This is a genomic window from Nonomuraea sp. NPDC048901 (assembly GCF_040649695.1).
GTDB lineage: Bacteria > Actinomycetota > Actinomycetes > Streptosporangiales > Streptosporangiaceae > Nonomuraea.
This window is the reverse complement of record NZ_JBEZFW010000010.1, coordinates 55534-112426: the sequence shown is the minus strand read 5'-3', so window position 1 is coordinate 112426 and position 56893 is coordinate 55534. Positions and strand designations below refer to the sequence as shown.

Annotated in this window: 52 protein-coding genes (2 of these 52 running past the window's edge); 23 read left to right on the top strand and 29 right to left on the bottom strand. The window is 71.3% G+C overall.

Annotated features, from left to right (window positions below; all coding sequences use genetic code 11):
- Both lnt and AB0C30_RS32405 read right to left on the bottom strand, forming a co-directional pair.
- A protein-coding gene (gene lnt, locus AB0C30_RS32410) for an apolipoprotein N-acyltransferase (RefSeq protein WP_357952187.1) crosses the window boundary here: on the bottom strand, positions 1 to 354 show its 5' portion. Its footprint begins 1146 nt before the window's first position; 354 of the gene's 1500 nt are visible here — the first part of the coding sequence; the start codon lies at positions 352 to 354; its stop codon lies beyond the left edge, outside the window.
- Between the two features lie 852 nt (positions 355 to 1206).
- Positions 1207 to 3438 carry an ATP-binding domain-containing protein gene (locus AB0C30_RS32405; protein ID WP_357951790.1) on the bottom strand — a complete coding sequence of 744 codons (2232 nt, stop codon included), beginning with the start codon at positions 3436 to 3438 and terminating at the stop codon, positions 1207 to 1209.
- Positions 3439 to 3732: 294 nt separating this feature from the next.
- Between AB0C30_RS32405 and AB0C30_RS32400 the strand changes: the two genes are divergently transcribed.
- From AB0C30_RS32400 to AB0C30_RS32375, 6 genes are read left to right on the top strand one after another with little or no spacing between them, the layout of a single operon-like run.
- Positions 3733 to 4938 (top strand): ROK family transcriptional regulator, encoded by a 1206-nt coding sequence (locus AB0C30_RS32400; RefSeq protein ID WP_357951789.1) that lies wholly within the window; start codon positions 3733 to 3735, stop codon positions 4936 to 4938.
- Between the two features lie 43 nt (positions 4939 to 4981).
- Positions 4982 to 6319 carry an ABC transporter substrate-binding protein gene (locus tag AB0C30_RS32395; protein WP_357951787.1) on the top strand — a complete coding sequence of 446 codons (1338 nt, stop codon included), beginning with the start codon at positions 4982 to 4984 and terminating at the stop codon, positions 6317 to 6319.
- A 1-nt stretch (position 6320) separates the two neighbouring features.
- Complete coding sequence (locus AB0C30_RS32390) at positions 6321 to 7247, top strand: sugar ABC transporter permease (RefSeq protein ID WP_357951785.1); 927 nt, start codon at positions 6321 to 6323, stop codon at positions 7245 to 7247.
- The gene (locus AB0C30_RS32385; RefSeq protein ID WP_357951784.1) at positions 7244 to 8134 is read left to right on the top strand and encodes a carbohydrate ABC transporter permease; all 891 of its coding nucleotides are present in this window, start codon (positions 7244 to 7246) and stop codon (positions 8132 to 8134) included. The genes AB0C30_RS32390 and AB0C30_RS32385 overlap by 4 nt, the downstream gene beginning before the upstream one ends.
- The gene (locus tag AB0C30_RS32380) at positions 8131 to 9402 is read left to right on the top strand and encodes a 6-phospho-beta-glucosidase (protein WP_357951782.1); all 1272 of its coding nucleotides are present in this window, start codon (positions 8131 to 8133) and stop codon (positions 9400 to 9402) included. Before AB0C30_RS32385 ends, AB0C30_RS32380 begins: the two co-directional genes overlap by 4 nt.
- Positions 9402 to 10496, top strand: coding sequence for a BadF/BadG/BcrA/BcrD ATPase family protein (locus AB0C30_RS32375; RefSeq protein ID WP_357951780.1), 1095 nt, complete (start codon positions 9402 to 9404; stop codon positions 10494 to 10496). Before AB0C30_RS32380 ends, AB0C30_RS32375 begins: the two co-directional genes overlap by 1 nt.
- A gap of 107 nt (positions 10497 to 10603) precedes the next feature.
- Here the strand turns inward: AB0C30_RS32375 and AB0C30_RS32370 are convergent, their stop codons facing one another.
- The 7 genes from AB0C30_RS32370 to AB0C30_RS32340 all read right to left on the bottom strand — a co-directional run bounded on the left by AB0C30_RS32370 (position 10604) and on the right by AB0C30_RS32340 (position 20354).
- The gene (locus AB0C30_RS32370; protein ID WP_357951778.1) at positions 10604 to 12169 is read right to left on the bottom strand and encodes a glycerol-3-phosphate dehydrogenase/oxidase; all 1566 of its coding nucleotides are present in this window, start codon (positions 12167 to 12169) and stop codon (positions 10604 to 10606) included.
- A complete protein-coding gene (gene glpK / locus AB0C30_RS32365; protein WP_357951777.1) occupies positions 12166 to 13641 on the bottom strand; it encodes a glycerol kinase GlpK in 1476 nt (491 codons plus the stop codon). The genes AB0C30_RS32370 and glpK overlap by 4 nt, the downstream gene beginning before the upstream one ends.
- Positions 13642 to 13722: 81 nt before the next feature.
- Positions 13723 to 14604 (bottom strand): IclR family transcriptional regulator, encoded by an 882-nt coding sequence (locus tag AB0C30_RS32360; protein ID WP_357951775.1) that lies wholly within the window; start codon positions 14602 to 14604, stop codon positions 13723 to 13725.
- Positions 14605 to 14748: 144 nt separating this feature from the next.
- On the bottom strand, positions 14749 to 15237 hold the full coding sequence (locus AB0C30_RS32355; protein WP_357951773.1) for an Lrp/AsnC family transcriptional regulator: 489 nt from the start codon (positions 15235 to 15237) through the stop codon (positions 14749 to 14751).
- 23 nt (positions 15238 to 15260) lie between these two features.
- Positions 15261 to 15854: an ATP/GTP-binding protein gene (locus AB0C30_RS32350; RefSeq protein ID WP_357951771.1), complete on the bottom strand. Its 594-nt coding sequence runs from the start codon at positions 15852 to 15854 to the stop codon at positions 15261 to 15263.
- A 284-nt stretch (positions 15855 to 16138) separates the two neighbouring features.
- Entirely contained in the window at positions 16139 to 16975 is an 837-nt protein-coding gene (locus AB0C30_RS32345) for a terpene synthase family protein (protein WP_357951769.1), read from the bottom strand.
- A gap of 295 nt (positions 16976 to 17270) precedes the next feature.
- Complete coding sequence (locus AB0C30_RS32340; RefSeq protein ID WP_357951767.1) at positions 17271 to 20354, bottom strand: CHAT domain-containing protein; 3084 nt, start codon at positions 20352 to 20354, stop codon at positions 17271 to 17273.
- Between the two features lie 115 nt (positions 20355 to 20469).
- On the opposite strand from AB0C30_RS32340, the gene AB0C30_RS32335 reads away from it, so the two are divergent.
- The 3 genes from AB0C30_RS32335 (at position 20470) to AB0C30_RS32325 (ending at position 22982) form a co-directional block, all read left to right on the top strand.
- Positions 20470 to 21828 carry a S8/S53 family peptidase gene (locus tag AB0C30_RS32335; RefSeq protein WP_357951765.1) on the top strand — a complete coding sequence of 453 codons (1359 nt, stop codon included), beginning with the start codon at positions 20470 to 20472 and terminating at the stop codon, positions 21826 to 21828.
- 75 nt (positions 21829 to 21903) lie between these two features.
- Entirely contained in the window at positions 21904 to 22485 is a 582-nt protein-coding gene (locus AB0C30_RS32330) for a sigma-70 family RNA polymerase sigma factor (RefSeq protein ID WP_357951763.1), read from the top strand.
- A gap of 5 nt (positions 22486 to 22490) precedes the next feature.
- Positions 22491 to 22982: a hypothetical protein gene (locus AB0C30_RS32325; protein WP_357951761.1), complete on the top strand. Its 492-nt coding sequence runs from the start codon at positions 22491 to 22493 to the stop codon at positions 22980 to 22982.
- A 118-nt stretch (positions 22983 to 23100) separates the two neighbouring features.
- Here the strand turns inward: AB0C30_RS32325 and AB0C30_RS32320 are convergent, their stop codons facing one another.
- Complete coding sequence (locus AB0C30_RS32320) at positions 23101 to 26049, bottom strand: AAA family ATPase (protein WP_357951759.1); 2949 nt, start codon at positions 26047 to 26049, stop codon at positions 23101 to 23103.
- A gap of 197 nt (positions 26050 to 26246) precedes the next feature.
- Between AB0C30_RS32320 and AB0C30_RS32315 the strand changes: the two genes are divergently transcribed.
- The 3 genes from AB0C30_RS32315 to AB0C30_RS32305 all read left to right on the top strand — a co-directional run bounded on the left by AB0C30_RS32315 (position 26247) and on the right by AB0C30_RS32305 (position 28527).
- The gene (locus AB0C30_RS32315) at positions 26247 to 27206 is read left to right on the top strand and encodes a helix-turn-helix domain-containing protein (protein WP_357951757.1); all 960 of its coding nucleotides are present in this window, start codon (positions 26247 to 26249) and stop codon (positions 27204 to 27206) included.
- Positions 27207 to 27318: 112 nt separating this feature from the next.
- Positions 27319 to 27711, top strand: a complete 393-nt coding sequence (locus AB0C30_RS32310; RefSeq protein ID WP_357951755.1) for a VOC family protein — start codon at positions 27319 to 27321, stop codon at positions 27709 to 27711.
- 12 nt (positions 27712 to 27723) lie between these two features.
- Entirely contained in the window at positions 27724 to 28527 is an 804-nt protein-coding gene (locus AB0C30_RS32305) for an alpha/beta hydrolase (RefSeq protein WP_357951753.1), read from the top strand.
- Between the two features lie 67 nt (positions 28528 to 28594).
- Here AB0C30_RS32305 and AB0C30_RS32300 read toward each other — a convergent pair whose 3' ends face one another.
- The gene (locus AB0C30_RS32300) at positions 28595 to 29704 is read right to left on the bottom strand and encodes a Xaa-Pro peptidase family protein (RefSeq protein WP_357951751.1); all 1110 of its coding nucleotides are present in this window, start codon (positions 29702 to 29704) and stop codon (positions 28595 to 28597) included.
- 144 nt (positions 29705 to 29848) lie between these two features.
- Between AB0C30_RS32300 and AB0C30_RS32295 the strand changes: the two genes are divergently transcribed.
- From AB0C30_RS32295 to AB0C30_RS32285, 3 genes are all read left to right on the top strand, one after another.
- Complete coding sequence (locus AB0C30_RS32295) at positions 29849 to 31096, top strand: SpoIIE family protein phosphatase (RefSeq protein ID WP_357951750.1); 1248 nt, start codon at positions 29849 to 29851, stop codon at positions 31094 to 31096.
- Positions 31097 to 31164: 68 nt separating this feature from the next.
- Positions 31165 to 32061: a 5'-3' exonuclease gene (locus tag AB0C30_RS32290; RefSeq protein ID WP_357952186.1), complete on the top strand. Its 897-nt coding sequence runs from the start codon at positions 31165 to 31167 to the stop codon at positions 32059 to 32061.
- A gap of 79 nt (positions 32062 to 32140) precedes the next feature.
- Complete coding sequence (locus tag AB0C30_RS32285; RefSeq protein ID WP_357951748.1) at positions 32141 to 33559, top strand: RNB domain-containing ribonuclease; 1419 nt, start codon at positions 32141 to 32143, stop codon at positions 33557 to 33559.
- A gap of 68 nt (positions 33560 to 33627) precedes the next feature.
- Here AB0C30_RS32285 and AB0C30_RS32280 read toward each other — a convergent pair whose 3' ends face one another.
- The 3 genes from AB0C30_RS32280 to AB0C30_RS32270 form a co-directional block, all read right to left on the bottom strand.
- Complete coding sequence (locus tag AB0C30_RS32280) at positions 33628 to 33798, bottom strand: hypothetical protein (RefSeq protein WP_357951746.1); 171 nt, start codon at positions 33796 to 33798, stop codon at positions 33628 to 33630.
- Positions 33799 to 34072: 274 nt separating this feature from the next.
- Complete coding sequence (locus AB0C30_RS32275) at positions 34073 to 36796, bottom strand: DEAD/DEAH box helicase (RefSeq protein ID WP_357951744.1); 2724 nt, start codon at positions 36794 to 36796, stop codon at positions 34073 to 34075.
- Between the two features lie 41 nt (positions 36797 to 36837).
- Positions 36838 to 37467: a TetR/AcrR family transcriptional regulator gene (locus AB0C30_RS32270; protein ID WP_357951742.1), complete on the bottom strand. Its 630-nt coding sequence runs from the start codon at positions 37465 to 37467 to the stop codon at positions 36838 to 36840.
- A gap of 54 nt (positions 37468 to 37521) precedes the next feature.
- Between AB0C30_RS32270 and AB0C30_RS32265 the strand changes: the two genes are divergently transcribed.
- Positions 37522 to 39000: an MDR family MFS transporter gene (locus AB0C30_RS32265; protein WP_357951740.1), complete on the top strand. Its 1479-nt coding sequence runs from the start codon at positions 37522 to 37524 to the stop codon at positions 38998 to 39000.
- 37 nt (positions 39001 to 39037) lie between these two features.
- On the opposite strand, the gene AB0C30_RS32260 is transcribed toward AB0C30_RS32265, so the two are convergent.
- The 6 genes from AB0C30_RS32260 to AB0C30_RS32235 are packed head-to-tail and all read right to left on the bottom strand — an operon-like array spanning position 39038 to position 43288.
- Positions 39038 to 39925 carry a YegS/Rv2252/BmrU family lipid kinase gene (locus AB0C30_RS32260; protein ID WP_357951739.1) on the bottom strand — a complete coding sequence of 296 codons (888 nt, stop codon included), beginning with the start codon at positions 39923 to 39925 and terminating at the stop codon, positions 39038 to 39040.
- A gap of 16 nt (positions 39926 to 39941) precedes the next feature.
- A complete protein-coding gene (gene tatC, locus AB0C30_RS32255) occupies positions 39942 to 40796 on the bottom strand; it encodes a twin-arginine translocase subunit TatC (RefSeq protein WP_357951737.1) in 855 nt (284 codons plus the stop codon).
- Positions 40797 to 40829: 33 nt separating this feature from the next.
- Positions 40830 to 41150 carry a Sec-independent protein translocase subunit TatA gene (gene tatA / locus AB0C30_RS32250; RefSeq protein WP_357951735.1) on the bottom strand — a complete coding sequence of 107 codons (321 nt, stop codon included), beginning with the start codon at positions 41148 to 41150 and terminating at the stop codon, positions 40830 to 40832.
- Positions 41151 to 41178: 28 nt separating this feature from the next.
- On the bottom strand, positions 41179 to 41379 hold the full coding sequence (locus tag AB0C30_RS32245) for a hypothetical protein (RefSeq protein WP_357951733.1): 201 nt from the start codon (positions 41377 to 41379) through the stop codon (positions 41179 to 41181).
- Complete coding sequence (locus AB0C30_RS32240; protein WP_357951731.1) at positions 41376 to 42341, bottom strand: WYL domain-containing protein; 966 nt, start codon at positions 42339 to 42341, stop codon at positions 41376 to 41378. Before AB0C30_RS32240 ends, AB0C30_RS32245 begins: the two co-directional genes overlap by 4 nt.
- Positions 42338 to 43288, bottom strand: a complete 951-nt coding sequence (locus AB0C30_RS32235; RefSeq protein ID WP_357951730.1) for a WYL domain-containing protein — start codon at positions 43286 to 43288, stop codon at positions 42338 to 42340. The genes AB0C30_RS32240 and AB0C30_RS32235 overlap by 4 nt, the downstream gene beginning before the upstream one ends.
- Before the next feature lie 39 nt (positions 43289 to 43327).
- Between AB0C30_RS32235 and AB0C30_RS32230 the strand changes: the two genes are divergently transcribed.
- The gene (locus tag AB0C30_RS32230; protein WP_357951728.1) at positions 43328 to 44425 is read left to right on the top strand and encodes a DUF3866 family protein; all 1098 of its coding nucleotides are present in this window, start codon (positions 43328 to 43330) and stop codon (positions 44423 to 44425) included.
- Here the strand turns inward: AB0C30_RS32230 and AB0C30_RS32225 are convergent.
- Complete coding sequence (locus tag AB0C30_RS32225; protein WP_357951727.1) at positions 44371 to 44850, bottom strand: DUF3291 domain-containing protein; 480 nt, start codon at positions 44848 to 44850, stop codon at positions 44371 to 44373. The two genes, AB0C30_RS32230 and AB0C30_RS32225, sit on opposite strands and share 55 nt — an antisense overlap.
- 33 nt (positions 44851 to 44883) lie before the next feature.
- Positions 44884 to 45525, bottom strand: coding sequence for a helix-turn-helix domain-containing protein (locus AB0C30_RS32220; protein WP_357951725.1), 642 nt, complete (start codon positions 45523 to 45525; stop codon positions 44884 to 44886).
- Between the two features lie 106 nt (positions 45526 to 45631).
- Between AB0C30_RS32220 and AB0C30_RS32215 the strand changes: the two genes are divergently transcribed.
- Positions 45632 to 46414 carry a GNAT family N-acetyltransferase gene (locus tag AB0C30_RS32215; protein ID WP_357951723.1) on the top strand — a complete coding sequence of 261 codons (783 nt, stop codon included), beginning with the start codon at positions 45632 to 45634 and terminating at the stop codon, positions 46412 to 46414.
- Between the two features lie 80 nt (positions 46415 to 46494).
- On the opposite strand, the gene AB0C30_RS32210 is transcribed toward AB0C30_RS32215, so the two are convergent.
- The 6 genes from AB0C30_RS32210 to prcB all read right to left on the bottom strand — a co-directional run bounded on the left by AB0C30_RS32210 (position 46495) and on the right by prcB (position 52453).
- A complete protein-coding gene (locus AB0C30_RS32210; RefSeq protein ID WP_357951721.1) occupies positions 46495 to 47391 on the bottom strand; it encodes an FKBP-type peptidyl-prolyl cis-trans isomerase in 897 nt (298 codons plus the stop codon).
- Positions 47392 to 47470: 79 nt separating this feature from the next.
- Complete coding sequence (locus AB0C30_RS32205) at positions 47471 to 48409, bottom strand: FKBP-type peptidyl-prolyl cis-trans isomerase (RefSeq protein WP_357951720.1); 939 nt, start codon at positions 48407 to 48409, stop codon at positions 47471 to 47473.
- A 74-nt stretch (positions 48410 to 48483) separates the two neighbouring features.
- Positions 48484 to 49842 (bottom strand): Pup--protein ligase, encoded by a 1359-nt coding sequence (gene pafA / locus AB0C30_RS32200; RefSeq protein ID WP_357649547.1) that lies wholly within the window; start codon positions 49840 to 49842, stop codon positions 48484 to 48486.
- 141 nt (positions 49843 to 49983) lie between these two features.
- The gene (locus tag AB0C30_RS32195; RefSeq protein ID WP_357951718.1) at positions 49984 to 50511 is read right to left on the bottom strand and encodes a hypothetical protein; all 528 of its coding nucleotides are present in this window, start codon (positions 50509 to 50511) and stop codon (positions 49984 to 49986) included.
- 305 nt (positions 50512 to 50816) lie between these two features.
- Positions 50817 to 51617, bottom strand: coding sequence for a proteasome subunit alpha (prcA, locus tag AB0C30_RS32190; protein WP_357952185.1), 801 nt, complete (start codon positions 51615 to 51617; stop codon positions 50817 to 50819).
- A gap of 20 nt (positions 51618 to 51637) precedes the next feature.
- Positions 51638 to 52453, bottom strand: coding sequence for a proteasome subunit beta (gene prcB, locus AB0C30_RS32185; protein ID WP_357952184.1), 816 nt, complete (start codon positions 52451 to 52453; stop codon positions 51638 to 51640).
- A gap of 205 nt (positions 52454 to 52658) precedes the next feature.
- Here prcB and AB0C30_RS32180 point away from each other — a divergent pair, with 205 nt between their 5' ends.
- From AB0C30_RS32180 to AB0C30_RS32160, 5 genes are all read left to right on the top strand, one after another.
- On the top strand, positions 52659 to 54023 hold the full coding sequence (locus AB0C30_RS32180; RefSeq protein ID WP_357951717.1) for an extracellular solute-binding protein: 1365 nt from the start codon (positions 52659 to 52661) through the stop codon (positions 54021 to 54023).
- Positions 54024 to 54145: 122 nt separating this feature from the next.
- Positions 54146 to 55042 carry a sugar ABC transporter permease gene (locus AB0C30_RS32175; RefSeq protein WP_357951715.1) on the top strand — a complete coding sequence of 299 codons (897 nt, stop codon included), beginning with the start codon at positions 54146 to 54148 and terminating at the stop codon, positions 55040 to 55042.
- Entirely contained in the window at positions 55039 to 55857 is an 819-nt protein-coding gene (locus tag AB0C30_RS32170) for a carbohydrate ABC transporter permease (RefSeq protein WP_357951714.1), read from the top strand. The genes AB0C30_RS32175 and AB0C30_RS32170 overlap by 4 nt, the downstream gene beginning before the upstream one ends.
- On the top strand, positions 55854 to 56156 hold the full coding sequence (locus AB0C30_RS32165) for an ATP-binding cassette domain-containing protein (RefSeq protein ID WP_357951712.1): 303 nt from the start codon (positions 55854 to 55856) through the stop codon (positions 56154 to 56156). Before AB0C30_RS32170 ends, AB0C30_RS32165 begins: the two co-directional genes overlap by 4 nt.
- Positions 56138 to 56656, top strand: a complete 519-nt coding sequence (locus tag AB0C30_RS32160) for a TOBE domain-containing protein (RefSeq protein WP_357951710.1) — start codon at positions 56138 to 56140, stop codon at positions 56654 to 56656. Before AB0C30_RS32165 ends, AB0C30_RS32160 begins: the two co-directional genes overlap by 19 nt.
- A 75-nt stretch (positions 56657 to 56731) precedes the next feature.
- Here the strand turns inward: AB0C30_RS32160 and AB0C30_RS32155 are convergent, their stop codons facing one another.
- Positions 56732 to 56893: the 3' portion of an NAD(P)H-binding protein gene (locus AB0C30_RS32155; RefSeq protein ID WP_357951708.1), read on the bottom strand. It continues 726 nt past the right edge of the window; 162 of the gene's 888 nt are visible here — the last part of the coding sequence; the start codon falls outside the window, past its right edge; the stop codon is at positions 56732 to 56734.

Below are 56893 nucleotides of genomic sequence, written 5' to 3'. Positions count from 1 at the left end.
GAACAGCCCGCGCGCCCACTCCATGGCCACCCAGAGCCCGCCGAACCACAGCGGCCACAACCGCAGGCGGAACACCAGCGCGGCCAGGGCGGCCATCACGGCGTAGAACAGGCTCTCGACGCCGACCAGCATCAGCCAGACGTCGTCGCCGATCGCGCGCACCCAGGCCAGGGTGGGGAACAGGAACACGGCGGCGGCCAGATAGCCGAGCCAGGCGGCGCGCCGGGGGCGCACGCGGTAGAGGGCGGCGACGATCAGCGCGACGCCGAGCGGCGCGGCCGGCCACCAGTCGATGGGCGGAAAGGCGAGGAACAGCAGTCCCCCACCGGCCACAGCGGCGGCCACCCGGGCCATGAGCACCCGCCCGGACTCCCGAACCCCACGCCCTACGGGAACGGACCCACCGGGGACGGAAGCGGACGTATCGGGGACGGAAGCGGACCCACCGGGGACGGAAGCGGACGTACCAGACGGAGACGCGGACCCGTCCGAGGCCGGCACGGGCGTGCCGGACGGAGACGCGGGCGGAACGGGCGGGCCGGATTCGGGCGTGGTCGAGTCAGGGGTGTGCGGGGTTCCGCCGCCAGTGGGCGGTGGGCCCGTCTTGTCCTGCACCACGCGGGATTCTCCTCGCCGTTCGCACGCCTGCTTGCGAAAACGCTACCGCCCCCGGGCAGCGATTCGGCCCTCGCGGCACCCGGTGATCCGCAAATAGGGGTCCCAGGCGCTGGACGACCCAGGATAGGGGTCGGTGAGAACGGCGAGGAGCGGCTGCGAAAGGAGCGGCGGCGAAAGGAGCGGCAGGGTGATCCCGTGACCTGACGGGACCACCCGGCGCTGATGGCGATCCTGCGCACGAGAGGGAAGAGGGCCCGGAAACCCTTCGGACCGGACCCGTCTCGTCGGCGGCGAGCGCGGAATTCCGTTGTCTACTGGGCTCCCGGGCCCGTCCCGGGTCCAACCCCCCGCCCGGTTGGGGTGCCCCGACTCGACGGACCGACGGCCCTGCACCTGGCTGTGTGGACGGAGTCACGCTCCGTCACGGACGCAGGATCCGACGATGTCAGAGACGGCCAACCGGCCAAGTCCCGTGCTGGACTGCGCAGCAAACTACCGACTCCACCTCAGATGTCAACCGTGTCCCGATCAGCAGAAACATCAAGTTTCCGCAGGTAGGACATGCTTGCGTTGTCGCATTAAAGCGATCTAATGCCCATTTGTCGGCCCGGACGCGCGGCTTGGCAAGCCGCCCAGCGCCCCCGAAAGGAGGGCTGACAGCGGCCGCTCGTGGACGACGCCGAGCCGCTGGGTGGCCCGGGTGAGAGCGACATATAGGTCACTCAGGCCGCGCGGCGACTGCGAGGCTATCAGGTCCGGCTCGGCCACGATGACCGAATCGAACTCCAGCCCCTTCGCATCGGTCACACCGAGCACGGCCACGGGGGCGTCGAGCGCCGCGGTGCCCCGGGTGGCGCGGGAGGAGACCACGGCGGCCCCCTCCACCGTGTCGGAGATCACCTTGCCGAGCTCGCCGAGCAGCGTGTCGGGGACCACCACGGCGACCTTGCCGCCCTCCCCGACCTCGGCCTTGACCAGCTCCGGCAACTGCGACAGCGGCGCCGACCAGGGCTCGGCGCCGCTGTCGCGGACCGAGGCGGGCGCCTCGAGCGCCGGGTCGATGGTGGCCAGCACGCGGGCGGCGACCTCCATGAGCTCCACCGGCGTGCGGTAGTTGACGGTGAGCCGCTCCTGGCGCCAGCGACCCGCCACGTAGGGATCGAGCACCTGGTTCCACGAGCGGGCCCCGGCCATCGAGCCGGTCTGCGCGATGTCGCCGACGATCGTCATCGACCGGGTGGGCACCCGCCGCATGATCACCCGCCAGGCCATGGCCGACAGCTCCTGCGCCTCGTCCACGATCACGTGACCGTAGGCCCAGGCGCGGTCGGCGGCGGCCCGCTCGGCGGTGGTGAGGTAGGGCCCCTCGCCACGCTGGCGTTCGGCCAGGCGCTCGGCCTCCATGACGTCGGACAGACCCGTCAGTTCGAGCACCTCGCGGGCGTATGCGAGCTCGGCCTCACGCTCGTGCTCGGCCGCCTGCCGGGCCGCGGCGAGCTCCTCCTCGGCCTGCAGGGCGCTGGCGCGCAGCACCTGCTCGTCGATCTCGCCGAGCAGTTCGGCCGCCTCGTCGAGCAGCGGTACGTCGGACTCGGTCCACTCCCCTCCCTCACGCCGCAGCAGCGCGCGCTCCTGCGGGGTCAGGGCCGCGGCCGCGTAGTCGAGCCGCTCCGGCGCGCCGTACAGGCCGAGGAGCAGGCGCTGCGGGGTCAGGTACGGCCAGAGCCTGTTCAGGGCGGTCTTGACCGGCTGTTCGGTGCGCAGCTCCTCACGCAGGTCGGCCAGCTCGTCGTCGTCGATGAGGCCCTTGCCGAGCTTCTTGGCCGCCTGCCTGGCCAGGGCGTTGAGCAGCGACCTGACGAACACCGCGCGCGCCTGGTTGTGCGCCCGGCGCGAGCGGGTGGCCTTGTTCTTGGCCGATTCGAGCATGTTGCGGTCGATGGTGAGGGTGTAGCGGCCCAGGTTCAGCTCGACGGGCTTGCGGGGCACCCGCTGCCGGTCGCGTACGGCCCGCTCGATCACCTCGGCCATGCGGAGGTCGCCCTTGATCGCGGCCACCTCCGGCCGGTCCCTGGCGGTGGCCGTCAGGCCGGGATAGAGCTCGCCGACCGTCGACAGCAGCACGTCGGTCTCGCCCAGCGAGGGCAGCACCTGCTCGATGTAGCGCAGGAAGGTGAGGTTGGGGCCGAGGATCAGCACCCCGCGACGCTCAAGGCGCTCCCTGTGGGTGTAGAGGAGGTACGCGGCGCGGTGCAGGGCCACGACGGTCTTACCGGTGCCAGGACCGCCCTGGACGACCAGCACGCCGTTGAGGTCGGCGCGGATGACGCGGTCCTGCTCGGCCTGGATGGTGGCGACGATGTCGCGCATCCGGCCGGTGCGCCGCTCGTCGAGGGCGGCCAGCAGCGCGGCCTCGCCGTTGAGCGTGGCGCGGTCCTCGTCGGTCAGCGTGTCGAAGTCGAGCAGGTCGTCGTCGACGCCGATGACCGCGCGGCCCTTCGTCTGCAGGTGCCGCCTCCTGGTGAGGCCCATGGGCGCGGCCGGGGTGGCGCGGTAGAACGGCTGGGCCACGGGCGCGCGCCAGTCGATGAGCAACCGCTCCTGCTCGTCGTCGGTGATGCCGAGCTTGCCGATGTAGAGCCTGCCCTCGTCGACGTGATCGAGCCGGCCGAACACCAGCCCGCGCTCCACCGCCCAGAGCCGGGCCAGCCGGGCGGCGTACATGCCGGCGAACGTGTCGCGCTCCGACCTGTTCTGCTGCGTACCGACGGCGCCGGCGCCGAGCACCTCCTTCAGCTGGCTCTGGGTGCGTTCACGCAACGCGTCGAGGCGGGCATAGAGGCGGGCGACATACTCCTGCTCCCTTGCGAGCTCTGTTTGACGAGTTGCCGCCTGACCATTATTGTTGTTAATGGGACACTCCGGGCCATTCTGCTTGTTGTTACAACAAACGACGACATTAGCATGCCTGTTGAGGCACTCCCATCTTCCCGCGCGACATCCCGGCCCGCATCCGGTCACGGCTTGGTTTCACCCCTTGACCGAAACCCTCCGGGCCTCTTAGGTTCGCATCAAGTTAGGAAAGTTTCCTAACTTCGGGTCAAGGGGTGAAAGTTGAGCGGTCCGGTACCAGGTACTCCCAGTCTGCTCCGCGCCATCAATGATCGCGCGGCGTTGCAGGCCCTCCTGGAGCGCGGCCCGTTGACCCGCCCCGAGATCGGCACCCTGACCGGCCTGTCGAAGCCGACGGCCTCGCAACTGCTGTCCCGTCTGCAGGAGGCGGGTCTGGTGGTGCTCGACGGCATCAGGGAGGGGCTGCCCGGCCGTACCGCGGAGGTCTACCGGATCAACCCGGCGGCGGCCTACGTGGGCGCGCTGGACGTCACCCCCGCCCGGATCGAGGCCAGGGTCGCCGACATCACCGGCACGACCGTGGGCTCGTACACGCTGCCCACCCCGCGCCGGCCGGGCGGCGAGCTGGTCGCCAGGCTGCGCGCGGCCCTCGACGGCGCGGGCTCCCCCGGCCCGCTGCGGCGGGTGGTGATCGGCGTGCAGGCGGCGATCGACCCGTCCACCGGCCGGCTCGGCTACGCCACCGCCAAGGACATGCCGGGCTGGCAGATCGGCGACCTGGTGCCGACGCTCGCCAAGGGACTCGGCGTGCCGGTGTCGGTGGAGAACAACGTCAACCTGGTCGCGCTGGCCGAGATGGCGCACGGGGCCGCGCGTGGCGACTCCGACTTCGTGCTGCTGTGGGCCGACGAGGGCATCGGCTCGGCCATCGTGCTGGGCGGGCGGATGCACCGGGGCGCCACCGGCGGCGCGGGCGAGGTCGGCTACATGCCGACCCCGGGCGCGCCGACGGCCCGCGAGGCGGGACGCTACGCCAACCACGGCTACCAGGCGCTCACCGGCGGCCCGGCCGTGCTGAAGCTGCTGCGCTCGTACGGCGTGCGCGGCACGGACTTCCGCCAGGCCATCGCGAACGCGGTGCGCGCGGCGGACGACCACCAGACGGGCCAGAAGGCCGACGACGCGAGGGCGGGGCTGCGCGACATCGCCGCGCGGCTGGCGGTGGGCCTGGCCGCCATCACCTCCGTCATCGATCCCGGGCTCATCGTGCTGACCGGCGGCGTGGTGCTGTCGGGCGGCGAACCCCTGCGCGAGCTGGTCGAGCACGAGCTGCACGCGCTGACCATCCCGCGGCCCCGGCTGCGCCTGTCGTCCGTCGAAGGCAACCCCGTCCTCGCCGGCGCGCTCGACCTCGCCCTCGACCTCGTCCGCGACGAGGTCTTCGGCTCTACGGTCCCAACCCCCTGAGCTCCACAACCCACATGAGTAACGTCATGAGGAGGCACCCCCCGTGCGCTTCGTCCCCTTGGCGGCCGCAGGGCTCGCCGTCCTGACTCTGGCCGCGTGTACCGCGGGCAAAGAGGGCGGTCCTGCTCTCGGCTCCCAGTCCAAGCCCAGCGGCACAGCGCCGACCGCGCTGCCGGCCGCCTCCATCGAGCTGTGGCACGGATTCTCGGCGGACTCGGAGGTGAAGGCGTTCACCGACGCCATCGCCGGGTTCAACAAGAAGTACCCGCAGATCAAGGTCAAGCTGGTCAAGGGCGTACAGGACGAGCAGATCACCCAGGCCGTACGCGGTGGCCGCCCGCCGGACGTGGCCTCGTCCTTCACCACCGACTCGGTGGCGACCTGGTGCAAGAGCGGCGTCTTCCAGGACCTCAACCCGGTGATCAAGCAGGACGGCGTCGACCTGTCGGGCCTGCCGCCCGTCGTGAACGACTACACCCAGTACGAGGGCAAGCGGTGCGTGATGCCGCTGCTGACCGACGCGTACGGCCTCTACTACAACAAGGCCCTGATGAAGGGCAAGCAGCCGCCCAAGACGCTGTCGGAGCTGACCAGGCTGGCCAAGGAGCTCACGGTCCGCAACCCCGACGGCACCATCAAGGTCGCCGGGTTCATCCCGAGCGGCCAGTACTACGAGAACACCGCGGGTCACTGGGGCGCGATGGTCGGCGCCAAGTGGACCAACCCCGACGGCACCTCGGCGATCGGCTCCGACCCCGCCTGGAAGACGCTGCTGAACTGGCAGAAGGAGCTCGTCGACTGGTACGGCTACGCCAACCTGGACAAGTTCCGCAAGAGCCTGGGCGACGAGTTCTCCGGCAAGCACCCCTTCTACCAGGGCAAGGTCGCCATGGGCATCGACGGCGAGTGGCGGGTGGCCATGATCGCCAACGAGGCGCCGAAGCTCGACTACGGCACCGCCCCCATGCCGGTCGACGACGCCAAGCCCGACCTGTACGGCAGCGGCTTCACCGCGGGCACCGTGATCGGCGTGCCGAAGGGCGCCAAGAACCCCGAGGCCGCCTGGGCTCTGGTGAAGTACCTGACCACCGACACCGGCGCGCTGGTCACGCTGGCCAACGCGATCCGCAACGTGCCGACCACCAAGGCCGCGCTGGAGTCGCCCGAGCTGAAGAAGGACGAGCACTTCCAGACCTTCCTCGACATCTTCGCCAACCCGAAGACGAGCACGATCCCGGCGCACGTCAACAGCGTGTTCAACCAGGAGGCGCTGCAGGGGTTCATCACCTCGTGGGAGAAGGGCTCGGTCAAGGACCTGGACGCGGGGCTGAAGGGCGTGGACAAGACCATCGACGCCAAGTTCAAGCTGTCGGGCGGCTGAGGTGGCGGGCGTACCGCTCAGGCGCCGGGAGGGGTTCCGTGCCCTGCTGTGGCTGTCGCCGTGGCTGGTGGGGTTCGGGGTGTTCTTCGCCTATCCGCTGCTGGCGACCGTCTACTTCTCCTTCTTCAACTACGACCTGTTCTCGCTGAAGTTCAACGGCCTGGCCAACTACCGCTACTTCCTGCAGGACGAGCGGGCCTGGATCTCGATCGGGAACACGGCCTGGCTGGTGGTCGTCATGGTGCCCGCCCAGGTGCTGTTCGCCCTGGGCGTGGCGCAGCTGGTGACGAAGCTGAAGGCGGGCGTGGGGTTCTTCCGCACGGTGTTCTATCTGCCGTCGCTGGTGCCGGTGACGGCGGGGACGGTGGCGTTCGTCTTCCTGCTGAACCCGGCCACCGGCCCGGTCAACCGGATCCTCGCGCTGGTGGGGATCTCCGGGCCCGACTGGTTCGGCGACAAGGACTGGTCGAAGCCGGGGCTGACGTTGCTGGCCATGTGGGGCGTCGGCAACGTCATGGTGATCTTCCTTGCGGCGCTGCTGGACGTGCCCAAGCACCTGTACGAGGCGGCGGCCATCGACGGGGCCGGGGCGTGGCGGCAGTTCCGCAGCATCACGCTGCCGACGATCCGTCCCGTGCTGATGTTCTCGGCGGTGACCGGGGTCATCTACACGCTGCAGTACTTCACCCAGGCGATGATCGCCTCCCGGGTCGCGGCCGGCGTGACCGACGCGCCGGGCACCTCGTTCGTGCCCGGCTATCCGGAGATGTCGACGCTGACGCTGCCGCAGTGGCTGTTCCAGACGGGTTTCCGCGACTACGCGATGGGCTACGCCTGTGTGCTGGCGCTGGTGCTGTTCGCGGCGTCGATGGTGTTCACGCTGATCCTGCTGCGCCAGTTCCGCGGGTTCGAGGAGGTGGCCGAATGACCGCCACGCTGGTGGCGCGCCCCACGCGGGCCGCCGGACGGCGCGCCCGGGAGCGGCGTGGCCGTACCAGGAGGGTGCTGTACTGGATCGCCACGCACGCGGCGGCCGTCGCGCTGGGGATCGCGTTCATCGGGCCGCTGGTCTTCGTCCTGCTGACCGCGGTGATGAGCGACAACCAGACGCTCACCGACGAACTATGGCCGCACAGCTGGAACTGGGGCAACTTCGGCGAGGTGTTCGCCAAGTCGCCGATCCTGCTGTGGCTGCGCAACACGATGATCTACGCGGTGACCGGCACGCTGTTCACGCTGGTGTCGTCGATCCCGGTGGCCTACGCGCTGGCCCGGTTCCGCTTTCCGGGGCGCAGGCTGGCGTTCCTGCTGGTCATCACCATGATGATGCTGCCGCCCCAGGTGGTCGCGGTGCCGATCTACCTGATCTGGGCGCGGCTGGACCTGACCGGGACGCTGCTGCCGCTGATCCTGCCGATGCTGCTCGGCGACGCGTTCTCGATCTTCCTGCTGCGGCAGTTCCTGCTGTCGATCCCGCGCGAGTACACCGACGCGGCGCGGGTGGACGGCTGCACCGACTTCAGGACGCTCATCCGGGTGATCCTGCCGATGGCCCGGCCGGGCATCGCGGCGGTGGCGCTGTTCCAGTTCTTCTACTGCTGGAACGATTACTACGGGCCGCTGCTGTACGCCTCCACCAACCTCGACAGCTGGACCCTGTCGGTGGGGCTGGCCTCGTTCAAGGCGCTGCACAGCGTGCAGTGGAACCTGACCATGGCGGCGACGCTGCTCGTCATGGCACCGGTGATCATCGTGTTCTTCTTCGCCCAGAAGGTCTTCATCGAGGGCGTGACATTGACGGGAGTGAAGGGTTGAAACTGGCCGTGGTGGGGGGCGGCTCGACGTACACGCCCGAGCTGATCGACGGGTTCGCGCGGCTCCGCGACGAACTGCCGGTCTCGGAAATCGCACTCATAGATCCCGATTTATCGCGACTTGAGGTGGTTTCTGGGATGGCGCGCCGCATGCTGGCACATGCCGGGCATCCGGCCCGGGTGCTGGCCACCTCATCCGTCGAGGAGGGCGTGTCGGGGGCCCAGGTCGTCCTGTTCCAGCTGCGTGTGGGCGGGCAGGCGGCGCGCGACGTGGACGAGACGCTGCCGCTGCGCTGCGGCTGCGTGGGGCAGGAGACGACCGGCGCGGGCGGGCTGGCCAAGGCGCTGCGCACGGTGCCGGTCGTGCTGGAGATCGCCGAGAAGGTGCGTACGCACGCGCCGCAGGCATGGATCGTCGACTTCACCAACCCCGTCGGCATCGTCACCCGCGCGCTCCTGGACGCCGGGCACCGGGCGATCGGGCTGTGCAACGTGGCGATCGGCTTCCAGCGCCACGTCGCCGGCCTGCTGGGCGTGCCGCCGTCGCGGATCTCGCTCGGCCACGTGGGGCTCAACCACCTGACCTGGGAACGGGCCGTGTACCTGGACGGCGAGGACGTGCTGCCATCGCTGCTCGCCGAGCACGCGGAGTCGCTGGCCGACGGCCTGGGGCGCCCCGAACTGCTCCGCCGGCTCGGTGTGGTGCCGTCGTACTATTTACGCTATTTCTACGATCATGACGCGGTCGTGGAGGAACAGCGGGCCAAGCCGTCGCGCGCGGCCGAGGTCGCGGCGATGGAGACGAAGCTGCTGGAGATGTACGCCGACCCGTCGGTCGTCGAGAAGCCGGCGCTGCTGGGCGAGCGCGGCGGCGCCTACTACTCCGAGGCGGCGGTCGCACTGATCGCCTCCCTGCTCGGCGACCGTCCCGGCACCCATGTGGTGAACGTCCGCAACCACGGCACCCTGCCCTTCCTGGCCGACGAGACGGTGATCGAGGTGCCCGCGCACGTCACCGCCGACGGGGCCGCGCCGCTGCCGGTGCCGCCGGTCGAGCCGCTGTTCGCGGGGCTGATCGCGCACGTGTCCGCCTACGAGACGCTCGCCCTCGAGGCGGCCCTGCATGGCGGCGCGGACCGGGTACGCGACGCCCTGCTGGCCCATCCCCTGATCGGGCAGGACGCGACCGCCGAGGAGCTGACCGGCCTGCTGCTGGAGGCCAACCACGCCTACCTGCCGTGGACGACTCGCTGTGGCCAGGTGAGGTAGTGGAGCACCGCAGGCTCGTCCTCGCGGTCGACGGCGGCAACAGCAAGACCGACGTGGCGCTGGTCACGGAGGACGGCGATGTGCTGGCCACCGGCCGCGCGGGGCCGTTCGCGCCGCAGAGCGACGGGGTTCCGGCGGCGCTGGACGCGGTGGAGGAGGCGGTACGGCAGGCGCTCGCGCAACTGCCGCCGGACGGCGCCCTCGGCCCGGACGGCTCGCCGGACCCCTCCGCCGCCCCCTCCCCGGACCGTTCCGCTGATCGCTCGCCGGACCCCTCCCCGGCCCACTCTCCCGACCGGCCTGTTGCCGTGGGCCGGTTCGATCATGTGGCGGCCTATCTGGCGGGGGCCGATCTGCCAGTCGAGGAGGAGGCCCTGGCCCGCGAGTTCGCCCACCGGGGCTTCGGCCCGGACATCTCCGTCCGCAACGACACCTTCGCCCTGCTCCGGGCGGGCGCCTCGAACTCCTGGGGCGTGGCCGTGGTGTGCGGTGCGGGCATCAACGCGGTCGGCGTCTCCCCCACCGGCGAGGTGGCCCGCTTCCCCGCCCTCGGGCGCCTCAGCGGTGACTGGGGCGGCGGCCAGGGCGTCGCTGAGGAGGCGCTGTGGCACGCCGCCCGCGCCGAGGACGGTCGCGGTCCGGCGACCGCGCTGGCGGAGCTGTGCACGCGGCACTTCGGCGTACGCACGGTCGAGGAGCTGATCCTGGAGCTCCATTTCGGCCGCCTGGACGAAGGCCGCCTGCACGAGCTCACGCCGGGCGTCTTCGCCACGGCCGCGGCGGGCGACCCGATCGCCAGATCGCTGGTGGAACGCCAGGCGGAGGAGATCACCGTGCTGGCCGAGGTCTGCCTGCGCCGCCTGGACCTGCTGGAGACGCCCACGGAGGTGGTGCTGGGCGGCGGCATCCTCCGGGCCCGCGACCCGCTCCTCACGGCCCTCCTGGACGCCTCCTTCGCCGCCAGGGCGCCGCGGGCCAAGCTGGTGGTCGCCGACGTCCCGCCGATCGTCGGGGCCGCTCTCAACGGCCTGGAGCACCTGGGCGCGACGGACCTGGCCAAGACCCGCCTGCGCGCCCGCTACGAACAGACCTGACGGGCCCGCGAACCCGCCGCGCCTTGGCAGTGGCGCTTTGGGAGCGGGCCTGGACAGCGACCGGCCCTGGCGGTGAGGGCCCTCGCGGTGACGGGCCCTCGCGGTGGTCAGGACGCGGGAACCGGGCCGCCCGTGAGGAGTGTCTCGACGCGGGTGCGGACCTCCGGGGTGTCGAGGCCGCGGACCGTGAGGGTGGTGCGGCGCCGTACGACGTCGTCGACCGTCGCCGCCCACTCGTGGTCGCGCGCGTAGACCGCCTGCGCCCAGATGTCCGGCCCGTCCGGATGGATCCGCTCGCCCAGCGCGGGCGTGTCGCGGATGAGCCTGGCCAGGTCGAAGGCGATCGAGCCGTAGTGCGAGGCGAGGTGGCGGGCCACCAGCGGGTCCATCCGGGTGCCCGGCTCGCGGTCGGTCCACAGGCGCATCGCGACCGCGTCCGGGCTGGCCAGGCCGGGCAGCGGCATGGCGGGCAGGATGGCCGCGAGGTCGTCGCCGAGCGGGTGGCCCGGCAGGTGGGCGAGCATGTCGAGGACGAGCTTGCCGATGTGCCGATACGTGGTCCACTTGCCGCCCGCCACCGACAGCATGCCGCCCTTGCCCCGGCTGAGCACCGTCTCCCGCTTGGCCGACGACACGCCGCCGGGGCCGCCCGGCAGCACGCGCAGCCCGGCGAAGGCGTAGGTGATGTCCTCGCGCCGCAGTTGCGACTCGCGTACGGCGTGCCCGGCCTCGTCGAGGATCTGGGCCACGTCGGCGTCGGTGGCGCGCACGTCGGCGGGCTCGCCCTCGTAGGCCTCGTCGGTGGTGCCGAGCAGCAGGTGGTCCTCCCACGGGATGGCGAAGGACACACGGTATTTGTCGATCGGGGTGGTCAGGGCCGCCTTCCACGGCTCGTGGCGGCGCATGACCAGGTGGGCGCCCTTCGACAGGCGGATGCTCGGCGCGGCCCCGGGGTCCTCCATCCGACGAAGGTGGTCCACCCACGGGCCGGTGGCGTTCAGTACGAGGCCGGCCCCGATGCCGAACTCCGTACCGTCGAGCCGGTCGCGCAGCTCCGCCCCCGAGACCGTGCCGCCGCTCTCGCGCAGGCCGACGACCTCGGCGTGGTTGAGCACGACCGCGCCCGCGTCGACGGCGGCGCGCACGGTCATCACCGCGACCCGGCTGTCGTTCATCTGGTGGTCGCCGTAGACGGCGGCGGCGCGCAGCCCCTCGGAGCGGAGCGCGGGCACCCTGGCCAGCGCCTGGTGCGGGGTGATGACCCGGCCGAGCCCGTCGCCGAACACCGACAGCGCCGAGTAGAGGAACACCCCCGCGCCCAGCTTGGCGGCGCCGTGCGGGCCGCCCCGGTAGACCGGCACCACGAAGGAGAGCGGCTTGACCAGGTGGGGGGCGATGTCGCCGGCCAGCGCCCGGCGTTCGCGGTGGTTCTCGGCGACCAGCTTGACGTTGCCCGTCTGCAGGTAGCGCAGGCCGCCGTGGACGAGCTTGGAGGAGGCGCTGGAGGTGGCCCCGGCGAAGTCGCCGCCGTCGACCATGGCGACCCGCAGGCCCGCCTGGGCGGCCATCCAGGTGACGGAGGTCCCGAGGATCCCGCCGCCGATGACCAGCAGGTCGTAGGTGCCCCTGGACAGCTCCTCGCGGGTCTCGGCGCGGGAGGCGGTCGTGGTCATGGCGTGCTCCAGTCGAGGCTTCGGTCGATGGCCTTGCGCCAGTTGCGGTATTCGCGGTCGCGGACGTCCTGGCCGATCTTCGGCCGCCACTCGGCCGCCTTGTGCCAGTTGGCCCGCAGGCTGTCGGTATCGGGCCAGTAGCCGGTGGCCAGCCCGGCCGCGTACGCGGCGCCCAGGCAGGTGGTCTCCGACACCATCGGGCGTACGACGGGCACCGCGAGCACGTCGGCCAGGATCTGCATGAGCAGGTTGTTGGCGGTCATGCCGCCGTCTGCGCGCAGTGAGGTGAGCGCGAGCCCGGCGTCGGCGTTCATCGCGTCGACCACCTCGCGCGTCTGCCAGGCGGTCGCCTCCAGCACGGCCCGCGCGATGTGCCCCTTGGTGACGAACCCGGTCAGCCCGGCGATGACCCCGCGCGCGTCGGAGCGCCAGTGCGGGGCGAACAGGCCGGAGAACGCCGGGACGAAGTAGCAGCCGCCGTTGTCCTCGACGGTGCCCGCCAGGGTCTCGATCTCGGCGGCGCTGGAGATCAGGCCGAGGTTGTCGCGCAGCCACTGCACGAGCGAGCCGGTGACGGCGATCGAGCCCTCCAGCGCGTACGTGGCGGGGGCGTCGCCGATCTGATAACCGACGGTGGTGAGCAGCCCGTGCTTGGAGGCGACGGGCTCGGTGCCGGTGTTCATCAGCAGGAAGCTGCCGGAGCCGTAGGTGCTCTTGGTCTCGCCCGGCCCGAAGCACGTCTGGCCGAACAGCGCCGCCTGCTGGTCCCCCAGCGCCGCCGCCACCGGCACGCCGTCGCCGGTGGTGCCGTAGACCTCGGCGGAGGGGCGGATCTCCGGCAGCATCGCGCGTGGCACGCCGAGCGCGGCGAGCAGTTCGTCGTCCCAGCTCAGGGTGCGGAGGTTCATCAGCATCGTACGGCTGGCGTTGGTGACGTCGGTGACGTGGCGACCGGTCAGCCGCCAGATCAGCCAGCTGTCGACGGTGCCGAACAGCACGTCGCCGCGCTCGGCCCGCTCCCGCAGCCCAGGGGTCTCGTCGAGCAGCCACCGGATCTTCGGCCCGGCGAAGTAGGTGGCCAGCGGCAGCCCGGCCCTCTCACGGAAGAGCTGCTCGTGCTCGGACAGGGACCGGACCAGGGCGTCGGTACGGGTGTCCTGCCAGACGATCGCGTTGGCCACGGGCCGCCCGGTGTCGCGGTCCCACAGGACGGTGGTCTCGCGCTGGTTGGTGATGCCGAGAGCGACGAGCTGGCCGAAGTCGATGCCGCTGCCGGTGACGGCCTCGGCCACCACGCCCTGGACGGCCTCCCAGATCTCGGCGGCGTCGTGCTCGACCCAGCCGGGCCGGGGGAAGATCTGCCGGTGCTCCCGCTGCGCCACCGAGACGATCCGGCCGTCCTGGTCGAACACCATGCACCTGCTCGACGTGGTGCCCTGGTCGATGGCGGCGACGTAATGCGGTCCAGGCACGGCTTCCTCACTTCGATGTGTTCGGCATTACCGAACGGTTGCCCAAATCCTAGCTGCGGTCGGGCCGGGCGTGTCAACACGTCACCGGCTCAGGTCGCGGGTGATGGCGCGGGCGGCGTCGCGGACGTAGGAGACGATCGTGATGCTCGGCTCGCCGCCCTCGGCCAGCCGCTCGACCGCGCCTCTGACGCCGATGGCGCCGACGGTGACGCCGCGCGCGTCCCGGATGGGAGCGGCTATGGAGACCTCGCCCTCGACCAGCTCCTCCACGTCGCAGGCCCATCCCCGGCCGCGCACCAGCTCCAGCTCCTTGGCCAGGTCGTCGGCGCGGGTGAGGGTCCTGGGCGTGAAGGCGGCCAACCCCTCGGCGGCGAGCTCGCCGCCTGCCGCCGCACTGGGCGCTGTGGCGGACGGCATGCCGGGTGTTGCGCTGGGCGCTGTGGCGGACGCCGTACTGGGTGATGCCGTGGGTTCCGGGGCGGACGGCGCGTGGAATGCCGCGCCCACGTCGCCGTACGGGTCGTACGCCAGGAGGACCTTGCCCAGCGCGGTCGCGTGCGCGGGCAGCAGGGTGCCGACCTGCAGGACCTGCATGCTGTCGTCGGGCCTGAACACATGGTGGACCACCAGGACGCCGCCCTCGTGCGCGGTGCCGATCCACACGCTCTCCCTGCTGCGCCCGGCCAGCGCGTCGGCCCAGTTGAGCGAGCGGGTGCGCAGCACGTTGACGTCGAGGTAGCTGCTGCCCAGGTGCAGCAGCGTGCCGCCGAGCCGGTAACGGCCCGTGGCTTCGTCCTGCTCGACGAAGCCGACATGGACGAGCGTGCGCAGGATGCCGTGCAGGGTGCCCTTGGGCAGGCCCATCGCGCGGGCCAGCTCGGCCACGCCCAGCTCGCGCGGGCCGGAGGCGAGCAGCCTCAGTATGCCGGCGGCCCGTTCGACGGACTGGATGGTCTCTCCCACGCCCCACACCGTAGCGCAGTTCGGCAATGCCGAACAGATCCCGCTAGCTGCAGCGGGGGCCCGTCGTCGAACGAGGCGAGGCCATCCGGGTCTGGCGGCCCATCGTCGGACAGCGCGAGCCCGCCCAGGACCGGCAGCCCGTCGTCAGGCAGGGGAAGCCGGAGCGGGCGCCGGACCGTCGGCGCCGTCGCCCGCCACCTCGGGCGGCCGGTGCTCGTAGGGGGTGCTCAGCACGACGGTGGTGCGTGTGGAGACGTTCGCCGACGCGCGGATGTGCTGCAGCAGCTCCTCCAGTGCCAGCGGCGTGGCGACGCGCACCTTGAGGATGTAGCTCTCGTCGCCCGCCACGCTGTGGCATGCCTCGATCTCGGCCAGGTGGGCCAGCCGCTCGGGCGCGTCATCGGGGGCGGCAGGGTCGATCGGCTTGATGGACACGAACGCCGTCATCGGCAGCCCGATCGCGTCATAGTCGATGATCGCGGCATAGCCGCGCACGACTCCGCGTTTCTCCAGCCGGCGCACCCGCTGGTGCACCGCCGAGACCGAGAGCCCGGTCTCCCTGGCCAGATCGGTGAAGCTCATCCGGCCGTCCCTGGCGAGCAGCGTGACGATCTGGCGGTCGATCTCCTCCATCGGTCAAAGGTAGCCGGTGATGGTCACGACATGGTCCCGACCGGGGTGGCTCCCTGGCGCATGGCGTGCTCGACCAGCGTGATGAGCACTTCCCGGCCGGAGTCCTTCTTGCGGGCGTCGCAGCGCACGATCGGGATCTCCGGTTCGAGGCCGAGCGCCGACCGTACCTCGCCGACCGTGAAGGGGCGCGCGCCGTCGAAGCAGTTGAGCGCCACCACGAACGGCTGCCCGCGCCGCTCGAAGTAGTCGATGGCCGGGAAGGAGTCGGCCAGCCGCCGTGTGTCGGCCAGCACCACCGCCCCGAGGGCGCCCATCGCCAGCTCGTCCCAGACGAACCAGAAGCGTTCCTGGCCGGGCGTGCCGAACAGGTACAGCATGTAGTCGTCGCGGATCGTGATCCGGCCGAAGTCCATCGCCACGGTGGTGGTCGGCTTGGCCTCGACGCCCGACAGGTCGTCGATGTCCACGCCGATATGCGTGAGCGCTTCTTCCGTGCGCAGGGGACGGGTCTCGGAGACCGCGCCCACCATGGTGGTCTTGCCCACGCCGAACCCGCCCGCGATCAGAATCTTGATCGCGGTCGGCAACCGCCATCGATCAGAGCGACCGAAGTCCATCCAGCACCGCCTGTACATCCCTCCGCGGCCGTGCCGCGCATGCACAAATCCGCCCCGAGGAGCCGTGGTCAGTGGAACCTGTCAAGGCGCAGAGAAAAGGTCGAGCCACGTGCCTGGCATCGAGACACCCTAGCAACGCCACATATTCCACTCAAGCCACAATCATCCTCGGGAATCAATATGTCACGGTTTGTCGTATCTAGACCAGTTATTCGCATCCCGTTCATCCAAGGGTAAAGGCCCCTGTCATGGGAGGTTGCGAGACCGTAACGGCTTCAGAGGGCCTAGCCGGAAATACCGTACAAACCGGCGTTGAACCCGATCTGTCGCCGCAGGTAGGCGGCCGTGCGCGGACTGCGTTCGCGTACCGGCTTGAGCAGTTCCAGCGCCTCGCGCGCCAGCTTCCCCATCGCGTTCGTGACCTCGGTGTGGCTGACGCCGAGCATCAGCACGTTCAGGCCGCCCCAGCTGACGTCCCTGCGGTAGGAGGCGAGGTCGCCCAGCAGGTGCAGATAGCGCTGCACGTGCGCGCTGACGGCCCGCAGCTCCTCCAGATGGCGCCTGTCCCACTCGTCGCCCGCGTAGATCCAGTGCGACAGATCCACGAAGCAGGACCCCCGGCTGTCGGCGTTGTCCAGGTAACGGGCCAAGGTGGGGACGGCCCGGGTGTCACGCCACACCCACGCCCTGGCCATCGCGTCGAACATGCCGGCCAGCTGGTCGCGCCAGAGCGGGTGGAGGTCCTCGAAGTCCTTGACCGTCGCCAGCTCGTCGCGCAGGTCGGCCAGGAAGCGGGTGACCGCGGCCCGCGGCGCCGCGCCGTCGGCCACGTCCAGACAGTCGCGAATCAGCGCCTCCACCTGAGAACGCGTCGTCGTCGTGTGGTCCACCAGGCGGTCGACGGCCGACACCCAGAGCGACGTCCGGTTGACGATCTTGAGCGCTTCGGACGTGGCCCAGGGGGCGCTGAAGGCGCCGGTCAGCGCCAGCGCGGTGTAGAAGTCGGAGTCGAAGACCGCCCGTGGGAACAGCCCGCCGTACATCTGGGCGCAACGACGTAGATCCCGGCCGCACTCCGCGGCGAGCGCGCACGCCGAGCCCAGCTCGTACGCTTCTTTCAACTCGTCGTCCGGCATCCTAGAGCCGCTCGATCGGCATGCGGATCATGGGCGACGACCCCCCAAACCGGCATTTCTGCCGCTACTGGCGAATTTTCACATGATCATCCACATTTGATCAAGGTAAGGACACGGCCGCAGCACCCCCACAGTCACGCCGCACTGTCACCCCCACGTCATCCACCGTGTTCAGCATCCACCGTTCGGGCCGCTCTGTCAGCCATCCTTTCCGCCACTTGTGGGCCTGCTCCTCAGCCTCCTCAACCCGCCCCCTCAGTCCGCGCCTCAACCCGCCCCCTCAACCCGCCCCGATCGCGATGAACGAGACGTCGTCGCCGCGGGCCTCACTGAGTGCCTCCGCCAGGCCGAGCCCGCGCCGTAGCCCGTCGTGCAGAGCCACCATGACGGGCACGGCGGCCGCGTCGTTCACCGGGACGACACTCGCGACGATGCCGGCCGTACCGAGGTGGAGCAGCGCGGTGGCCGGCCCGAGCACCTCGTCGGCCCCGACCGCGGCCACCTGCCCGGAGTCGCAGCTCGACAGCACGAGCCGGTAGGGGGCGCGGCGGAGCCGTTCGAGGTCGTACACGGTGAGGGGGCCGTCGTCCAGCAGCAGCGAGGAGAAGGAGGGGCTGTCGGCCCGGAACGTCCCGTGCGCCGCCAGATGCGCGAGATGACACCCGTCGATGGCCCCCAGCACCCCCTGAGCCGTCGCCGAACCATCGGCCAGCACAGTGACCGGCCCGGCGGACCCAGTGGAGGACCCAATGGAGGACGCAGTGACAGACCTGGTGGCGGGGCCGGTGGTCGGTCCGGTGGCGGATCCGGTGGCCGGACCAGCGGCGGACCCGCTGGCAGGGCCTGTGGCAGGTCCGATGGCGAGGCCTGGGGCCGGACCAGCGGCTGGCCCTGCGGCTTCGGCGTACAGCGCGGCGATGGAGCGTACCTCGCCGTCGGCGTTCGCCACGCCGGGGCCGCGTACGAGCACCACGCCCCCGTCAGCGGGCGGGACGACCGACCTGGCGCGCAACCAGGCCGCCGCCGACGGCGCCACGCTGAAGGCCCGGCGCCGGAGCGCGGGCAGCAACCCCCACGGCGCCCCGTGCAACGTCGCGGGCGGCACCACGATTAGCGTCTCACAGGCTCGCGACCCGGCAGGGGCCGACCCACCGCCGGACCGCCCAAGGTCTGACGACCCGTCATCCGACCGCCCCAGGACTGACCGTCCGTCGCTCAGGCGGCCCGCTACAGGGCCCAGGAGGGCGCGTTCCAGTCGGGCTCCGAGGCGGGCGAGTTCGCTTGGGTCGGTGCGGCTCTGGTAGGCGAGCCGCCGCAGTCTCGAGCGGGCGAACTCGATCTCCGTGACGGCCGACGCGGCCGATCCCACCGTGAACCGGCGTACCCGCCCATCGCCGCACAGCAGCGCATGCAACACACCGTCGACGATCACGAGCTCGACCAACCGGCCGCCACCGATCGCCGCCAGGAGCTCTCCACCGCCGACAGCCGTCAGGAGCCGCCCGCCGCCGGGGGCCGACCCGTCGCCGCGATCATCCTCGCGACCGTCATCGCGACCGTCGACGCCGCGCACGCGCAGAGTCGCGGCGCGTACCCGTGCCTCCAGCCGGTCCCGGTCGCGTTCCAGCGTGGCCGCCGACGAGGCGCCCTCGGACCGTGCCCGGCCGAGCAGATGGTCGGTCTCGCGCAGCGCGGCGAGCTGGGCGAGCAGCCAGTGGTCGTCCGGCGGCCGTACGGGGGGCACGGCCAGCGAGGTCGCCCGCCATCGTTCGGTCCAGTCGAGCAACCTCCGGGGCCGCCCCGCGCGCAGCCAGTGCCGCTGGGCGAGCGTGACCAGCTCGGCCCCGTGGGCGGTCGCCAGGGCCCGCAGCTCCGGCGAACCGAACGCGAGGCGGTGTTCCTCGATCAGCGCCAGCCCGGCCCGGCAGGCATGCAGCAACCGCCGGGGCCGGTCGGCCGCCTCCGCACGCAGCGCCTCGGCCAGCCAGCCGCCCGCCCTGGCCGTCGCGGAGCCGCGGTGGCGGGCCCGCGCCGCCTGCGCCAGGTGCTGATCGGCCGCCCGCCGTCTGCCGAGCGCCAGCGCCGCACGGCCCGCGAGCAGGTGCGCCTGCCACACCTCAGGCGACCCGAGCTCCGCCAGCTTGACGGCCAGCCGCCGCGCCTCCGCCAACCGCCTCCGCTCCGCCATCCGCCTGGCCTCCGCCAGCGGCCTGGCGGGCGCCGCACCCCCGACCGCCTGCCCGACCACAGACTCGGAAGACACCGCACTTCCGGCCTCCCGCCCGACCACAGGACCGGAAGACACCGCCCGCCCAACCACAGGACCAGAAGGCATCACGCCCCCGGCCAAGGCCGTGTCTTCCGCGAGGGCCGCCTGGACCAGGATGAGCCGGGCATGCGCTGCCCACCAGGCGCGCCGCTGCCCCGCGAACAGGGTGCGTGCCTCCCCCGCCCGCGCGCGGGCCGTACCCGGATCGCCGGATAGCAGCGCCGCCCTGGCGGCGAGGAGCAGCAGTTCGGCCCGCATGGTCGCCTGCCCGCGCAGCCGGGCCAGGTGCCGCAGGGCCCCGTCGGCCTGCGCCAGGGCGTCGCGCGCGAGCCCGGCCGCCAGCAGCACCGCGCACCGGTCGGCGGCCAGGTCGAACATGGGTGTGCCGAGCGCCTGGAAGCCACGGTCGGCCTCGTCGAGGAGGTCCAGCGCGAGCGGCAGGTCACCCGCGCGGAAGGCGACGACGCCGCGGTTCTGGACGGCGACGACCGAGTCGTGTTCCTGGCTGGTGGTGGCGAACATCCGCTGCGCGACCCGGAAGTCCTCCTCCGCCAGGGTGACCGAGCCGCGCGCGAGCCGGACGTGCCCGCGCAGGGTCAGCGCACGGGCCGCCCACACGGTGTCGCCCGCGCCGAGCAGCGCCGGAGCGGCGATCTCGAGGTCGTCGAGCGCCTCGCCGTGCCGGCCGAGGATCCAGCGGGCGCCGGCCCGCCGGAACAGTACCCGCGCCCGGGTGGTGCCTAAAGAGAGGGCGGCGGCCGTGTCGAGGGCGGACAGGCCGGGCCTGGTGCGGCCGTGCTGGAGGAGCGCGATGCCGAGCGTGGCCAGCACGTCGGCCTCGCGGTCGGCCGAGCCGGAGCGCCGTGCCAGCCGTACCGCCTGCCGCAGCTCGCGGATCGCCGCGTCGAGGTCGCCGAACTCGCGGCGCAGGATGCCGATCGCCTGACGCGCTATCGAGCTCTCGTACGGCCCGCGGCCGTGGGCGAGCATGGCGGTGGCGGCCGTCATGGCCTGTCGCGGACGCGCGAACACCATGGCCAGCACATCGTGCGGATCATCCGGAATCCGGGAATCCCTCGCCGTTTCCCCAGACACGGAGTCGATGGTAGATGCGGGTCATCCGGGCGTCCACGCGGCACGTGTATCAGGAAGGGGGTGCGCCGCTCATACATGGCAGGCGCGCAGTCACCCATCGAGGAGGTCCCGAAAGATGAGCACACCACGCAACGGACGCGACATGCGTTTCTGGGAACAGCTCGAGATCCTCAACGACGCGCTGCCGTCGGGCAGGGTGGCGGTGGCCGGGCCGCAGGGCGCGACCCCGGACTCCGACGTCCTGCCGGAGTTCGCCTACCTCGCCGAGCACGTCCTGGTACGCGCGCCTGACGTGGAACGTGCCATCCAGGGCATTCAGGCGAGTCTCCCGTCGGCGGAGCCGGTCCGCGTGGTCTGGCCGCCGGACCGGGACGCGGGGCGGGTCACGGTACGCCGGCTGTCCATCGGATCACGGGACGTCTTCCGCGCCCTGGCCGTGCTCAGGCAGGCCAAGATCCCCGGCACGCTGGTCCACTTCGTCACGGTCTCGGGCGTCAACCTGTGCCCGGGCGACGAGCCGGTGCCCAGCGGCGAACCGCTCAAGCCGCCGATCGCGGGCCGCGACAGGGGTGAGAACGCGCACGTCACGGTGATCGACACCGGGCTGGTGCACGACTACCTCGACCACCAGTGGCTGGCGCAGAGCTCCGGCCAGCCGAACATCCCGATGGTCGACGGCGACGTCACCACCCTGGCCGAAGAGGTGGACGCCGACGGTTTCATCAAGCCGTACGTCGGCCATGGCACGTTCATCGCGGGCGTGCTGCGCTGCGTGGCGCCCAGTACGGACGTACGCGTCCTCAACGGCTTCCCGTACGGCGGCGCGGTCGAGGAGGACCAGCTGGGCCTGCTCCTGCTGCAGACGCTCGACACCCACGGCTGGCCCGACGTGCTGTCACTGTCGGCGGGCACCAGGACGAACGACGCCCAGGCGCTGCTCGGCCTGGCCGACTTCATCGACGAGCTGGCCACGCACCCCGAGACGCTGCTGGTGGCCGCGGCCGGCAACGACGGCGACACCGTCCCCTTCTGGCCGGCCGCGTTCGCCGCGGAGGCGGTGAACACCACCGGCGACGTGATCCTTTCGGTGGGCGCGCTGCGCGAGGACGGGCTCGGCCGGGCGTGCTTCAGCAACTACGGCGACTGGGTGACGGTGTACGCGCCGGGTGAGCGCCTGATCAACGCCTATACCTCGGGCGACTACGAGTACGACTACCCGCACAACACCACCTGCCGCTTCCACCCGGTCGTCCCGCTGTATCCGGGCTGTACCTGCGTCGCGCCGCTGGCGGAGGGGGACGTGGTCAAGTTCAGCGGGATCGCGCAGTGGAGCGGCACGTCGTTCGCCACGCCGTTCATCGCCGGACTCATCGCGGCGCGCATGTCGGAAGCCGGGGTGACGTCTCGGCAGGCGGCCGGGCAGCTCATCGCGGGACAGCTGGCGATACCCGATCTCAGTGGTTTTCTGCGATGACTCAACCACTCCCTGTTCTGGAGCGTCTCACGAAATATCATGCTCCAGGATGTTCCAGGACAGGGAAGGACCGCCGTGGACGAGACCGCAGCCCTCGTCAGAGCAGCCGCGGAAGGGGACTCCGGTGCCTGGAAGGAGCTCTACCAGCGCCTCAGCGGCCTGGTGTGGGCGGTGGCGCGCGCCTATCTCGTCAACGCGTCCGACGCGCAGGACGTCTGCCAGACGACGTGGTTCCGGCTGGCGGAGAACCTGACCCGGCTCAGGGACCCGGACAAGGTGGGGGCCTGGCTGGCCAGTACGGCCAGGCACGAGGCGCTGCGGGTGATCCGTGCGAGCGGGCGGGCCACGCCCATCAGCGACATGGGGCTGCTGGGGGCGGACATCGACGAGCGCTCCCCCGAGCGCCTGATGCTGGAGGCGGAGGAGGCCGTCGCCGAGGCCGAGCGCGCGCTGGTGGTGTGGGCCGCCTTCGAGGAGATGCCGGATCGCTGCCGCCGCCTGCTGCGGCTGCTGATCGCCTCTCCGCGCCCCACCTATCAGGAGATCGCGTCAGGATTGGGCATCGCGGTGGGCAGCATCGGCCCGATCAGGGCCCGCTGCCTCCAGCGACTCCGCACGCTGGTGGCGGAGCGCGGAGTGACCGGAATACGCAGGTGAGCTGAATGAACGATGAGAGCTTCGACCTGGAAGACCAGCTGGAAGCCGACCTGGAAGGCGATCCGGAAGGCAAGCTGGAAGATGAGCTTCGGGAGATCGCCGAGGTGCTCGACCCTGTCCCGCCCGCATTGCTCGAGGACGCCATGCAGGCGTTCACGCTGCGGACGCTCGACGCCGAGCTGGCCGCGCTCACCTTCGACTCCTGGGACGAGGAGCCCTCGGCCAGGGTCGTCAGGGGGGCGGGGCAGCCGCGGCTGCTCACGTTCGAGGCGGGCGGCGTGGCGGTGGAGCTGGAGGTCTCCGCGGCCCGCCTGGTGGGGCGGCTGTCGCCGGAGGGGCCCGCGGAGATCGGCCTCCAGCGGCCCGACGAGGTGCTTCTCGTACGCTCCGACGAGCTGGGCCGCTTCACCGCCGACGGTCTGGTCCGTGGCCCGCTCCGCCTCCGCGTCACCCCCGATGGAGGCGCGCCGATCGTCACCTCATGGACGCGCATATAACCAGATGTACGACGCCGCGCCGGTCCCCTCCTCCGGCGCGGCGTCGTGGCCTTCTCAGGCGTCGTGTTCCCCTCAGGCGTCGTGGCCTCAGGCGTCGTGGTCTCCTCAGCGGGGGGCGTCAGGCGCTCTCCTCCAGCGCGGCCAGCTTGGCGGCGAGCGCGACCCGGGAGCCGATGCCGAGCTTGGTGTAGATCTTGCCCAGGTGATACTCGACGGTCTTGACGCTGATCAGCAGCTCCCGGGCGATCTGCCGGTTGGTCAGGCCGTCGGAGACGAGCCTGGCCGTGCTGTACTCCTGAGGCGTCAGTCCCAGCCGTACGGTGCCCTGCTGTTCCAGGCCGCACGCCTCCAGCTCCTGCGCGCAGCCGGCCACGAGTGGGCGGGCCCCCAGCTGGGTGAAGACGGCCTCGGCGGCCCGCAGCCGGGCGGCGGCCGCCCTGCGTCTTCCGGTACGCCGCAATAACCGGCCCAGGTCCAGCAGGACGCGGGCCTCTTCCAGCGGGCAGCCGGCGCCCTCCAGCAAGCTCAGGGCGGCGGTGAAGCTCTCCTCGGCCTCCGCTGGAACGTTCCTGGCCGCCAAGAGCAGCCCGGAGAGCCGAGCCCGCCGCGCCCGCGCCCGCGCGCCGTCGCCGGGCAGGGTGGCGAGCTCGGCCTCGGCCTCGTCCAGGCGTCCCTCCGCGACCAGGGTCTCGATGAGCTGCGGCCGGTGGTCGGGGACGAACGGGTCGTCGGCGCCCGCCGGCGCGGCACCGGCACCGGCACCGGCACCGGCACCGGCACCGAGCAAACCCAGCGCCAGGTCCGCCTGGGTCTCGCCCATCACATTGCGCTGGCAGCGCGCGATGGCTCTGGCGGCGGTGGCGTGGGCGAGGGCCCGTTCGTGCTCCCCGAGCGCCGCCAGCGGGGCGACGCAGACGACGTGCAGGGTGGGCAGCAGCCAGCGCTGGCCGAGCCCCTCCGCCTCGGCCAGCGCCCGCTCCGCCCTGGTCACCGCGTCCGCCCAGCGCCCCTCGCAGTGCTCGGCCACGGCCAGCAGCGCGCCGCCGATCAGGCGGTGGTGCGGCAGCCCTGCCTCATCCCGCGCCGCGACGGCCCTGACCAGCACGTCGGCTGCCGCGCCCGCCTCGCCCTCCCGCAGAAACCCGACGGCCGCCTGGATGCCCTCTGCCGCAGGTCCGCCACCTAGGGCACCCGTGCTCGGCACCGGTACATCGTGCGGCCGGCCGGTCGCACTCAGGGTCGGCACGTCGAACAGCTGGCCGGTCGCGCTCGGGGCCAGCACCTCGTGCGGCCGGCCGGTCGTGCTCAGGGCCAGCACGTCGTACGGCCGGCCGGTCGTGCTCAGGGCCAGCACGTCGTACGGCCGGCCGGTCGTGCTCAGGGCCAGCACGTCGTACGGCCGGCCGGTCGTGCTCTGGATCGGCTGCTCGGCGGCCAGGCGGGCCCAGGTCGCCGCGGCGGCGCGATTCCCCCTGACCAGGTGCAGCCAGGCGAGCTGCTCGGCCGTGTCGGCGGCCAAGCGGGGTGAGCGGTTTCGCCACGCGGCGGCGAGCAGGTCGGCGGCCTCGTCGAGCCGACCGGCGGCCAGCGCGAGCCGTCCCAGGATGTAGCGGCGCACGGGCCGCGGATCGGCGTTGGGCACCGCGGCCAGCTCGGCCGCGCGGACGGCGTCGCCGCCCAGCAGCAGGTGCCTCAGCGCCGCGGTACGCAGCTCGTCGCGCCGGGCCGTGGACTCGCAGAGCCCGGCGGCCAGCTCCAGATGGGTGGCGGCGTCAAGCCAGAGGCCGTGCTGGGCCTCCTTGGCGGCGTACCTGGCCAGCTCCTCGGCAAGCTGCTCGTCCGGTTCACCCGCCGCGGCGGCTCGATGACGCAGGGCCGTACCGGTGTGCTCGACGAGCCGGGCGGCGGCCAGGTGCAGCCGTGCGCGGGTGCCCGCGCCGAGCGAGCCGTAGACAGTGGCCTGGGCGAGCGGGTCGGGGAAGGCGACGAAGCGTCCGGGGCGCTCGTCGAGCAGCCCGGCGTCGACCGCCTCTTCAAGCGCGGCCAGCGGCTCGCCGACGATCCCGGCCACGGAGGCGACCACATGCAGGGGATGGGGCTCGCCGAGCACGGCGCAGGCGGCGACGAGCGCGCGCGTCTCCGCACCGCACGCGCGCAGGCGGCGAGTGAAGGGCCGGGCGTAGGCGTCGGGAGCGGGCAGCCGGGCGCCCGGGTCGGCCAGCGTCGTCGGTGCGACGGTGGCGAGCAGTTCGCGGGCGTACAGCGGGTTGCCCGAGGTGTGCTCACACAGCCGCCGGGCGGTGCGCTCGGTCAGCGGGTCCGGCGTAAGCCCGGCCAGGTCGGCGGCGGACAGGCCGTCGAGGACGAGACGGAGCCCGCCGTCGCCGGTCAGCAGCCGCCGCAGCCCCTCCGGCAGCCACGCGGCGGCGGTGCCACGGCAGCTGACCACCACGAGGACGCGGCCGGTGCGCAGGCGGCGCAGCAGGTAGCCGAGCGCCCGCAGCGACGCCCTGTCGGCCCACTGGGCGTCGTCCACGAACACGACGACGGGCCCGTCGGCCTGCAGACGCCCGACCAGCTCGCACAGCGCCTCCCCCACGGACCACAGGTCCCGCGCCGCCGCGCCCCTGGTCGCCGCACTCCTGGTCGCCGCACCCGCCAAGCCGCTCCGCCTCAGCCTGGCGCTCCTCAGCCCGGTCCCCGGTAGCCCGATCCCCCGCAGTCCAGCCTCCCGCAGTCCGGCCCTCCCCAGCCCGGACCCCCTCAATCCGGCCCCCCTTGGTCCGGTCGCTGTCGGTCCTGTGCTCGCCGGCCCGGTGCCGTCCAGGACGGACCACGGCTGGTCGGCGAGCTGGCGGACGATCCCGTACCGCAGGTGCCGCTCGGCCTCGTCCCCGCTCGCCGCCAGCACCCGCACATTCGCCTCTCCACCGAGCGCCTGGCGGAGCAGCGCCGTCTTCCCGATGCCCTCGGGCCCCTCTATGACCATCCGCCGCACGGCGCCCTTGCCCGCGGCGCGCAATTCCCCGCGCACCAGGGCGAGCTCCGTTGCTCTCCCGACGAACATCCCCTCTCCCTCCGTTGCCCCTCGACTTCCCAGAGCACGCGCGGAGGCTTCTGATACACCTCTTTTCATCGCAAACCTGCAGCGAAGTGGCGGTAATCGCTTTCCAGTCGCCCGATGCGCGCAGCAGTCAGCGTTGTCCGCCGCTGAAAGGCATCATTAGTATTGGCGGGGTTTGGCCGACGGAGAGGGCGGTGGGGATGGCTGTCCTGATTCGTACCCGTGACGTGCCCGCCGCGCGCAGATACGAGGAGTGGCGGAGCATCGTCTGTGACACGCTCGGTCCCCTCGACATGCGGATGGATCCGGACGTGCCGCTGCGGGGCGCGATCGACGCGGGGCAGCTCGGTTCGGTGGGTGTCGGCGTCGTCCAGACCTCGACGCCGCACAGCGTTCACCGGACGCCTGGCATTATCCGCCGCGACAGCCCCGAGCTCTATCGGGTGGTGCTGGCCATGTCGGGCCGGCCGCTTCTGGCGCAGGACGGCCGGGAGGCGCAGCTCCGGCGTGGCGAGTTCGCGATCTACGACTTCGCGCGGCCGTACGAGCTGGCCTATGACTCGGCGGTGCATCTGGCGGTGTTCAGTTTCTCCCGGGAGATGCTGGCTCTGCCCGTCGATTCCATCGCGAGGCTCACAGCCGTTCCGATCACCACGGACGGCGGAACGGGTGCCCTCGCCGCACCGCTGCTGCGCAGGGTGGCGCTGGATCTGGAGACCTATCAGCCCGCCAGCGCGGCGCGGCTGTCCACCGTGGTGACGGACCTGGTCACCACGGCCGTCGCCGAACGCGCCGAGCGGAGCGACACGCTGCCGGTGGAGTCGCGATCACGAACGCTGCTGCTGCGTGTCCACACCTTCGTCGAACAGCACCTGGGCGAACCCGATCTCGACCCCGCCACCATCGCGGCCGCGCACCATGTGTCCGTGCGGCAGCTGCACCGGCTGTTCGAGACGCGGGACACCACGGTGGCCGCCTGGATCAGGCATCGGCGGCTTGAGCGATGCCGCAAGGACCTGGCCGACGCCGCCCTCCGGGACACCTCGGTGAGCGTGATCGCGGCCAGATGGGGGCTGCCCGACTCGGCGCACTTCAGCCGGTTGTTCCGGAACACGTACGGGCTGCCGCCTGCCGAGTATCGCCGCGCGCAGGGGAGCTGAAGGCCCTGGCACGGAAAGTCAATCGGACGGCGCCAGGGTGCAAGCGGCGCGGGCTCGCGATCAGCAGACTGAAGGTGTTCGCAAGACGCGGTGCTGAGGAAAGGACCCAGCGATGTCCACCACTCTGTTCGTCAACCTGCCGGTCAAGGACCTGGACCGGTCGAAGACGTTCTTCGGCGAGCTCGGCTTCCCCTTCTTCGGGGCGACCGATGACATGGCGTCCGTGGTGATCAGTGAGCAGACCCAGGTCATGCTCCTGACGGAGCCGACGTTCGCCTCCTACGCCAGGACGGAGGTCGCCGACCCGACCAAGAGCACACAGGTGATCATGGTTCTGGGCCTCGACAACCCCGCCCAGGTAGACGAGCTGGTCGACAAGGCGCTGGCGGCGGGTGCGACCGCCGTCGGTGAGCCGCTGAACGTCGCGGGCCGCTACCAGCGGGGCTTCGCCGACCTCGACGGTCACCACTGGTCCGCTCTGTGCCTGGCGACCCCTGAGGGCTGAGGGGCCCCTGCCATGAGCCATCCCGTGACCGGCAAGGTCACCTCGGCCGACGGCACGCCGATCGTCTTCGGCCGGTCCGGGACCGGACCGGCCGTCATCCTGGTCCACGGCGCGTTCACCGACCGGACCCATCCCACCCTGCGCGGCGTGGCCGAGGCGCTGGGGTCATGGTTCACCGTGTTCAACTACGACCGTCGCGGACGTGGCGAAAGCGGCGACACCCAGCCCTATGCCGTCGAGCGTGAGATCGAGGACCTGGCCGCCCTCATCGAGGCGGCGGGCGGGTCGGCCATGGTGTTCGGCGGCTCCTCGGGCGCCGCCCTGGCGCTGGCCGCCGCTCCGCGGCTGGCCATCGCGAAACTCGCCGTGTGGGAGCCGCCGTACCACGTCGACGACAGCGCACCCAGTCTGCCGTACGACTTCGCGGCTCGGCTGGAAGACCTGGTCAAGCGGGGCCGGCGCGCGGAGGCGGCCGAACTGTTCATGGTCGCGGCCGCCGAGGTCCCCGTCGAGGCGGTGGCCGCGATGCGTGTCCAGCCCTCCTGGCCGCAGTTGGAGGAGATCGCCCACACCTTGGCGTACGAGGCCGCCGTCCTGGGGCCGGGGAACGCCCTGCCCGCCGAGGTCCTCGCCTCGATCGCGCAACCCGTGCTCGTACTGACGGGTGGGGACAGCCCTCGGTGGATGGCCGAGGCGGGAAGAGCGGTCGCCGAAACCGTGCCCCGTACGGTCCACAGAATCCTGGAGGGCCAGACCCACAACGTGGCGCCTGAGTCTCTCGCCCCGGAACTGCTGGAATTCTTCACCATCGCCTGAAGAGCGCGCCCCGCTCGCCGCTCACCGGCCCGGCCCACGGGGCCGGTGAGCAGGCGTCACGGGACCGTCAGACGATCACCAGTTCCCGGGAGGTGACGTTCAGCCGCTCGCCCCCGGTCTCGGTGCACACCACGATGTCCTCGATGCGCGCCCCATGCCGGCCAGGCAGGTAGATGCCCGGCTCGACGGAGAAGGCGAAGCCCGGCTCCATCGGCTCGGCGTTGCCGGACACGATGTACGGCTCCTCGTGCGTCTCCACGCCGATCCCGTGCCCGGTGCGGTGGATGAAGTAGTCGCCGTAGCCCGCCTCGGCGATCAGGTCGCGGGCCGCCGCGTCGATCGACTCGCACGGCACGCCCGGACGTACGGCGGCGCAGGCGGCGTCCTGGGCGCGGCGCAGCACCTCGTAGTACTCGGCGAAGTCGGCCGGCGGGGCGCCGACGGAGTACGTACGGGTGGAGTCGGAGCAGTAGCCGCTGTGGAACTGCCCGCCGATGTCGACCACGACCGGCTCGCCCGCCTGGATGACCCGGTCGGACACCTCGTGGTGCGGGCTGGCGCCGTTGGGGCCCGAGGCGACGATGACGAAGTCGACCGTCTCGTGCCCGGCGGCCAGGATCGCCTCGGCGATGTCCCGGCCGACCTCACGTTCGGTGCGCCCGGCCCGCAGGAACTCCGGCACCCGCCGGTGCACCGAGTCGATCGCCTCCCCCGCCTCGCGCAGCGCCGCCACCTCGGCCGGGGACTTGCGCATCCGCAGCTCGCGCAGCACGCTCCCGGCCAGCACCTGCTCGGCCTCCGGCATGACCTCGCGGAAGCGCAGCGACGCCATCGCCCACATCCGGTCGGCCAGCCCCACCTTGGCCACCCGGCCGAGCCGCGCGGCGGCGATGCGGTAGGGGTCGTCGATCTCGTCCCACGCCATGAAGTCCAGGCCGAGCCGCGAGGCGGGCGAGGCCTGCGCGGCGGGCAGTTCGAGCCGGGGCACCATCATGTAGGGCTCGCCGGCGGCGGGAACCACCAGGCAGGTCAGCCGTTCGAGCGGCTTGGCGTCGTAGCCGCTCACGTAGCGCAGGTCGGGGCCAGGGGTGAGCAAAAGGGCGTCGAGGCCGGACTTCGCGGTGGCCTCCTGGACGGCGGCCAGCCGGGACACGGGATACAAGTCTGAGGACGTCACAGGCACAATCTACTCGGACCGCTCCTCCTAAAATCCGCGAAAAGCTCTCACAACGCGGTAAGCCATGGCTACACTCCGCCCACAGACAGTCACGTACTGTGGTGTCAATTGTCCCCTTCCACCCGCGTTTCGAGAGAGAGGCTCATGGTCGACGTCTGGGGTAGCCACCAGCGCCGCCCGATGAGTGCGGCCGACCTGGTCCGGCAACTCGCGGAGCCGCCCGCGGCCGAGCGCGACGCCGAGATGCTCGCCGTACGCCTGGCGCACGCCGAACGCCTCGGCAACATGGGCTGGGCCGAATGGAACCTCCACACCGGGACGGCCACCTGGTCCGACCACGTCTACCTGATCTTCGGACGGGACCGGGAGGATGGGCCGATCCGCCTGCCCGACCTGGCGGCGCACGTCGAGCCCGGCGACCTGGGCGCGCTCGACCAGCTCCTGTGGAGCGTCGTGCAGGGCGTGGAGCCGGTGCAGGCGGAGTTCCGCATCCGGCGGGGCGGCGAGCTGCGCAACATACGGGTCGTGCTGGAGCCGCTGATGGCGCCCGGCGGGCCGGAGGGCGTGCACGGCGTGGTCCAGGACATCACCGGCCGCCGCCGCGCCGAGCGCATCATGTCGGAGTCGCGCCGCCAGTTGCTGGAGGCCCGCGAGAAGGCGGCCGAGGAGCGCCACGTGATGCTGGCGCTGCGCGAGGCGATCCTGCCCAAGCCGGTCGGCTGCCTCGACCTGCCGTGCACCCGGATCGCGGTCCGTTACGTGCCGGCCGAGAAGACCTCGAACCTGGGCGGCGACTGGTTCGAGGCCGCGGCGCTGCCCGACGGCCGGGTGCTGCTGGCGATCGGCGACGTCTCAGGCCACGGCCTGCCCGCCATCGCGCACATGGCGCAGCTCCGCCACGCCCTCATCGGCCTGACGATGACCGGCGAGCCGCCGAACCGGCTGCTGGCCTGGCTGAACGAGCTGGTCATGCACCGGCTGCACGAGACCACGGCGACCGCGGTGATCGGGCACCTCGACACCGCGAGCCGGGTCTTCACCTGGAGCCAGGCGGGCAACCTGGCGCCGATCCTGGTCCGCGACGGCGTGGCGGGCCCGCTGGGCCAGCCGAAGGGCGTCCTGCTCGGCGCGACCGACCAGCCGTACGGCCTGGCCACCACGCGGCTGCGCGACGGGGACGTGCTGCTGCTGTTCACGGACGGTCTGGTGGAGCGGCGCACCCGCGACATCGACGAGGGCCTGGCGCTGGCCACGGCGGCGGCCTGCGAGCTGCCGGGCCGCGACCTGGACGCCGGGCTGGACCGGCTGCTGGCCGGCATCGGCGGCCCCAACCCGGAGGACGACGCCTGCCTGCTCGCGGTGGGGCTGGGCGGAGGGCTGGGCGAGAGCTGAGCGGGGCTGGGAGTCCGAGCCGGGAGTGGGCGGCCGACCTGCGGAGGTGCGACCATAGGCGGGTGCTGATGCTTCTCGACACCCCGTCGCTGTACTTCCGCGCCTTCTACGGCATCCCGGAGTCGATCACCGCGCCCGACGGCTCGCCGGTGAACGCGGTGCGCGGCCTCATCGACATGATCGCCACCCTGGTGCGCCACCACTCCCCCACCGAGCTGGTCGCCACGATGGACGCCGACTGGCGCCCCGCCTTCCGGGTGGCCGCCATCCCGACGTACAAGGCGCACCGGGTCGCCCACGGCGACGTCGAGGAGGTGCCCGACGCGCTGGTGCCGCAGATCGCGGTCATCGAGCAGGTGCTCGACGCGCTCGGCATCGCCCGGCTGGAGGCGCCCGGCTACGAGGCCGACGACGTGATCGGCACGCTGACCCACCGCGCCGGCGGGGCGGTCGACATCGTGACGGGCGACCGCGACCTGTTCCAGCTGGTCGACGACGCCCGCCCGGTGCGCGTCCTGTACACCGTGCGGGGCATCCGCAACCTGCAGACGGTCGACGAGGCGTTCGTGACGGGCAAGTACGGCATTCCCGGCCGTACCTATGCCGACTTCGCGACCCTGCGCGGCGATCCCAGTGACGGCCTGCCGGGCGTGGCGGGCGTCGGCGAGAAGACGGCGGCCGCGCTCATCACCCGGTTCGGCTCGCTCGGCGCGCTGCTCGACGCCCTCGACGCGGGCGCCACGGACGGCTTCCCGGCGGGCAGCCGCACCAAGCTGGCCGCCGCCCGCGACTACCTGCGGGTCGCCCCCGCCGTGGTGGCGGTCGCCTCGGACGCGCCGCTGCCCGAGGCCGACCTGACGCTCCCGCAGAAGCCCCGCGACCCCGACTCCCTCGTACGGCTGGCCGACCAGTACGGCCTCGACAGCCCCCTCAACCGCCTGCTGGAGGCGCTCGGCCAGGCATGACCGCGCGTCAGGCCCCCACGGCCACGCCGAGGAGCTCATGCGGAGCAGGCCGAGGAGTCTGTGACGATAGGTTGCTCTTGTGACGAACATCCGGGTACCCAGCGACGTCCCCGCCCGCCTAGACGACGGGTTCGAGCGGATCCGGCGGGAGCAGCGGCTGCCCGGCGAGTTCCCGAGAGCCGTGCTGGAGGAGGCCGACTGGGTGGCGTCGGTGCCCAGGTTCGGCGGCAAGGACATGACGGAGCTGCCGTTCGTCACCATCGACCCGCTCGGCTCGATGGACCTCGACCAGGCCGTCCACCTGGAGCGGCTGCGCGGCGGCTACCGCGTCTGGTACGCGATCGCCGACGTCGGCGCGTTCGTACGGCCGGGCGGCGCGATCGACGCCGAGGCGCGCACCCGGGGCGAGACCGTCTACCTGCCCGCGAGCAAGGTACCGCTGCACCCGAAGGTGCTGTCGGAGGACGCGGCCAGCCTGCTGCCCGGCGTGACCCGCCCGGCCGCGGTGTGGCGGATCGACCTGGACGCGGAGGGCCGCACGGTCGGCGCCGACGTACAACGGGGCCTGGTACGCAGCCGCGAGCGGCTCGACTACGCCTACGTGCAGGCGGCCATCGACACCGACACCGCGGGCGGCGCGCTGGGTCTGCTGGCCGAGATCGGCAGGCTGCGGCTGGAGCTCGAACGCGAGCGCGGCGGCGTCACCCTGCCCACCCCGGAGCAGGAGGTGGTGCCCGACGGCGACGGCTACCGCCTCGGATACCGGCTGCCGCTTCCCGCCGAGGCGTGGAACGCGCAGATCTCCCTGCTCACCGGCATGGCGGCGGCCTCGATGATGCTCGACGCGGAGATCGGCGTGCTGCGCGTGCTGCCGGCGCCGCGCTCCGGCGACCTGGACAAGGTACGCCGGGTGGCCGACGCGCTGGGCGTCCCGTGGCCCGGCGGCGCCTCCTACGGCGAAGTGGTCCACGACCTGGATCCGAAGAACCCGCAGCAGGCGGCGTTCCTGCACGAGTCGAGGGTGCTGCTGCGCGGCGCCGGCTACGTGGCCTTCAACGGCGAGCCGCCGAAGCTGGCCGAGCACGCCGCGGTGGCCGCGCCGTACGCGCACGTCACGGCGCCGCTGCGGCGCCTGGTCGACCGCTACGCGACGGAGATCTGCCTGGCGATCGCCGCGGGCGAGCCGGTGCCGCAGGACGTGGCGGAGGCGCTGACGGGCCTGCCGGAGATCATGTCCGGGACCGGCCGCCGCGCGGGCGCGGTGGAGCGCGCCTGCGTGGACCTGGTGGAGGCGTTCCTGCTGCGTGACCGCGTGGGCCAGGCGTTCGACGCGATGGTGATCGACGTCGACGAGCGCCGCGAGGGCGGCCAGGTCCAGATCGCCGACCCGGCGGTGATCGCCCGCTGCGACGGCCCGCTCCCCCTGGGCGAGCAGGTCTCGGTACGCCTGACCCAGGCCGACCCGGCCACCCGCGAGGTCCGCTTCGCCCTGGCGTAACAGAGCAGTGCCCCTGGCGTGACGGAGCCGCGCACGGGAGACCTCGCACGCGGCTCCATGAGTTCCGGCTACCGCTTGAGGGGCTTCCAGGCTGCCCCCAGCCCCATCAGGTGCAGCGCGACGCAGAGCAGTCCGGCGGTGCTGAGGGTGGTGGCCGTGAGCACGCCGCCCACGGCAACGTTGGCGATCTCGAAGATCAGCGCGAGCAGGAACAGCACCGCGGCGATGAGAGCGAACATGGCGACCTCCGGCTTGTCAAAACCCGCTTCGACCTGGGCATTTCCATACCGAATCGCCCGGAAACTGACTACACGGTGACGTTGCGTATACAGCCCACTACATCACCTTGACCGGACGGTCAGTCGGCCAGGAAGGCCCTGGCCAACAGGACGCACGTCACGGCGCCCGGCCCCGTAAACCGCAGGAGCGTGCCCCTGGACGGGGGCCCGCCCCGTATGGCGGGTGGGGCCCACCGTGCTCTGCCGTAAAGCAGGGAAAAAGAGCTGTAACAGATCAAGACAGGGAGGAGTACGCAACAACCCCCCGGCGCATGGCGTCCATGGCTTTGGCGGCGGTTTGCTTGATCTTGCTCCCCTGCGGAGCGGCGTGCCCCAGCTGGCCGAGCAGGTCCATCAGCTGCTTCACCCAGCGCACGAAGTCACCCGCCGCCAGCTCGTTGCCGTTGATGCCGTCCATGAGCACCGCGTCGAGGCTGTGCCCCTTGGTCCAGCGGAACGCCGCCCACGCGAACCCCAGGTCGGGCTCGCGGATCGTGGACAGCCCGTGGTCGGACTCGATGCCCTCCAGCTCGCCCCAGAGCCGCATCATGGCCGTCAGCGCGTCCTGTGCCCGCCCGGCGGGGATCTTGGGGCGGCGGGCGTCGTCGGCGTTGCGCGACTCGAAGACGAGCGCCGACACGCACGCCGCCAGCTCCGCCGGATCCAGCTGCTCCCACAGCCCGCTGCGCAGGCACTCGGCGGTGAGCAGGTCGAGCTCGGTGTAGAGGCGGCCCAGGCGGCGGCCCTCGTCGGTGACGGCCTCGTCGTGCAGGTAGCCGAGCTGCTCCAGCACCGAGCAGATCCGGTCGAAGGTGCGGGAGATGACGTGCGAGCGGCCCTCGACGCGCCGCCGCAGCCCCTCGGTCTCGCGCTGCAGCTTGTGGTAGCGCTCGGCCCAGCGGGCGTGGTCCTCCCGCTCGTCGCAGCCGTGGCACGGGTGCTGGCGGATCCGCCGGCGCAGCTCGTTGATCTCCTCGTCCTCGACGGCGTGGTCGCGGGCCCTGGTGGGCTTGCCCAGGTCGCGGTCGCCGATCTTGGCCAGCAGCGTGGAGACGAGGTTGGCGCGCTCCTTCGGCGAGCGGCCGTTGAAGTTCTTCGGCATGCGCAGCTTCTCGATCGGCTCGACCGGGACGGGGAAGTCGGCCGGGTCGAGCTTCTTGACCTGCTTGCCGATCGTCAGGACCAGCGGGCTGGGGCCGGTGCCGCGCGGGTTGCGGCCCGGGTCGAGCACGATCGCCAGCCCGGCCCGGCGCCCGCCCGGCACGCGGATGACGTCGCCGGGCTGCAGCGCCTCCAGCGACTTGACGGCCGCGGCCCGGCGCGCGGCGCCGCGCTGCTTGGACAGCTCGGCCTCGCGGTCGGTCAGGCGGCGGCGCAGCGCCGCGTACTCGGGGAAGTCGCCCAGGTGGCAGGTCATCGCCTCCTGGTAGCCCTCCAGCGCCTCCTCGTGCTTGCGCAGCTGCTTGGCCAGCCCGACGACCGCCCGGTCGGCCTGGAACTGGGCGAAGGACTCCTCCAGCAGCGTGCGGGCGCGCTCGCGGCCGAACTGGCCGACCAGGTTGACGGCCATGTTGTACGAGGGCTGGAAGCTGGAGCGCAGCGGATAGGTGCGGGTCCCCGCGAGCCCGGCGACCGACAACGGATCCATGCCGGGCTGCCAGAGCACCACGGCGTGGCCTTCGACGTCGATGCCCCGCCGCCCGGCCCGGCCGGTGAGCTGGGTGTATTCGCCCGGGGTGAGGTCGGCGTGCGTCTCGCCGTTCCACTTGTCGAGCTTCTCGATGACCACGCTGCGGGCGGGCATGTTGATGCCGAGCGCCAGCGTCTCGGTGGCGAAGACCGCCTTGACCAGGCCGCGGGTGAACAGCTCCTCGACGACCTCCTTGAAGGCCGGCAGCATGCCCGCGTGGTGGGCGGCCAGGCCGCGCTCCAGGCAGTCGCGCCACTCCAGGTAGCCGAGAACGGACAGGTCCTCGTCGGGCAGGTGCGCGGTGCGCTCGTCGACGAGCTGCCGGATCTCGTGCCGCTCCCGCTCGTCGGTGAGCCGGATGCCGGCGTGCAGGCACTGCAGGACGGCCGCGTCGCAGCCGGCGCGGGAGAAGATGAAGGTGATCGCGGGCAGCAGCGCCTCGGAGTCGAGCTTCTCGATCACCTGGGCGCGGTCCGGCGGGCGCGAACGCTGCGGCCGGCCGTAGCCGCGCCGGCCGCGCCCGGCGGTCAGCCGCTCGGTGTCGCGGGTCACCCGCATGAGCGTGGGGTTGATGCGCGGCGTCAGGTCGTCGGTCATGAACAGGTCGTAGATGCGGTTGCCGATCATCATGTGCTGCCACAGCGGCACCGGCCGGTGCTCGTCGACGATGACCGTGGTGTCGCCGCGTACCTCGCCCAGCCACTCGCCGAACTCCTCGGCGTTGCTGACCGTCGCCGACAGCGCCGCCAGCCGGACCGACTCGGGCAGGTGGATGATGACCTCTTCCCAGACGGCGCCGCGGAAGCGATCGGCCAGGTAGTGGACCTCGTCCATGACCACGTAGCCCAGCCCGCCCAGCGTGGCCGAGCCGGCGTAGAGCATGTTGCGCAGCACCTCGGTCGTCATGACGACGATCGGGGCCTCGCCGTTGACGCTGTTGTCGCCGGTCAGCAGCCCGACCTTGGCCGTGCCGTAGCGCTTGACCAGGTCGTTGTACTTCTGGTTGGACAGCGCCTTGATCGGAGTGGTGTAGAAGCACTTGCGCCCCTGCTCCAGGGCCAGGTGGACGGCGAACTCGCCGACCACCGTCTTGCCGGAGCCGGTGGGGGCGGCCACCAGCACGCCGTCGCCCGCTTCCAGAGCGCGGCAGCCGTCGACCTGGAAGTCGTCGAGCTCGAAGTCGTAGAGGCCCCGGAACGATCCGAGAGCGGCTCCGTCGTCCCCGTATTTCTCGCGGAAGGCCGCGTACCGCTCCGCTGGACTCGTCATACCCGTCACCCTACCGAAATCGCTATTCCGGTCCGTCCCGGCTAGCCCGCCAGATAGTCGCCCAGGCCCCCGCGCAGCAGGTCGAAACCGGCGTTGGCCGCGGCGACCGCGTCGGGGTATGCCTCCTCTGCGCTCTGCCCGAGGTAGATGCGCCGGCTGTTCTGCACCTGCAGGGTGCGCAGCAGCGCGTAGAGCTGCCCGGCGGCGAACGGCGCGCGCGGGTCGCCGGGCCGCTCCCGCTCGATGGCCTCGGTCATCGCCGCCTCGGCCGCGATGTGGAACATCAGCAGCCTGGCCGCCAGCGAGGGCGTCTTCCTGAACAGCTGCAGCTGTGCCGTGTAGGCCGGAGCGTCGTCGAGCCCGGTCTCGGGGGCGTGGCGGGCCAGCCGCTCCAGGAACTCGCGGCGCGCCCCCTCGACCAGCGACTCACCCGGCCGCCGGCCGCTCACCATCTGGGCGATGTCGTTGAAGCCCTCCCCCATCACGTCGAGGACGATGTCCTCTTTCGTGGGGAAGTAGTTGAAGACGGTCATCTTGGAGACTCCCGCGCGCTCGGCGATCTCCAGAACCGACACCTCGGCGAATCCACGCTGGGTGAACAGCTCCATCGCCGTGTTGTGGATCTTCTGCCGGGTCTCCCGTTTCTTGCGCTCGCGCAACCCCTCTTCCACAGCGCCCATCCTAACGGAGTTGACTAGGTCTAAATTTTGACCCAGTCTATGAATATGACCGAAGCGCAGAAACGGATCGCCATGGTCGGCGTGCTCCTCACGCTCATCCTGGCCGTGCTGGACCAGAACATCGTCGCGACCGCGTCCTGGTCGATCGTCCGCGAGCTCGACCCCGTCCACGGCCTGGAGCGGCTGCCCTGGCTGGTGACCGCCTACTCCCTGGCCGCCACCGCCGCCCTGCCGCTGTACGGCAAGCTGTGCGACGTCTACGGCGCCAAGCACGTCTATCTGGGCGCCGTGGGCCTGTTCCTGGCCGGGTCCGCGCTGTGCGCGCTGGCTCAGGACATGGGGCAGCTGATCGCCTTCCGCGCGGTGCAGGGACTCGGCGGCGGCGGCCTGATGAGCGTCACCATGATCGTCGCCGCCCACCTCACCCCGCCCCAGCAGCGGGCCTCGGCGGGCGGCGCGGGCGGCCTCATCGCCGGACTCGGCCTGGTGGCGGGCCCGCTGCTGGGCGGCGTGTTCACCGACCACGCCACCTGGCGCTGGATCTTCTACCTCAACCTGCCGGTCGGCCTGTTCGTCCTGGTGTCGGCCGCCATCGCGATCAGGCTCGGCGACGGCGGGCTGCGCCACCGCATCGACTATCCGGGAGCGGCGCTGATCGCGGCGGCGGCCTGCCTGCTGCTGCTGGTCGTCGAGTGGGGCGGCAAGACCTATGCCTGGGACTCGGCCACGATCCTGTCGCTCACCGGCCTGGACGTGGTGCTGTTCGCCGCGTTCGCCTGGCGCCAGCTCACCGCGGCGGAGCCGATCCTGCCCTTCTCCATGTTCCGCCAGCCGACGCTCAGGATCGCCCTGCCGCTGCAGCTCCTGACCGGCCTCGGCATGGCGGGCGGCATCTTCTACACGGTCATCTACCTGCAGGTGGTGGCCGGCGTCAAAGCCACCGAGTCGGGGCTGTACCTCATCCCGATGGCGATCGGCATGGTCGTGTCGGGCACGATCTCCGGCGTGCTCATCGGGCGCGGTCGCGACACCAAGCCGTTCCTGGTCGCGGGCATGGCCTGCGTGACGGCCGCGATGGTGCTGCTGAGCCGCCTGGAGACGGACACGTCCGCCTGGACGCTGCGCTTGGACCTGTTCGTGATGGGCGTCGGGTTCGGCATGGTGCTGGGCATCGTCGTCATGCTGGTGCAGAACTCGGCGCCGCGGTCCCAGCTCGGCGTGGCCACCACGTCGATCCGCTTCGTCCAGGTGCTCGGCTCGGCGCTGGGCACGGCCATCTTCGGCATCGTGCTGAACCGGGTCACTGAGTCGCGCCTGCCGCCCGGAACCCGGGCGGGGAGCCTGGCGAGGGCGGTGCCGCCGCAGGCGCGTGAGCGGGTGGTGGACGCGCTGCTGTCAGGTGTGCACGTGGTGTTCCTGTCGGCGGCGGGCGTGATGGCCCTCGCCGTACTGCTCGCCGTGTTCCTCAGGACCAGCCCCCCGCTGCCCGCCGACCCGCCCGCTCCGCAACGGGTCGGGGTCTGACCTCTGGTACGGCCCACGCGCCTTTACCTTGTAGATCTCAGGTGATGACCCGCAGCGCCCCTGGCTGGATCTCGCACGTGATCGGGCTCGGCCCGATCCGCTCCCCGTCGGCGTAGGCCACCACGCCGGGCGCCTCCAGCCGGACGCTCCGCACCCGCCTGACGGACACGGCCTGGTGAGAGACGTGCGAGCCCCGGTAGACGCTCGGGAAGACCCGGACGAACTCGGCCGTCGACACCGCCTCCAGGATCATCACGTCGAGCAGCCCGTCGTCCGGCCGGGCGTCGGGGCAGACCCGCATCCCGGCGCCGTAGGAGGAGGTGTTGCCCACCGCGACCAGCATGGCCTCCCGCCCGATCGGCTCGCCGTCGTCGAAGGTGACGCGGAAGGGTATGGGCCGGAAGCGCCGCAGCTCCTGGACGGTGGCCAGCAGGTATCTGGCCATCCCCGGCGGCCAGGTGAGCCCGTTGGCCCGCTCGTTCACCCGGGAGTCGAACCCGCAGCACACCACCCCGGCGAACAGCTCATCGGCCCGGCCCGCGCGTACACGGGCGGCGTCGATCAGGCGGGAGCGGCCGCGCAGCACCGTACGGGCCGCCGCGATCGGGTCCTTGCGCGGCACGCCCAGGGCGGTGGCGATGTCGTTGCCGGTGCCCGCGGGGATGATGCCGAGCGGCACGTCCGTGCCGGCGACGGCCTGCACGGCCAGGTGGACCAGGCCGTCGCCGCCGAAGGCCACCAGGGCGTCGGGGCGCTCGGCCACGGCGGCGCAGGCGCGCTCCAGCGCGTCGGCCGCGCTGTCACCGACGATCACCGACACCTCGGCGCCGCCCGCCCGCAGGCGCCGGGCCACGGGTCCGAGCAGGCGCACCGTCCGGCCGCCTCGGGCGGCGGGGTTGACGAGCAGGACGAGTTGAGGGGCCACGCCCGGAACTTATCGCCTATCGGTCCGCTTCGGAATCCTGTTCCAGCGGTGACGCCTCGTCGTCGGACAGGTGGGAGAAGTCCTCGCCGGCGGGCAGTCGCCGCTCGCGTACGTACATGAACAACTCGGCCGCCGCGAACAGCACGACCATGGGCGCGGCCAGAGCCATCATCGCGATCGGCTCACCACCGGGGGTGATGACGGCGCCGAACACGAACATGAGGAAGATGACCATGCGGCGGTGCTTCGCCACCGTGGCGTGCGACAGCACCCCGATGAGATTGAGGAACACCAGGAAGAGTGGCAGCTCGAACGACACCCCGAAGATGGCGATCATGATCAGGACATAGTCGAGATAGTCGTCGATCCCGATGGTGGCGACCGTGTCCTCGAGCGAGAAGCTCAACAGGAAGCCCAGGCTGGTGTGCATGATCAGGTAGGCCAGCACCGCGCCCAGGGCGAACAGCGGGATGGCCAGGATCAGGAACACGACCGTGTAGCGCTTCTCGCTGCGGTAGAGCGCGGGCGTGACGAACGCCCAGATCTGGTAGAGCCAGACCGGCGACGCCAGCACCAGGCCGATCATCGCCGACACCTTCAGCGTGATGAAGAACGACTGGAAGATGCCGCTGTAGACCAGACTGCAGTGGCCCTTGACGAGCTGCTGCGACTGGAGGGTGTCGCAGTAGGGGGCCTTGAGGATCGCCCATACAGGGTCGAAGAAGAACCAGCCGATGATGATGCCGACGACCACCGCGATCGTCGCGACGAGCAGCCGGTTACGCAACTCCCGCAGGTGATCCATGAGCGGCATGCGGCCCTCGGGATCGCGGGCCGAACCTTCTCCGCTCGACTTCTTGAGCAGCGCCATCTAGCAGTCCCAGGAGTGCGAGGAGGGGCAGGGTCAGGCTTTCTTGTCGGCGCTGGCACGCAGCTTGGCGGCCTGCTCCTCCAGCTGGCGAGCCTGCTCCTCCACCGACAGCGCGGGCGCGGCCTGGATGGGCTGCGGAGGCGCGGGCTGCGGCTGGGCGGGCGTCTGCGTCGCCGTCTCGACCGTGGCCGGCCGGTCGTCGTAGTCGTCTTCGCGCAGCTTGGCCGTCTCCGACTTGAAGATGCGCATCGACCTGCCGAGGCCCCTGGCCATCTCCGGCAGCTTCTTAGCACCGAACAGCAGGACGAGCACGCCGGCAATGATCAGAAGCTCAGTGGGTCCGAGGTTTCCCATGAAACGTCCTTTTTGAGCGAGTGCTGTTTCAGCCACGATCGTACGCTGCCGGAGGGTTGGTCTCATCCCCCCGGTGCCTCAATCTGGCCTGCCTCGGCTCGAGCTGGGCCCGCGCCTCGGCTACTTCACTGCTCAGACTACGCGCGGCGGACAGGAGTCGTACACCCGCGAACCCAAGCGCGGCCAGCCCGGCGACGCCGAGCCCGGCCGCCACGAAGATCCAGGTCATGTCCGGTGAGCGTAGCGGCTCAGAGCCCGCTCGGCCTCCTCCCGCACCCGCTCGGCCATCGCGGGCGGCGAGAGCACCCTGCCGGTGTCGCCGAGGCGCAGCGCCAGCTTGAGCAGCCAGTCCTCGTCGCGGGCCCGCAGCGCCACCCGCAGCCGCCCCTCGCCCAGCTCGGTGACCTCCTCGCACGGGTAGTACTCGGCCACCCAGCGTCCGGCGGCGGTCACCTCCAGCTCGACCAGCTCGTCGGTGGGCGAGGGCCGGAACACGCCCTGCGCCACGTCGATCGGCTCGGCCTCGGCGGGCGGGTCGGCGGCCACCTCGAGCACGTCGACGCCGAGCATCCGGTCCAACCGGAACAGCCGCATCGCCTCGGCCCGATAGCACCAGCACTCCAGGTAGGTGCGGCCGTCGACGACGACCAGCCGCATGGGGTCGACCTCGCGCGGCGTCACCTCGTCGCGGCCCGGCACGTAGTAGCGCAGCGACAGGCGGCGCCGCCTGGTCAGCCCCTCGCGCACGCGCAGCAGCGCGTCGGGGGTGGCGTCGACGTCGACCGCGACCTGGCTGCTGACGGCCGCCGCGCCCTCCCCGGCGGCCCGCTCCAGCTTGGCGACCACCCGGGGCAGCGCGTCACCGGGCACCTCGGCCAGTTCCGGCATGGCGGCGAGCATGCGCAACGCGACCAGCAGCGCGCTGGCCTCGTCGATGCCCAGCCGCAGCGGCCGGGCGATGGTGTCGGCGTTGTCGATGAGGATCTCGCCGCCGTCCCACGACACGTCGATCAGGTCGCCGGGCGTGTGGCCCGGCAGCCCGCACATCCACACCAGCTGCAGGTCGTCGATGAGCTGCTTCTCGCTCAGCCCGAACACCCCGGCCACCTCGCCGAGCTGCGCGCCCGGGTGCGACATCAGGTACGGCACCAGCGCGAGCAGCCTCGGCAGCCGGTCGGCGGATCCACTCACGCCAGCGCTCCCTTCAGTCGGCGGATGACGGCCTCGCGGGCGTCGGGCGGCCCGACCACCTCGACGTCGGCGCCCAGGCTGGCCATCCAGCCGGCCAGCCGTTCGGGGTCGGTGAAGCCCAGCTCGACCTCATCCCACCCGTCCGAGCCGGCCCGCACGGCCGTGGACAGCTGCCGCAGCCCCTCGCAGGCGCCCACCCGTACGCGGATGACGGCCGTGCGCCCCTCGACCGGCTCCTCGGGGAAGCCGACCATGGCCCGCAGGTCGACGCCGGGCGGCACCTCGACCGAGCCGGGGCGGCCGACGGTGGCGACCTGCCCGGTGATGCGGCTGAGCCGGAAGGCGCGCGGCGCGTCGCGGCCGCGGTCGAACCCGGCGAGGTACCAGCGGCCCCGGCGGCTGACCACACCCCAGGGCTCGACCGTGCGGCTGCGCACGCTCTCGCTGCCGGCGCTGCGGTAGTCGAAGCGCACCAGGCGCCGGTCGCGTACGGCGTCCCACAGCGCGGGGAAGGCCGGGTCGCGGGTGTCCAGGCGCAGCTCCAGCGCTCCGGCGCCGATGGTCTCGTCGGTGGCCACGCCGCCCGCGCGCAGCTTGAGCAGCGCCCCGGAGGCGGCCTCGGCGAGGCTGGCGCGCTGCCACACCTGCGCGGCCAGGCCGAGCACGGCGGCCTCGTCGGCCTCCAGGGTGATCTCCGGCAGCTCGTAGGACTGGCGCTCGATGCGGTAGCCGGGCTCGTCCTCCCACGGGTCGCGCACCACGTCGATGGGGATGCCGATCTCGCGCAGCTCGTTCTTGTCGCGCTCGAACATCCGCTGGAACGCCTCGTCGCCGTCCCGGTCATAGCCGGGGACGGCCTGGCGGATCTGCTCGGCCGACAAAGGGCGGCGGGTGGCGAGCAGGCAGATCACCAGGTTCAGCAATCGCTCGGTCTTGCGGCGCGACATCCTGCCTCACTCCTCCTTCAACGACGCTACCCTGCCCGAGTGATCAGATGGCGCAAGGGCGAGGTCGTGCGGATCCGGCGCGAGTGGCCGGGAGCCATGGAACTGGACGTCGCCGTCTCCGGAGGGGACCACCAGCCGGGCGTCGAACCCGGCGGGACGTACCGGGCACTGGCCTATCCGCTCCTGGTGGGCCGTCCGGAACCCGGCGACGAGGTCCTGCTCAACACGACGGCACTCGCGATGGGTCTCGGTACGGGAGGTTACGCCATGGTGGTGGCAGTCCCGAACCGTTTACCGGAAGATCCGCAGGGACCCGGGCACCTGGTGAAGGCCCGCTACACCCCGTTGCAGGCCACCGTGCTCGGCGCCGACGAGCAGGACTCGCCCTTCCACGAGGTCCTGCGCGAGGCCGACTCGGTCGACGGCATGCCGGTGGTGGTCGCCGACCTGCACTCGGCCCTGGCGCCGATCCTGTGCGGCCTGTACGAGGCGCGCCCGGGCGTACGCGTCGCCTACGTGATGCAGGACGGCGGCGCACTGCCCGCCTGGTTCTCGATGGCCTGCGCGAAGTTGCGGGAGATCGACTGGCTGGCCGGGGTGGTGACGGTGGGACAGGCGTTCGGCGGCGACGTCGAGGCGGTGACCGTCCATACCGGCCTGCTGGCCGCCAGGCACGTGCTGGAGGCCGACGTGGCGATCGTCACGCAGGGGCCCGGCAACCTCGGCACGGGCACGCGGTGGGGTTTCTCGGGCGTCTCGGCGGGCGAGGCGGTCAACGCCGCCGCGGTGCTGCGCGGGCGCCCGGTGGCGGCGCTGCGGGTGAGCGAGGGCGACCTGCGCGAGCGCCACCTCGGCGTCTCGCACCACTCGCTGACCGCCTACGGCCGCGTCGCGCTGGCTCCGGCGCGGGTGGCGGTGCCGCTGCTGCCCGGGGAGTTCGGGGAACGGGTCAGGGACCAGTCCGAGCTGCTGGCCGTCCGGCACGAGCTGGTGCCGGTGCCGGTCGGCGGCCTGCACGAGGCGCTGCGCGACTCGCCGGTCAGGCTCTCGACGATGGGCCGGTCCCTGGAGGAGGACCTGGCCTACTTCCTGGCCTCGGCCGCGGCGGGCAGGTGCGCGGCCTCGCTGCTGTCATAGGAGTCCTTGTACGTGAACGCCTCGGGGCTGGGTCCCTCGGCCTTGAGGCGTTCCAGGCGCGCCATGCCCTCGGCGAGGGTCGGGATGTGACCCTCGGGGATCCACCACATCACCATGTACGGCTCGGCCATCCGCAGGAACCACTCCCTGCGGCGGCGCAGCACGTCCAGATGGGCGCTGCGGTAGACGAAGTTCCACAGTGAGTCGAGCGACTCCCACACCGAGAAGTTGAGCAGCAGGTGGTCGCCGTACTCGTGCGTGAGGGTCGCGGTCGGATCCTCGTCGCTCTCTTTCATCCGCCACACGAATCCCGGATAGCCGTCGGCGAGGGTGTTGACGGGCTCCAGCGCGGCGACGAACTCGGCCAGCTCGGGGCTGTCGATCGGGGCGCGCATGTGGGCGATGTTCAGCTCGGCTAGATGCATGACGCTCAGCACACCACCCCTCGTCCTTCTATGTCAATCTTCTTTTGTTTTAGAAAGCGTTACGCAGCACTCGCCCGGCCGCGGATCCAGCCGGGCCCGCCCGGGATCGTCGCCGAGCCCTTCGAGCACCCCCCGGCACAGGGCCAGGTTCATGGAGCACACGAGCAGCGGCTGCTCGTGGCTCAGCACGTGGAAGGGGCAGTTGCGCATCCGCAGCGTGCCGCCTTCGGCGTAGGGCTCGTAACCCCGCTCACGCAGCACCGCCTCGACGGGCTCACTGCGCCCCCGGCCCAGCCGCTCCCCCGCCGCGCGCGCCGCCTTCTCGGCCGCCTCCTCGGCGCCGAGGGAGTCGACGACCTCGGCCAGCACCGAGGCGAGCGCCACGTAGTCACGCGGCGGCAGACTCACCGACCGCTCTCCCCCGGCCCTGCGGTAGACCTTCGCGGGCCGCCCGCTGCCTGGGCCCTTCTTCTCCTGCTGTCTGAAGGCGCTCTCCAGCAGCCCGGCGTCGACGAGCTTGTCCAGGTGGTGCCCGGCCAGCGTCCTGGACACCCCGGTGATCTCGGCCGCCTCTCCCCGGCCCAGGTCGCCGCCGCTGCCCGCCACAGCCTCGTACAGGCTGCGCCGCACCGGATCGTGCAGCAGCGCCAGGGCCTCGAGGTCGTCATCGCTCACAGCGGGAGTCTAGGCGCCCCTCTCCACCACGGACCGCACCGCCATCTCCCGCTGGCGGCCGTACCGCCATCTCCCGGCGCAGGCCGCACCCCCTAGGCTTCTCCCCGTGAGCGAACCCTCCCCCCTTCTCACCGCCTACGACCGCACCAGGTTGCGCGTCCCGGAGCACCCCGCCGACGGGCTCGCGTACGAGATGGACGGCCCGCTGCTGCGCGTCACCGGCAGGTTCCGCGGCTTCGTCGAGGGCCCGCCCGTGCTCGGCGTCGAAGGCGACCGGCTGGACGCGCTGATCGCCCGCCAGCGCGACCACTTCGCGGCCCGCGGCGAGGCCGTGGAGTGGAAGACCCGTGCCCACGATCTGCCCGCCGACCTGCCGGACCGGCTCGTCCGCGCGGGCTTCGCGCCGGAGGAGCGGGAGACGGTGCTGGTCGGCGTCGCCAAGGAGATGCTGGACGCGCCGCCCCTGACCGCGGGCGTGACCATCCGGCAGGTGACCGCCGACGCCGACCTGCGGGCCATCGCCGCCATGGAGTCGGCCGTCTGGGGCGAGGACTGGAGCTGGCTGGGCGAGGACCTGATCCAGCGGGTCACGACCGATCCCGGCGGCATCGCCGTACTGGTGGCCGAGGCGGACGGCCGGGTCGTGTCGGCCGCCTGGCTGGTGCACATGCCCGGCACCGGCTTCGCCGGGCTCTGGGGCGGCTCCACGCTGCCGGAGTGGCGGGGGCGCGGCATCTACCGCGCGCTGGTCGCCCGGCGCGCCCAGCTCGCCGTGGCGGCCGGGGTGGACCATCTCCAGGTGGACGCCTCGGACGACAGCCGGCCGATCCTGGCACGCCTGGGCTTCCACACGGTGACCACGACCACGCCGTACGTCTGGACGCCCTGACCCCGCCCCGTTCGCTCCAGCACACGACAAGGACCATCACAGCAGACCGTCAGGACATCTCGGCAGGCCGCCAGGACGTCTCAGTAGGCGGCCAGGACGTCCACCACGAAGACCAGCGTGTCGGCGGCGCGGATGCCGAAGGCGGGCTGGCCCGTGGGCCCGTACCCGTAGGCGGGCGGGACGATCATCAGCACGCGGCTGCCGACCGGGACGCCCACCAACGCCCGGTCCCAGCCCTTGATCACACTGCCGTCGCCGATCGTGAACGCCTTCGGCTGCCCGGTGCTCCAGGTGGCGTCGAAGATCCGCCGCTGCCCCCAGACGGCCCCCTCGTACTGGGTGACCAGCAGTTGCCCCGCTCGCGTCCGGCGGCCCGTCCCCTTGGCCAGCACCTTGGCGGCGAACCGGCGGGGCGGCGCGGTCGCGGGCACCGAGAGCCCCGGCCGGGCGCCGCCGGTCACCCGCACGCCCGCCAGCGACCCGGCCCGCCCCTTGACCGAGGCGTTCTTCGGGTGCGCACCGAGGATGTCGATCACGTAGAACAGGTCGTCGCCCGAGCCGACCCCCTGCGGCGGGTTCGCGCCGAAGCCGTCGGCCGGCGGGATGGCGGCGATCACCCTGCTGCCCACCTTGCGGCCCCGCAACGCCAGGTCCAGGCCGGGCATCAGCCGGCCGACCGGGAAGGCGGCGGGGGCGCCGCGGTTGAAGCTGGAGTCGACGAGCCGGTTCTCCCCGCCGTCCCAGACGTGCGCGGTGTACTGGACGATCGCCACGTCGTCCTTGCCCAGCGGCGCGCCCTTGCCCTCGGTGAGCTGGTCCACCTGCAGCCCCGCCGCCGGCTTGCCGGCCGGGAAGACGATCGTGGGCTTGGCGCCGAACCGGCCGCCCACCTTCAGCTCGGGATCGCCCGTCTCGGTGCCGGTGCAGGCCGTCAGCAGGGCCAGCGGTAACAGCAGCACGGCGGTACGGCGGCGCATCGGACCCCTCCCGAGCGGGCGGCCCGGCGACGGTGTCGTCGCCGGGCCCGGAGATGCTACCGCGTTATCAGATCACCCGTCAGTAAGCCGACAGTACGTCCACCACGAACACCAGCGTGCTGTTGGCCGGGATGCCGTTCTGCTCCTGCTTGCCGTAACCGAGGTCCGGCGGGATGCTCATCACGACCCGGCTGCCGACCGGAACCCCGGCCAGGCCCTTCTGCCAGCCCTGGATCACGTTAGCGAGCGGGAACGAGGCCGGCTCACCCTTGGTCCAGCTGGAGTCGAAGACCTTGTCGGTGCCCCAGATCTTGCCCGTGTAGTGGGCGACCACGGTCTGGCCTTCCTTGACCTTCGCGCCGGTGCCCTGGATCACGGTCTTGACCACGAGGTCCTTGGACGGCTTGTCCTTGGTCTTGGTGGTCAGCTCGGGCGCCTTGTCACCACCCGGGTTGACGACCTTGACACCCTTGATGCTCTCGCCGACCTCCTTGCCGGTGGCCGCCTTCAGCGCCGCGGGCGGCGCCCCGACCACGTCCACGACGAACACCTTCGTCGGCTGCGGCTGCTGGCCCTGCTGCTGCTGAGCGGCGTCGGCGGCCAGCACGGCCAGCACCCGGCCGCCGTGCTTGACCTTGGAGAAGCCGTCCTGCAGCACCTGCGGCAGCTGCTGGTCGACCGCGATGGTCTCCGGCGCCTTGGAGTCGTAGGAGGAGCCTTGGAAGGCGTTCTGCTTGCCGTCCCAGTTGTAGACGGTCAGGTTGATGATGATCTTGTCGCCGCTCTTCACCTGCGGGCCCGTGCCAGGGGTCAGCACCTCGTAGGAGGACTTGGTGGCGGGCGAGCCGGCGGGGAAGGTCACCGTGGGCTTGGCGCCCACATTGCCGGTGACCTGCACCTTGCCCGGAGCGCTGCTCGCGGTGGCGGCGGCTCCGTTGGCACCCGAGTCGGAGCCGCCGCACGCGGCGGCGAAGAAGATCAAAGGCACGGCGGCCAGAGCGGCCAGAGCGCGGCGCATGGATTTCCCTCGGAAAGACGTCAGATTCGCGTCACCCTATCCGACAACGAAGTAGGGCCGTGGTAAACCAGTCGCTACATTCCGGCGATGAGCTTGTCCACCCGCTCGTCGACGCTGCGGAACGGGTCCTTGCACAGCACCGTGCGCTGCGCCTGGTCGTTCAGCTTGAGATGCACCCAGTCGACGGTGAAGTCGCGCCGCTTCTCCTGCGCCTTCCGGATGAACTCACCCCGCAGCCGCGCCCTGGTCGTCTGCGGCGGCACCGACTTGGCCTCGAAGATCTTCAGGTCGGACGCCACCCGCTCCACCGAGCCGCGCTTCTGCAGCAGGTAGAACAGGCCGCGCTTGCGGTGCACGTCGTGATAGGCCAGGTCGAGCTGCGCCACCCTCGGCGACGACAGCGGCAGGTCGTACTTCTTGCGGTAACGCTCGATGAGCTGGTATTTCGTCACCCAGTCGATCTCGCGCGCCACCAGGTCGAGGTTGCCGGTCTCGACCGCGTGCAGCGTCCGCTCCCACAGCTCCAGCACCCGGCGCGCGATCGGGTCGCCGCCCCGCCGGTCGACGAAGTCCTTGGCCTTCGACAGGTATTCCTGCTGGATCTCCAGGCTCGACGCCTCACGGCCGTTGGCCAGCCGCACCCGGCGCCGCCCGGTCATGTCGTGCGACACCTCGCGGATGGCCCTGATCGGGTTCTCCAGCGACAGGTCGCGCATCACCGTGCCCGCCTCGATCATGCGCAGCACCAGGTCGGTGGCGCCGACCTTGAGCAGCATGGTGGCCTCGCTCATGTTCGAGTCGCCGACGATGACGTGCAGACGGCGGAACCGCTCGGCGTCGGCGTGTGGCTCGTCGCGCGTGTTGATGATCGGCCTGGACCGGGTCGTCGCCGAGGAGACGCCCTCCCAGATGTGCTCGGCCCGCTGCGACACGCAGTAGACCGCGCCGCGCGGCGTCTGCAGCACCTTGCCCGCGCCGCAGATGATCTGCCGGGTGACCAGGAACGGGATCAGCACGTCGGCCAGCCGGCCGAACTCGCCGTGCCTGCCGACCAGGTAGTTCTCGTGACAGCCGTAGGAGTTTCCCGCGGAGTCGGTGTTGTTCTTGAAGAGGTAGATGTCACCGGCGATGCCCTCTTCGCGCAGCCGCTTCTCGGCGTCGACGAGGAGTCCCTCGAGGATGCGCTCGCCGGCCTTGTCGTGGGTGACGAGTTCGATGACGTTGTCACACTCGGGTGTTGCGTACTCAGGATGGCTGCCCACGTCGAGGTAAAGACGTGCGCCGTTGCGGAGGAAGACGTTGCTCGATCGGCCCCAGGACACGACCCGCCGGAACAGGTAGCGCGCGACCTCGTCGGGGGACAGCCTGCGCTGTCCCCTGAACGTGCAGGTCACGCCGTACTCGTTCTCCAGCCCGAAGATGCGACGATCCATCACCTCACACTATGCCCACGGATCGTCAAGCGGGAGAGATCTTCCCCGTGTTTCCCTCGCGGGCTTCCGTCCGTCTCGCGAGGCGGCCCCGCCGGATGGTCACACCGGCGTCATTTTCCGCTCGTACTGCCGCTTGGGGCGTCAGGGGGTGTAGATCTCCTGGACCTGGACGATCTCGCCCTTGTAGACCGTGATCAGCGACGGGTGGGCGTTGCCCTTGTGCCGCTTGATCAGGACCGACCGCGAGCAGCGCTTGCTGCCGAGAGCGTCCTTCTTGCCGACCGTGAGGTCGCCTTCGGCCACCTTGCAGCCGAACGCCGACAGGAACACCACGTTCTTGGCGATCCGCGAGGAGTAGGCCATCGAGTCACCCTCGGGCGGGGTGACGAACTGCCCCTCCGTCATGGTGCCCTTCTTCCACTTGACCGGCGTGTACTCGGCGGTGTCACCGCTGAGGTGCGTGATCAGGCCACGCAGGATGCCGTCGTGGCGGGGGGAGATGTGCTTGGTGAAGTCGTGCTTCGGGTCGGCCTGGAAGGTCGTGCCGAAGGTCTTGGGCGCCTTGAACTTGGGCAGGCCCGTGGTGGCGGCGTTCGCGGCGGTGGCGGCCGTAAGGACGACGGTCGCGGCGGCGGCGCCGGCGAGGAGGGTACGCATCGGGTTCTTCACGCCTTCTGAGATCCTTGTTCCCGCTCGACGGTTCGCCCAAATACGTGTGAACCAGGTCACACTCCCCAGGACTCGCGGGCCGTCTCGTGCCGGCGTCCGCCCGATCCCCTGTCCAGCCGGGCGGACGCCGGCCCTGTACGACAAAAAGCTCGGACGGGCGAAGATCGCCCGCCCGAGCAAGACGAGATCAGAGCACCCGAGCCACGCACTGCCGGAGCGTTGGCCATCGGATCATTGGCCATGGCCGGCCGCGCACTCCCGGAGCGTTGGCCATCGGCTCATCGCGCGCTCCCGGAGGCGGTGGCCTAGAGCGGCGGCGAGCCGTCGTCGACGTCGCCCTCAGGACCGGTCGGAGGCGGGGTGTCGGAGCCGGCGTCGGATTCGAGCGGAGAGCCGCCGGCGGCGGGCGGAGTGGCAGCGGGCGGGGTGGCGGCGAGGAGACGCTCCAGGCGCGGCCCCGCGAGCCGCTGGAACTTGCGGTGCTCGCGGTTGCGGTCCAGCACCGCCACCTCCAGCTGCCCCACCGGCGGGCGTTCCCCACCGGGCTCCGTGAGCGCCATCAGCGCCACCTCCAGCGCGGCGGCCAGTGGCATGCCCTCGCGGTAGCCCTCCTTCAGCCGCGTCGCCACCGCCTCCGCCTGGCCGCCCATCGCCGCGAAGCCGTGCTCGTCGAAGACCGACCCGTCGAACGTCAGCCGGTAGATCGCGTCACCCTCCGGCGTGTCACCCACCTCGGCCACCACGACCTCCACCTCGAGCGACTTGATCGACTCGGTGAAGATGCGGCCCAGGTTGGAGGCGTAGAGGTTGGCCAGCCCACGACCCGTCACATCGGAGCGGTCGTAGGTGTAGCCGTTGATGTCGGCGTAGCGGATGCCGCCCAGCCGGAGCTCCTCGAACTCGTTGTAACGACCCACCGCCGCGAACCCGATGCGGTCGTAGATCTCACTGACCTTGTGCAGCGCCCGCGACGGGTTGGGCGCGACGAACAGGATGCCGTCCTCGTACTGCAGCACGACGACGCTGCGACCCCGCGCGATGCCTTTGCGCGCGTAGTCGGCCTTGTCCCGCATGATCTGCTCAGGGGACGCATATCCAAAAGGCATGGACACGGAAGGGGTCCTTTCTAGCGCAGCGGGGCGATGGGGCCGTCAGGGGAGATGAGGCGCAGCTCGAGCATCTGCTCGACGTAGCCGGCCACCTCGTCGTCCGACAACCGGCGGAAGCCGTCGGCGTCGATCACCGAGACGATCGGCCAGATCTTCCGCGTCACATCGGGCCCGCCGGTGGCCGAATCGTCGTCCGCCGCGTCGTACAGCGACTGGATCAACGCCATCACCGTGTCGTCCGCCGACATCCCATCGCGGTAGAGCTTCTTCAGCGCCCCCCGCGCGAAAATCGAACCGGAACCGATCGCGTCGAACCGGTCACGCTCGTAGGGGCCGCCCGCCACGTCGTAGCTGAAGATCCGCCCGCCGTCGCGCTCCGCGTCATAGGCGGCGAACAGCGGCACCACCACCAGCCCCTGCATCGCCATGCCGAGATTGCCGCGGATCATCGCGGCCAGCCGGTTGGCCTTGCCGTTGACCGATAGCGTGCGGCCCTCCAGCTTCTCGTAGTGCTCCAGCTCGACCCGGTAGAGCCTGGCCATCTCGATGCCCGTGCTGGCCGTGCCGGCGATGCCCATGCACGAATAATCGTCGGTCCTGAACACCTTCTCCACGTCACGCTGAGAAATGATGTTGCCGGACGTCGCCCGCCGGTCGCCCGCCATGACCACGCCACCCGCGAACGTGGCGGCGACGATCGTGGTCGCGTGCGGAACCTGGTCGCCGATCGGCGTGGCCAGAATCTCACCACGCACCGGAAGCAGCCCTGGCGCGCGCGAACCGACGAACTCGGTGAACGAGGAACTTCCGGTGTTGTGGAAAAGCTGGTCCATCAAGCCGACGGGCAGATCCCTGTGCGATGCCACGCGACTCCCTCCCAAACGTCACTGTCCCTAAAGGGGACCCTACTCATGTTGCGTCGCTGTCTGCACTTCCCACGATCAGCCCACGGCGAACCGGTCACCAGATCGTTTCTTTACGCCCAGTAGAGGCCGTGCGATTGTCGGTATGTCTGCACGTCCTGAACAGGAGGCCGACATGCGACTCCCCAGCCGACCTGCGGTGATCGCGGCTCTCGCCATCGTGTCCCTCTGCTCCTGCGGGAGCGGCGCGCCCGCAGGAGGGGAGGGCATCACCCTCGTCATCACCGCCAACTCCATCTCCGGCGGCAAGAACTCCGAGTCCGCCGACTGGATCAAGCGATGGGTGATCCCCGGCTTCGAGCAGACCCACCACAACGTCAAGGTGCTCTTCCAGCCCAGCGGGGTCGACGACGAGCAGTACAAGACCAAGATCGCGCTCGACCTCAAGTCCAAGGCCGGAGCCGACGTCATCGACCTCGACGGCATCTGGGTCGGCGAGTTCGCCCAGGCCGGCTACATCAAGCCGCTGGTCGAGTTGGGCGGGCCCGCCGTCGACTCCTGGGAGGGCTGGTCGCAGATCCCGCAGGCCGTACAGGGGCTCGGCGTCTTCGACGGCAAGAAGTACGGCCTGCCCCAGGGCACCGACGGGCGCGTCCTGTTCTACAACAAGACCCTGTTCAAGAAGGCCGGCCTGCCCGACCCATGGCAGCCGACGAGCTGGGAGGACATCCTGACGGCCGGCGGCAGGCTGAAGGCCGCGGGCGTGCCCACCCCCATCCAGATCAACGCCGGCACCGCGATGGGCGAGGCCACCACCATGCAGGGCGTGCTCCCCCTCCTCGCCGCCGCCGGGTCCGAGATCTACGCCGACGGCAAGTGGACCGGCGCCACCCGGGCCATGAAGGACGTCCTCGGCTTCTACCAGCGGCTCTACGCCTCCGGGCTCAGCGACCCCAAACTGCAGCAGGAGGCCAAGGGCCGCGACAAGTCCTTCGCCCAGTTCGCCGCCGGCAAGATCGGCATCCTGGCCGAGAGCGACTACTTCTGGCGATCCGTCATCGAGCCGAAGGCCGGGGTCGCCCCCATGGCCGACCGCGACTCGGCCGTCGGCTACGCCGAGATCCCCGCCAAGAACCCCGGCGGCGCCATCCGCGGCCAGGACTTCGCCAGCATGTCGGGCGGCGCCGTACGAGTGCTGAACCCCTTCTCCAAGAACCCCAAGCTGGCCTGGGAACTGCTCGCGTTCATGCACTCCGCGGCGGCCACCAAGTCGCAGCTGGCCGGACAGGCCCGGATCAGCTCCCGCGGCGACGTCAACAGCGAGGTCCTCACCGCCGACCCGATGCTGAAGTACATCGCCGACAAGGTGCTGCCCATCACCGCCTACCGCCCCGGCCTCGCCGTCTACCCCCAGGTCTCCGTCGCCCTCCAGGAGGCCACCGCGGCGATCGTCAGCGGCAAAACCGCCGACGAGGCGGCCGCCGCCTACCAGACCAAGCTGGAAGAACTGGTAGGCGGCGCGGACCACGTCGCCGGGTGAGAGCGCCATGAACCGTGAGGGAGCGCCTGGGCCTGGACTGAGGAACGCAGGGAGCGAAGCGACCGGAGAGACGAGGGAAGGCACAGGACCCCAGCGACCGAACCGCGATCCGAAGGATCGCCATGGATACTGACGCGGCGGGGCTCGGCAGGACGCGAGCGGCCGGGTTCATCCTGCCCGCCCTCGTCCTCATCGCCGTCTTCCTCGTCTTCCCCGCCCTCTGGACGATCTACCTCGGGCTCACCGACTATCGCCTCACCGGCCTGGCCGCCGCCGACCCCCAGGTCGTCGGCCTGGACAACTACATCACCACGCTGACCGACCCACGCTTCCTCAGCTCGCTGTGGCTCACCGTCGTCTACGTCGGCGGCTCGGCCGTCCTCGGCCAGGCCGGGCTCGGCTTCACCCTCGCCTGGCTGCTGCGTACGCGCCGCGGGCCGCTACGACGGGCCGTCGAAGGCGTCGTCCTGCTGTCGTGGATCCTGCCCAGCACGGTCGTCGGCTTCCTCTGGTTCGCCCTGCTCGACCGCGACGACGGCACGCTCAACGCGCTCCTGCGCACGCCCGGCCTGGGCTGGCTGCTGGACTACCCGCTGCCGTCCATCATCGTCTTCAACATCTGGCGCGGCACCGCCTTCTCGATGATGCTGTACGCCGCCGCGCTGGAGAACGTGCCACCCTCGCACCTGGAGACCGCCCGCCTGGCCGGCGCCTCCGTGCCGCAGCAACTGCGCGACGTCGTCTTCCCGCTCATCCGGCGGCACGTGCTGACCAACCTGCTGCTGATCAGCCTCTGGACCTTCAACGACTTCACCCCGTTCGTCCTCACCGGCGGCGGGCCGGAAGGACGCTCGGAGATCCTGCCCGTCTACGTCTACAACATCGCCCTCAAAGGCGGCGAACTCGGCGTGGGCGCCGCCGTGTCCTTCCTCATCCTGCTCATCAACCTCGTCTTCGCCCTGGCGTACCTGCGGCTGCTGCGCGGCCGGCGCCGCACGGCGGGAAGGCCACCGGCATGATCCGGCACACCATCGGACGGCTCGCCGCCACCATGTTCATCGCCATCGTCCTGGCCTTCTTCGCGCTGCCCATGCTCTGGCTGGCCAGCGCCCCCTTCGACGCCACCCCAGCGATCACCACCTCCATCCCGGACTTCACCCTGCGCAACTTCGCCGCCATCCTGGACAACCCCTACGCCCTCGGCTCCATCCGCAACTCCCTCATCCAGGGCGGCGGCGCCGCCGCGCTCGTCGTCGTCCTGGCCGCACTCGCCGCCTACGCCCTGTCCAGGGTCCGCGTCCCCGGCCGCGACGTGCTGCTCTATCTGCTCCTGCTGCTGTCGTCCGTCGTCACCGGCACCGCCGCCATGGTGCCCATCTTCGAACTCGCCACCAGGCTCGACCTCATCGACACCCACCTCGGCGTCATCCTCGTCGTCTCCGGCGGCCTGCTGCCCGCCGCCATCTTCATCCTCAAGGACTTCATGGACGAGACGCCGACCACCTACGAGGAGTCGGCGCGCGTCTTCGGCGCCTCATCCCTGCAGATCCTGCGGCACATCGTGATCCCCCTCGTACGGCCCGGCCTGGCCACCATCGCCGTCTGGGCGCTGGCCAGCGTGTGGGGCGGATTCCTGTTCCAGTTCATCCTGCTGCGCGACCCCGACAAGGCCCCCGGCTCGGTCATCCTCTACACCCTCTACACCGAGGGCGGCTCACCCAGACTCGAGCTCATCTCCACCTTCTCACTGCTCTACTCGCTCCCGGTGGTGGCGATGTACCTGTTCGTCTCCCAGCGGTACGGCTTCCGCTTCCACGGAGGGATCAAACGGTGATCTCGCTGCACGGCCTCACCAAGGTGTTCCCCGGCGGAGTACGCGCCCTCGACGGTCTCGACCTCACCATCGCCGACGGCGAGTTCTTCGCCCTGCTCGGCCCGTCGGGCTGCGGCAAGACCACCCTCCTGCGCACCGCCGCTGTCCAACCTCGACGCCCGGCTCCGTCTCGACGCCCGTACCTTCCTCAAGCGCCTGCAGCGCGAGCTCGCCCGTCACTACCGTCTTCGTCACCCACGACCAGGCCGAGGCCCTCGCCCTGGCCGACCGCATCGCCGTCATGTCCCACGGCCGGATGACCCAGGTCGGCACCCCCGCCGAGGTGTTCCAGCGCCCCGCCACCCCCTTCGTGGCCGCCTTCATCGGCTCCACCCCCATGAACCTGCTGCCCGGCCAGATCACCTCCGGCACCCTCCACGTCGCCGGCGCCACCCTCCCCGCCCCCGCGGGCATCGCCGGCGGAGATCTCGTGTACGGAGCGCGGCCCGAATATCTGGAACTCCTGCTCCAAGCCCGCCCCGACGCCTTCCCCGGCACCGTCTCCGTCCTGGAGAACCTCGGCACCAGCACCCTGGTCACCCTCGGGACGGACGACGCCCTCATCCAGGCCGTCGTCCCCGAAGGCGAAGAACCCCCATCGGCGCCCCCGCCTGGGCACTCCCCCGCCGCTCCCTCCTCTACCGCGACGGCCGCCTGCTCTGAGAGAGGTGTCCACCGGGGTCCGGGTCCCGCACGTCCTAATGACCTCTCGCACGATGATCGGGGCTGGTGTAGAGAGGTAGTGGGCGGGACCTGCTGACAGGCTGACTCAAGTGATGGTCGTTTCCCTGAATTGCGGCGGGTGGACGGGGAACGCGCCGAGGGCGGCAGAACGTCAGAGTCGTTCCCGGCCGCTCGGGTGGTTGATCTCCAGCCATGTCGGCAGGGACAGCGGCTCGCCGAACCGGGCCCAGACCGCGCTGGAGTCGACGATCTGCGGCCGGGTGTCCAGCAGTGCCCCCATCTGCATCTGTCGGGCGAGGACCGCGTTGAACGG

What these genes read in the sequence shown, in the direction of transcription:
- AB0C30_RS32385 (WP_357951784.1), top strand. Translation starts at nt 7,244, where the DNA reads ATGACCGCCACGCTGGTGGCGCGCCCCACGCGGGCCGCCGGACGGCGC.
- AB0C30_RS32370 (WP_357951778.1), bottom strand. Translation starts at nt 12,169, where the DNA reads ATGACCACGACCGCCTCCCGCGCCGAGACCCGCGAGGAGCTGTCCAGG.
- AB0C30_RS32355 (WP_357951773.1), bottom strand. Translation starts at nt 15,237, where the DNA reads ATGGAGGAGATCGACCGCCAGATCGTCACGCTGCTCGCCAGGGACGGC.
- AB0C30_RS32350 (WP_357951771.1), bottom strand. Translation starts at nt 15,854, where the DNA reads ATGGACTTCGGTCGCTCTGATCGATGGCGGTTGCCGACCGCGATCAAG.
- AB0C30_RS32335 (WP_357951765.1), top strand. Translation starts at nt 20,470, where the DNA reads ATGAGCACACCACGCAACGGACGCGACATGCGTTTCTGGGAACAGCTC.
- AB0C30_RS32325 (WP_357951761.1), top strand. Translation starts at nt 22,491, where the DNA reads ATGAACGATGAGAGCTTCGACCTGGAAGACCAGCTGGAAGCCGACCTG.
- AB0C30_RS32320 (WP_357951759.1), bottom strand. Translation starts at nt 26,049, where the DNA reads ATGTTCGTCGGGAGAGCAACGGAGCTCGCCCTGGTGCGCGGGGAATTG.
- AB0C30_RS32315 (WP_357951757.1), top strand. Translation starts at nt 26,247, where the DNA reads ATGGCTGTCCTGATTCGTACCCGTGACGTGCCCGCCGCGCGCAGATAC.
- AB0C30_RS32310 (WP_357951755.1), top strand. Translation starts at nt 27,319, where the DNA reads ATGTCCACCACTCTGTTCGTCAACCTGCCGGTCAAGGACCTGGACCGG.
- AB0C30_RS32305 (WP_357951753.1), top strand. Translation starts at nt 27,724, where the DNA reads ATGAGCCATCCCGTGACCGGCAAGGTCACCTCGGCCGACGGCACGCCG.
- AB0C30_RS32295 (WP_357951750.1), top strand. Translation starts at nt 29,849, where the DNA reads ATGGTCGACGTCTGGGGTAGCCACCAGCGCCGCCCGATGAGTGCGGCC.
- AB0C30_RS32290 (WP_357952186.1), top strand. Translation starts at nt 31,165, where the DNA reads ATGCTTCTCGACACCCCGTCGCTGTACTTCCGCGCCTTCTACGGCATC.
- AB0C30_RS32280 (WP_357951746.1), bottom strand. Translation starts at nt 33,798, where the DNA reads ATGTTCGCTCTCATCGCCGCGGTGCTGTTCCTGCTCGCGCTGATCTTC.
- AB0C30_RS32275 (WP_357951744.1), bottom strand. Translation starts at nt 36,796, where the DNA reads ATGACGAGTCCAGCGGAGCGGTACGCGGCCTTCCGCGAGAAATACGGG.
- AB0C30_RS32265 (WP_357951740.1), top strand. Translation starts at nt 37,522, where the DNA reads ATGACCGAAGCGCAGAAACGGATCGCCATGGTCGGCGTGCTCCTCACG.
- tatC (WP_357951737.1), bottom strand. Translation starts at nt 40,796, where the DNA reads ATGGCGCTGCTCAAGAAGTCGAGCGGAGAAGGTTCGGCCCGCGATCCC.
- tatA (WP_357951735.1), bottom strand. Translation starts at nt 41,150, where the DNA reads ATGGGAAACCTCGGACCCACTGAGCTTCTGATCATTGCCGGCGTGCTC.
- AB0C30_RS32245 (WP_357951733.1), bottom strand. Translation starts at nt 41,379, where the DNA reads ATGACCTGGATCTTCGTGGCGGCCGGGCTCGGCGTCGCCGGGCTGGCC.
- AB0C30_RS32235 (WP_357951730.1), bottom strand. Translation starts at nt 43,288, where the DNA reads ATGTCGCGCCGCAAGACCGAGCGATTGCTGAACCTGGTGATCTGCCTG.
- AB0C30_RS32225 (WP_357951727.1), bottom strand. Translation starts at nt 44,850, where the DNA reads ATGCATCTAGCCGAGCTGAACATCGCCCACATGCGCGCCCCGATCGAC.
- AB0C30_RS32210 (WP_357951721.1), bottom strand. Translation starts at nt 47,391, where the DNA reads ATGCGCCGCCGTACCGCCGTGCTGCTGTTACCGCTGGCCCTGCTGACG.
- AB0C30_RS32205 (WP_357951720.1), bottom strand. Translation starts at nt 48,409, where the DNA reads ATGCGCCGCGCTCTGGCCGCTCTGGCCGCCGTGCCTTTGATCTTCTTC.
- pafA (WP_357649547.1), bottom strand. Translation starts at nt 49,842, where the DNA reads ATGGATCGTCGCATCTTCGGGCTGGAGAACGAGTACGGCGTGACCTGC.
- prcA (WP_357952185.1), bottom strand. Translation starts at nt 51,617, where the DNA reads ATGCCTTTTGGATATGCGTCCCCTGAGCAGATCATGCGGGACAAGGCC.
- prcB (WP_357952184.1), bottom strand. Translation starts at nt 52,453, where the DNA reads ATGGACCAGCTTTTCCACAACACCGGAAGTTCCTCGTTCACCGAGTTC.
- AB0C30_RS32180 (WP_357951717.1), top strand. Translation starts at nt 52,659, where the DNA reads ATGCGACTCCCCAGCCGACCTGCGGTGATCGCGGCTCTCGCCATCGTG.
- AB0C30_RS32175 (WP_357951715.1), top strand. Translation starts at nt 54,146, where the DNA reads ATGGATACTGACGCGGCGGGGCTCGGCAGGACGCGAGCGGCCGGGTTC.
- AB0C30_RS32170 (WP_357951714.1), top strand. Translation starts at nt 55,039, where the DNA reads ATGATCCGGCACACCATCGGACGGCTCGCCGCCACCATGTTCATCGCC.
- AB0C30_RS32160 (WP_357951710.1), top strand. Translation starts at nt 56,138, where the DNA reads ATGTCCCACGGCCGGATGACCCAGGTCGGCACCCCCGCCGAGGTGTTC.